The 57090-nt window shown below is 63.0% G+C and carries 50 protein-coding genes (1 of these 50 running past the window's edge); 28 read left to right on the forward strand and 22 right to left on the reverse strand.

Annotation, left to right across the window (positions count from 1 at the left end; translation table 11 throughout):
* Both rhtA and HU772_RS15865 read left to right on the forward strand, forming a co-directional pair.
* A protein-coding gene (rhtA, locus tag HU772_RS15860; protein ID WP_186660438.1) for a threonine/homoserine exporter RhtA crosses the window boundary here: on the forward strand, window positions 1-586 show its 3' portion. It extends 302 nt beyond the left edge of the window; the window shows 586 of its 888 coding nt (coding positions 303-888); its start codon lies off the left edge, out of view; it ends in the stop codon at window positions 584-586.
* 187 nt (window positions 587-773) lie between these two features.
* Window positions 774-1055, forward strand: coding sequence for a hypothetical protein (locus HU772_RS15865; RefSeq protein WP_186660440.1), 282 nt, complete (start codon window positions 774-776; stop codon window positions 1053-1055).
* A 35-nt stretch (window positions 1056-1090) separates the two neighbouring features.
* Here HU772_RS15865 and HU772_RS15870 read toward each other — a convergent pair whose 3' ends face one another.
* Entirely contained in the window at window positions 1091-2890 is a 1800-nt protein-coding gene (locus tag HU772_RS15870; protein ID WP_186660442.1) for an aminopeptidase P family protein, read from the reverse strand.
* A 195-nt stretch (window positions 2891-3085) separates the two neighbouring features.
* On the opposite strand from HU772_RS15870, the gene HU772_RS15875 reads away from it, so the two are divergent.
* On the forward strand, window positions 3086-4198 hold the full coding sequence (locus tag HU772_RS15875) for a DUF3182 family protein (protein ID WP_186660444.1): 1113 nt from the start codon (window positions 3086-3088) through the stop codon (window positions 4196-4198).
* On the forward strand, window positions 4182-4952 hold the full coding sequence (locus HU772_RS15880; RefSeq protein ID WP_186660446.1) for an alpha/beta hydrolase family protein: 771 nt from the start codon (window positions 4182-4184) through the stop codon (window positions 4950-4952). The genes HU772_RS15875 and HU772_RS15880 overlap by 17 nt, the downstream gene beginning before the upstream one ends.
* Here HU772_RS15880 and HU772_RS15885 read toward each other — a convergent pair.
* Entirely contained in the window at window positions 4931-5311 is a 381-nt protein-coding gene (locus tag HU772_RS15885; RefSeq protein WP_186660448.1) for an antibiotic biosynthesis monooxygenase, read from the reverse strand. The two genes, HU772_RS15880 and HU772_RS15885, sit on opposite strands and share 22 nt — an antisense overlap.
* An 87-nt stretch (window positions 5312-5398) precedes the next feature.
* On the opposite strand from HU772_RS15885, the gene soxR reads away from it, so the two are divergent.
* The gene (soxR, locus tag HU772_RS15890) at window positions 5399-5854 is read left to right on the forward strand and encodes a redox-sensitive transcriptional activator SoxR (protein WP_186660450.1); all 456 of its coding nucleotides are present in this window, start codon (window positions 5399-5401) and stop codon (window positions 5852-5854) included.
* Window positions 5855-5885: 31 nt separating this feature from the next.
* Here the strand turns inward: soxR and HU772_RS15895 are convergent, their stop codons facing one another.
* Window positions 5886-6449 carry a helix-turn-helix domain-containing protein gene (locus HU772_RS15895; RefSeq protein WP_186660452.1) on the reverse strand — a complete coding sequence of 188 codons (564 nt, stop codon included), beginning with the start codon at window positions 6447-6449 and terminating at the stop codon, window positions 5886-5888.
* An 84-nt stretch (window positions 6450-6533) separates the two neighbouring features.
* Here HU772_RS15895 and HU772_RS15900 point away from each other — a divergent pair, with 84 nt between their 5' ends.
* The 7 genes from HU772_RS15900 to HU772_RS15930 all read left to right on the forward strand — a co-directional run bounded on the left by HU772_RS15900 (window position 6534) and on the right by HU772_RS15930 (window position 13728).
* Window positions 6534-7478, forward strand: a complete 945-nt coding sequence (locus HU772_RS15900; protein WP_186660454.1) for a DMT family transporter — start codon at window positions 6534-6536, stop codon at window positions 7476-7478.
* 192 nt (window positions 7479-7670) lie between these two features.
* Window positions 7671-10586: a monovalent cation/H+ antiporter subunit A gene (locus tag HU772_RS15905; protein ID WP_186660456.1), complete on the forward strand. Its 2916-nt coding sequence runs from the start codon at window positions 7671-7673 to the stop codon at window positions 10584-10586.
* A complete protein-coding gene (locus HU772_RS15910; protein WP_134692628.1) occupies window positions 10586-10930 on the forward strand; it encodes a Na+/H+ antiporter subunit C in 345 nt (114 codons plus the stop codon). Before HU772_RS15905 ends, HU772_RS15910 begins: the two co-directional genes overlap by 1 nt.
* Window positions 10927-12606, forward strand: a complete 1680-nt coding sequence (locus HU772_RS15915; protein ID WP_186660458.1) for a monovalent cation/H+ antiporter subunit D — start codon at window positions 10927-10929, stop codon at window positions 12604-12606. Before HU772_RS15910 ends, HU772_RS15915 begins: the two co-directional genes overlap by 4 nt.
* Entirely contained in the window at window positions 12603-13091 is a 489-nt protein-coding gene (locus HU772_RS15920; protein WP_186660460.1) for a Na+/H+ antiporter subunit E, read from the forward strand. Before HU772_RS15915 ends, HU772_RS15920 begins: the two co-directional genes overlap by 4 nt.
* On the forward strand, window positions 13088-13366 hold the full coding sequence (locus tag HU772_RS15925) for a K+/H+ antiporter subunit F (RefSeq protein WP_186660462.1): 279 nt from the start codon (window positions 13088-13090) through the stop codon (window positions 13364-13366). Before HU772_RS15920 ends, HU772_RS15925 begins: the two co-directional genes overlap by 4 nt.
* Window positions 13363-13728: a Na+/H+ antiporter subunit G gene (locus tag HU772_RS15930; protein ID WP_186660464.1), complete on the forward strand. Its 366-nt coding sequence runs from the start codon at window positions 13363-13365 to the stop codon at window positions 13726-13728. The genes HU772_RS15925 and HU772_RS15930 overlap by 4 nt, the downstream gene beginning before the upstream one ends.
* Before the next feature lie 56 nt (window positions 13729-13784).
* On the opposite strand, the gene HU772_RS15935 is transcribed toward HU772_RS15930, so the two are convergent.
* A complete protein-coding gene (locus tag HU772_RS15935; protein WP_186660466.1) occupies window positions 13785-13979 on the reverse strand; it encodes a hypothetical protein in 195 nt (64 codons plus the stop codon).
* Window positions 13976-14446: a hypothetical protein gene (locus tag HU772_RS15940; RefSeq protein ID WP_186660467.1), complete on the reverse strand. Its 471-nt coding sequence runs from the start codon at window positions 14444-14446 to the stop codon at window positions 13976-13978. The genes HU772_RS15935 and HU772_RS15940 overlap by 4 nt, the downstream gene beginning before the upstream one ends.
* A 314-nt stretch (window positions 14447-14760) precedes the next feature.
* On the opposite strand from HU772_RS15940, the gene HU772_RS15945 reads away from it, so the two are divergent.
* A complete protein-coding gene (locus HU772_RS15945; RefSeq protein WP_186660565.1) occupies window positions 14761-14946 on the forward strand; it encodes a hypothetical protein in 186 nt (61 codons plus the stop codon).
* Window positions 14947-14951: 5 nt separating this feature from the next.
* Here HU772_RS15945 and HU772_RS15950 read toward each other — a convergent pair whose 3' ends face one another.
* The 3 genes from HU772_RS15950 to HU772_RS15960 all read right to left on the reverse strand — a co-directional run bounded on the left by HU772_RS15950 (window position 14952) and on the right by HU772_RS15960 (window position 17426).
* Window positions 14952-15146, reverse strand: a complete 195-nt coding sequence (locus HU772_RS15950) for a hypothetical protein (protein WP_186660468.1) — start codon at window positions 15144-15146, stop codon at window positions 14952-14954.
* Between the two features lie 116 nt (window positions 15147-15262).
* On the reverse strand, window positions 15263-16927 hold the full coding sequence (locus HU772_RS15955) for a methyl-accepting chemotaxis protein (protein ID WP_437182402.1): 1665 nt from the start codon (window positions 16925-16927) through the stop codon (window positions 15263-15265).
* Between the two features lie 94 nt (window positions 16928-17021).
* On the reverse strand, window positions 17022-17426 hold the full coding sequence (locus HU772_RS15960; protein WP_186660472.1) for a TraR/DksA family transcriptional regulator: 405 nt from the start codon (window positions 17424-17426) through the stop codon (window positions 17022-17024).
* Between the two features lie 376 nt (window positions 17427-17802).
* Here HU772_RS15960 and HU772_RS15965 point away from each other — a divergent pair, with 376 nt between their 5' ends.
* Window positions 17803-22347, forward strand: a complete 4545-nt coding sequence (locus HU772_RS15965) for a DUF6543 domain-containing protein (protein WP_186660473.1) — start codon at window positions 17803-17805, stop codon at window positions 22345-22347.
* A gap of 37 nt (window positions 22348-22384) precedes the next feature.
* On the opposite strand, the gene HU772_RS15970 is transcribed toward HU772_RS15965, so the two are convergent.
* The 8 genes from HU772_RS15970 to HU772_RS16005 form a co-directional block, all read right to left on the reverse strand.
* Complete coding sequence (locus tag HU772_RS15970) at window positions 22385-23158, reverse strand: enoyl-CoA hydratase (RefSeq protein WP_186660474.1); 774 nt, start codon at window positions 23156-23158, stop codon at window positions 22385-22387.
* A gap of 13 nt (window positions 23159-23171) precedes the next feature.
* On the reverse strand, window positions 23172-24299 hold the full coding sequence (locus HU772_RS15975; RefSeq protein ID WP_186660475.1) for an acyl-CoA dehydrogenase: 1128 nt from the start codon (window positions 24297-24299) through the stop codon (window positions 23172-23174).
* 8 nt (window positions 24300-24307) lie between these two features.
* Complete coding sequence (locus HU772_RS15980; RefSeq protein ID WP_186660476.1) at window positions 24308-25501, reverse strand: acetyl-CoA C-acyltransferase; 1194 nt, start codon at window positions 25499-25501, stop codon at window positions 24308-24310.
* Window positions 25502-25513: 12 nt separating this feature from the next.
* Window positions 25514-26281: an SDR family NAD(P)-dependent oxidoreductase gene (locus HU772_RS15985; protein WP_186660477.1), complete on the reverse strand. Its 768-nt coding sequence runs from the start codon at window positions 26279-26281 to the stop codon at window positions 25514-25516.
* Between the two features lie 12 nt (window positions 26282-26293).
* Window positions 26294-27940 (reverse strand): AMP-binding protein, encoded by a 1647-nt coding sequence (locus tag HU772_RS15990; protein WP_186660478.1) that lies wholly within the window; start codon window positions 27938-27940, stop codon window positions 26294-26296.
* A 175-nt stretch (window positions 27941-28115) separates the two neighbouring features.
* Entirely contained in the window at window positions 28116-32510 is a 4395-nt protein-coding gene (locus HU772_RS15995) for an NEL-type E3 ubiquitin ligase domain-containing protein (RefSeq protein ID WP_186660479.1), read from the reverse strand.
* Between the two features lie 96 nt (window positions 32511-32606).
* Window positions 32607-33680 (reverse strand): AraC family transcriptional regulator, encoded by a 1074-nt coding sequence (locus HU772_RS16000; RefSeq protein ID WP_186660480.1) that lies wholly within the window; start codon window positions 33678-33680, stop codon window positions 32607-32609.
* Window positions 33681-33737: 57 nt separating this feature from the next.
* Window positions 33738-34601 (reverse strand): LysR substrate-binding domain-containing protein, encoded by an 864-nt coding sequence (locus tag HU772_RS16005; RefSeq protein ID WP_186660481.1) that lies wholly within the window; start codon window positions 34599-34601, stop codon window positions 33738-33740.
* Between the two features lie 114 nt (window positions 34602-34715).
* On the opposite strand from HU772_RS16005, the gene HU772_RS16010 reads away from it, so the two are divergent.
* Window positions 34716-35822: a 2-aminoethylphosphonate--pyruvate transaminase gene (locus HU772_RS16010; RefSeq protein ID WP_186660483.1), complete on the forward strand. Its 1107-nt coding sequence runs from the start codon at window positions 34716-34718 to the stop codon at window positions 35820-35822.
* A gap of 33 nt (window positions 35823-35855) precedes the next feature.
* The gene (phnX, locus tag HU772_RS16015) at window positions 35856-36683 is read left to right on the forward strand and encodes a phosphonoacetaldehyde hydrolase (protein ID WP_186660484.1); all 828 of its coding nucleotides are present in this window, start codon (window positions 35856-35858) and stop codon (window positions 36681-36683) included.
* Between the two features lie 127 nt (window positions 36684-36810).
* Here the strand turns inward: phnX and HU772_RS16020 are convergent, their stop codons facing one another.
* A complete protein-coding gene (locus HU772_RS16020) occupies window positions 36811-37371 on the reverse strand; it encodes an NADPH-dependent FMN reductase (RefSeq protein WP_186660485.1) in 561 nt (186 codons plus the stop codon).
* A gap of 157 nt (window positions 37372-37528) precedes the next feature.
* Between HU772_RS16020 and HU772_RS16025 the strand changes: the two genes are divergently transcribed.
* Window positions 37529-37747 carry a hypothetical protein gene (locus HU772_RS16025; RefSeq protein ID WP_134692604.1) on the forward strand — a complete coding sequence of 73 codons (219 nt, stop codon included), beginning with the start codon at window positions 37529-37531 and terminating at the stop codon, window positions 37745-37747.
* Here the strand turns inward: HU772_RS16025 and HU772_RS16030 are convergent.
* From HU772_RS16030 to HU772_RS16045, 4 genes are all read right to left on the reverse strand, one after another.
* Entirely contained in the window at window positions 37731-39962 is a 2232-nt protein-coding gene (locus tag HU772_RS16030) for an Orn/Lys/Arg family decarboxylase (RefSeq protein WP_186660486.1), read from the reverse strand. The two genes, HU772_RS16025 and HU772_RS16030, sit on opposite strands and share 17 nt — an antisense overlap.
* Before the next feature lie 151 nt (window positions 39963-40113).
* Window positions 40114-40869: a DNA polymerase III subunit epsilon gene (gene dnaQ, locus HU772_RS16035; RefSeq protein WP_186660487.1), complete on the reverse strand. Its 756-nt coding sequence runs from the start codon at window positions 40867-40869 to the stop codon at window positions 40114-40116.
* A gap of 223 nt (window positions 40870-41092) precedes the next feature.
* Window positions 41093-41539, reverse strand: coding sequence for a ribonuclease HI (gene rnhA, locus HU772_RS16040; protein ID WP_186660488.1), 447 nt, complete (start codon window positions 41537-41539; stop codon window positions 41093-41095).
* A gap of 13 nt (window positions 41540-41552) precedes the next feature.
* Complete coding sequence (locus HU772_RS16045) at window positions 41553-42326, reverse strand: class I SAM-dependent methyltransferase (RefSeq protein ID WP_186660489.1); 774 nt, start codon at window positions 42324-42326, stop codon at window positions 41553-41555.
* Between the two features lie 84 nt (window positions 42327-42410).
* On the opposite strand from HU772_RS16045, the gene gloB reads away from it, so the two are divergent.
* The 7 genes from gloB (at window position 42411) to HU772_RS16080 (ending at window position 52310) form a co-directional block, all read left to right on the forward strand.
* Window positions 42411-43190, forward strand: a complete 780-nt coding sequence (gene gloB / locus HU772_RS16050; protein WP_186660490.1) for a hydroxyacylglutathione hydrolase — start codon at window positions 42411-42413, stop codon at window positions 43188-43190.
* A 100-nt stretch (window positions 43191-43290) separates the two neighbouring features.
* The gene (locus HU772_RS16055; protein ID WP_186660491.1) at window positions 43291-44721 is read left to right on the forward strand and encodes a lytic transglycosylase domain-containing protein; all 1431 of its coding nucleotides are present in this window, start codon (window positions 43291-43293) and stop codon (window positions 44719-44721) included.
* Window positions 44722-44934: 213 nt separating this feature from the next.
* Window positions 44935-46770 carry an extracellular solute-binding protein gene (locus tag HU772_RS16060; protein ID WP_202885386.1) on the forward strand — a complete coding sequence of 612 codons (1836 nt, stop codon included), beginning with the start codon at window positions 44935-44937 and terminating at the stop codon, window positions 46768-46770.
* On the forward strand, window positions 46767-48602 hold the full coding sequence (locus HU772_RS16065) for an extracellular solute-binding protein (protein WP_186660493.1): 1836 nt from the start codon (window positions 46767-46769) through the stop codon (window positions 48600-48602). The genes HU772_RS16060 and HU772_RS16065 overlap by 4 nt, the downstream gene beginning before the upstream one ends.
* A gap of 1 nt (window position 48603) precedes the next feature.
* Window positions 48604-49677: a microcin C ABC transporter permease YejB gene (locus HU772_RS16070; RefSeq protein WP_011534684.1), complete on the forward strand. Its 1074-nt coding sequence runs from the start codon at window positions 48604-48606 to the stop codon at window positions 49675-49677.
* A 1-nt stretch (window position 49678) separates the two neighbouring features.
* The gene (locus HU772_RS16075) at window positions 49679-50698 is read left to right on the forward strand and encodes an ABC transporter permease (RefSeq protein ID WP_028690523.1); all 1020 of its coding nucleotides are present in this window, start codon (window positions 49679-49681) and stop codon (window positions 50696-50698) included.
* A gap of 1 nt (window position 50699) precedes the next feature.
* Entirely contained in the window at window positions 50700-52310 is a 1611-nt protein-coding gene (locus tag HU772_RS16080; protein WP_186660495.1) for an ABC transporter ATP-binding protein, read from the forward strand.
* A 106-nt stretch (window positions 52311-52416) separates the two neighbouring features.
* Here HU772_RS16080 and HU772_RS16085 read toward each other — a convergent pair whose 3' ends face one another.
* Window positions 52417-54159, reverse strand: a complete 1743-nt coding sequence (locus HU772_RS16085; protein WP_186660497.1) for an AIPR family protein — start codon at window positions 54157-54159, stop codon at window positions 52417-52419.
* 1234 nt (window positions 54160-55393) lie between these two features.
* Between HU772_RS16085 and HU772_RS16090 the strand changes: the two genes are divergently transcribed.
* The 4 genes from HU772_RS16090 (at window position 55394) to HU772_RS16105 (ending at window position 56978) form a co-directional block, all read left to right on the forward strand.
* On the forward strand, window positions 55394-55639 hold the full coding sequence (locus HU772_RS16090; RefSeq protein ID WP_186660499.1) for a hypothetical protein: 246 nt from the start codon (window positions 55394-55396) through the stop codon (window positions 55637-55639).
* Window positions 55640-55787: 148 nt separating this feature from the next.
* Window positions 55788-56057 (forward strand): DUF3077 domain-containing protein, encoded by a 270-nt coding sequence (locus HU772_RS16095; RefSeq protein WP_186660501.1) that lies wholly within the window; start codon window positions 55788-55790, stop codon window positions 56055-56057.
* 130 nt (window positions 56058-56187) lie between these two features.
* Window positions 56188-56460, forward strand: a complete 273-nt coding sequence (locus HU772_RS16100) for a GNAT family N-acetyltransferase (RefSeq protein WP_186660503.1) — start codon at window positions 56188-56190, stop codon at window positions 56458-56460.
* Between the two features lie 167 nt (window positions 56461-56627).
* The gene (locus tag HU772_RS16105; RefSeq protein WP_186660505.1) at window positions 56628-56978 is read left to right on the forward strand and encodes a hypothetical protein; all 351 of its coding nucleotides are present in this window, start codon (window positions 56628-56630) and stop codon (window positions 56976-56978) included.
* Window positions 56979-57090: the final 112 nt, after the last annotated feature.

The following is a 57090-nucleotide window of genomic DNA, read 5'->3' on the forward strand; positions in this document are numbered from 1 at the left end:
TGTCGCCCTGGAGTTCACCGGCCCGCTTACCGTTGCATTGCTGGCATCACGACGAGCGCTGGACTTCGTCTGGATCACTCTGGCCGTCATCGGCCTGCTGCTGTTGATACCGGTTGGCCAGACCGGCGCCAATATCGACCCGCTGGGAGCTGGCTATGCCCTGGGGGCCGGCGTGTGCTGGGCGCTGTACATTCTATATGGGCAGCGCGCTGGCGCCGAAAACGGTATCCAGACCGCAGCCTTGGGCGTGGTAATCGCTGCGTTGTTCGTCGCTCCCATCGGCATTGTCCATGCCGGCAGCACCTTGCTGACACCCTCCCTGCTACCCGTAGCGCTGGGCGTGGCGATCCTTTCTACCGCCCTGCCCTACAGCCTGGAGATGGTCGCCCTGACCCGCATGCCTGCCCGCACCTTCGGTACCCTGATGAGCATCGAGCCCGCCTTCGGCGCGTTGTCAGGGCTGCTGTTCCTCGGAGAACAGCTCACACTCTGGCAATGGCTGGCAATCCTCGCCATCATTAGCGCATCAGTGGGGGCCACGCTGTCCATGAAACGCGAGGGAACTCCACCTGTGGCAGCGGATTGAATTGAGAAATATTTTCATTTGAATGGTTATTCATCCTTGTACCTCTCTTCCCGGCTGATTAAGCTGTCACAAAATCACAATCATGCCGCTATCTACTTAGGCGACCAAGGGAAGCCAGGGAACATCAGGGAAGACACCAAGCGCTGACAACGGGCCCGTCATGCAGTCGGGCCGCATAAGGACAGGAATGAAACGTATTTTGCTCATCCTGGCCATTCTGGCCATGGCTGGATGCGCCGCAACAGCCAGCACCGAGGTGAAGCGGGGGAAGAAGGGCCTGCATATCAACTGCTCGGGGCTCTCCTCGTCGTGGGACAAGTGCTACAGCAAGGCGGCCAGCTCCTGCAGCAGCAAAGGCTACAAGGTCATCGCCCGCTCGGGAGACACCGATGAAGAACCTGGGGACTACGTCTTCGGCATCAACCCCGCCGGCTATACCAGCCGCAGCATGATCGTGATCTGCAAGTAAAAGAACAAGGGCAGCCGATGGCTGCCCTTGCTGTTTCAGATCGGTGCAGTACGCCGCTCCAGCCATGCCAGGGCATCCCCGCCCAACAGCGGGGAAAGCCGCTCGCGCACCGTCTGGTGGTAGCGATTGAGCCAGGCGATATCGTCGCTGCCGAGCGTCTCCACCAGCAAACAGCGTGTATCGATCGGGCACAGGGTCAGTGTCTCGAACTCAAGGAACTCACCGAACTCGCTACTGCCTGCCTCGCGGTTGACCACCAGGTTTTCGATACGCACGCCCCATTCGCCCGGCCGGTAGGTCCCCGGCTCGATCGAACTGATCATGCCCGGCAGCATCGCCGTCTGCGGCGCCGGCGCAGCCTGGTAGGCAATCACTTGCGGGCCTTCATGCACATTCATGAAGTAGCCGACACCATGACCGGTGCCATGACCGTAATCGACCTGGTCCGCCCAGATCGGCGCCCGCGCGATGGCGTCCAGCAATGGCGAAAGAATGCCCCGCGGGAAGCGCGCACGCGACAAGGCAATCATGCCCTTGAGCACCCGCGAACAGTCGGCCTTCTGTGCCTGGCTCGGCTCGCCGATCGGCACCATGCGGGTGATGTCCGTAGTACCCCCCAGGTACTGGCCGCCAGAGTCGATCAGCAACAGGCCATTACCCTCGATCACGGCATGGGACTCGTCCGTGGCTCGGTAATGTGGCATCGCGCCATTGGCGTTGTACGCGGCAATGGTCGAGAAGCTCAACGACACATAACCAGGACGACGGGCCCGGGCCGCGCTCAATTGCTCGTCGATGGTCAGCTCGGTGATCCGTTCCTGCCCCTGGTGCGCTTCAAACCAGGCGAAGAATTCGCACAGCGCCGCGCCGTCCTGCTCCATGGCTTGGCGGATATGGGCCAGGTCACCTTCTCCCTTGCGCGACTTGCTCAAGGTGGTCGGGTTGATGCCCTCGATCAGACGCACCTGGGCAACGAGATTATCCAGCAACCCCTGGGTGACGCGTGCCGGATCCACCAACAGGCTGGCGCCCGGGGCGATCGCCTTCAGCGCCGCGTCGATATCGCGGTAGTCGCGCACCTCGATGCCATCCGCCGCCAGCACGCGACGCAGATGTTCGTCCACCTTGCTCGCGCCGACAAACAGCATGGCTTTGTCCTGGCTGACCAGGGCAAAGGCGACGAATACCGGATTATAGGAAACGTCACTGCCCCGCAGATTGAACAGCCAGGCGATATCGTCGAGTGTGGCGAGGAAATGCCAGTCGGCCCCCTTGTCGCGCAAGGTATTACGCAACTCGACGAGTTTTTCCGCACGGTTGACCGTGGCATGGGGCGCAAGGTGCTGATACACCGGGTTCGCTGGCAATGCTGGGCGATCACTCCAGACCTTGGCCAGCACATCCAGATCGGTGCGCAACCGTCCACTGCGGGCTTGCAGACGCTCGCGCAACTGTCGCGCCGAGGCCAGTGCCATCACCGCCCCATCCACGGCAACGGTGCCGCCCTGCTCGCCAAGCCACTCCAATGCACTGGGATGCCCTGGGCGCAGCTTCATGAGCTCTATACCGCTACCAGCCAGCTCTTTTTGCGCCTGTTCCCAGTAGCGGCTGTCCGCCCAGACCCCGGCGAAATCCCGGGTCACCACCAGGGTACCGACCGAGCCGTGGAATCCGGACAACCACTGCCGCCCCTGCCAATACCCGGGCAGGTACTCGGACAGATGCGGGTCGGCCGACGGCACCAGCAGGGCATCCACGCCCTCACTGGCCATGACTTCGCGCACACGGGCCAAACGGGCCGGCACGCTTTGCTGAAGGGGGGACTGACTGTTCATGCGCACTCCTGCGAACACATCTCGACTGATCCAGGCCGTCGATAATGGAGCAGCCGGTCAGCGCCCGCAATCTCCACGACCGTAACAAGGCATGCATTGCCCCATGTGCCTTGTCGACCGTCGATCACTGGCACTGAACCAACCGTCGACCTGCCCCTCACAGCCTTTACCTACCGTGAGCACGCGAGGCCAGACATGCACCACACCCGCGAGCCGAAAGCTGCCGTCGTGCTGCTCGACAACCGCGAGCACACTCCAGACCACGAACATGCGGTGCATCTCAAGCTTGCCGACTGCCTGGCGCAGTTGCTGGGCATCGAGCGACAGGAGCCGCCGCCGTCCTCGCAGCCCCGCGAGGCTATCTACTATGTCCCTACCCAGACGCTGATCGATCCAACCCGCTACCAGCCGAGGGGCATCGAAACCGAAGACGATCTGTTCGGCGGCCTGGTCAGCCAACCGTTCATGGCGACCAAGGCCATCTCCCATCCGTTGCCTGCAGGTGCAGCCTGCCCACCAGGCTGGACTGACGCTTTCGCGCAACATGCCAGCGACGCCCTGCTGCGTGGCTACACGGTGTTTGCCAGGGAAGATGCGCGACGTGCCGTCGCCCTGCTGTTGCGCGAGGGCAAGGTACGCATCAAGCCGGTGCGTGCCTGCGCCGGTCGCGGCCAACAGGTGATCAGCGACCTCCAGGCCCTGGAGCCAATACTTGCAGCAATGGATGAGCAGGCCCTGGGCCTGTGGGGGCTGGTCCTGGAGGAGGACCTGAGCGCTGTCGAGACCTTCAGCGTCGGCCAGGCACGCGTTGCCGGACTGACCTTGAGCTACCACGGTACCCAACAACTCACCCGCGACCACGATGGCAACGACGTCTATGGTGGCTCGGATCTGGTGTTCGTACGCGGTGACTATCTGCAACTGTTGCAGCTGCCGCTGGAGGACCCGGTACGCCTGGCCATCAATCAGGCCATGCGCTACGAGCAGGCCGCCGAGCGCTACTTCCCGGGTTTTATCGCCTCACGGCGCAACTATGACGTCGCTCGCGGCCTGGACAGCCGCGGGCATCTGCGCAGCGGGGTGCTGGAGCAATCCTGGCGCATAGGCGGCGCCAGCAGTGCTGAAGTACTGGCCTTGCTGGCATTTGCCGCCAACCCGGCGTTGCAAGCATTGCGCGCCTCCACCCACGAGGTGTTCGGCGCCTGCACGCTACCAGCCGACGCCACGCTTTTCTACCAGGGGGATGACTGTGAACTCGGACAACTCAGCAAATACGCACGGATCCGCGACCATGACCGCAGAGAGTGAAAGCATCGAACTGCAAGTGCAAGGCGAAACCATTGCCGGCACCCTGGTCAGCCCCGGCAGCCGCATGCCGGGAATTCTCTTTGTCCACGGCTGGGGCGGCAGCCAGCAACGCGACCTCGCCCGCGCCCGGCAGATCACCGGACTGGGCTGCGTATGCATGACCTTCGACCTGCGCGGCCACGAGAAAACCGCAAGTCAGCGCCTGACCGTCACCCGCGAGCAGAACCTCGACGACGTACTGGTAGCCTACGACCGCCTCGCCGGTCACCCCTCGGTCGACCCTGGCGCCATCGCCGTGATCGGCAGCAGCTACGGCGGTTACCTGGCAACGCTGCTGAGCAGTCGCCGATCCGTGAAGTGGCTAGCCCTGCGGGTACCGGCGCTGTATTGGGACGACGAATGGAATGCCCCCAAGCAGGGCCTCGACCGCCAGCGGCTAAGTGCCTATCGCCTGCGCAGCCTGAGCCCGGCCGATAACCGCGCCCTGGCCGCCTGCGCCGAGTTCGGCGGCGACGTGCTGCTGGTGGAGTCGGAGCAGGACGACTACGTGCCCCATAGCACATTGATGAGCTATCGTTCGGCGTTCGTCAGCGCCCACTCGATGACCCATCGCAGGGTCGATGGCGCCGACCATGCGCTGTCGAGCGAACAGAGCCAGAAGGCCTACAGTGCGATCCTCACCGCCTGGATCAGCGAAATGGTCATCGGCGCCCGCCTCGACCGCTACCCGCACTACGCCCCCTGGTACGCCTGAGAAGCACCTACCTGGCAATGCAGGCCACCATCGGCCCCGCGCACCAGGCTACGCAGGGTTTGATAAGCGGAGAAGTTCACCCCACGGGCCTGGTGTTGACACAGCAGGTCAAGGAACGGTTCCTCGACGAAACACCCCGCCGCCGCCGACCAAGCCTCCCGCGACTGCCACTGCAGGTGCTGCAACACCCGCTGGCCATCGTCGCTGACCTGGATGCTGACATTCAGCAGGCCGGCGCAGCGCTGCGCCAATTGCTCGCTACGACTGACCAAGGCCTCGGCCAGCGCCTCCTGGCGCAGCGGTGGCACGTTGTACTCGATCATCTGGGTGAACCACAGGGAATGGGTGTTGGCCGCCATCGCGGATCTCCTCGTTTCGGACAGTTGCAGCAGATGGTCGAGGAGGGTAAAACCTCCAGTTAACTCAAGGTCAAGGATTTTCTAACCATGCAATCACCCGCCCCCCAGGACCGCTTGCTCAGTGTTGGTCAACTGGCGGCTCGTAGCGGCGTGGCGGTAACTGCCCTGCACTTCTACGAAACCAAGGGACTGATCCACAGCACTCGCAACGCCGGCAACCAGCGCCGCTACTCGCGGGCGGTACTGCGTCGGGTGGCGGTGATCAAGATGGCCCAGCGCCTGGGCATTCCCCTCGGCGATATCGCCAAGGCCCTCGATACCCTACCCTGCGACCACACCCCCACGGCCGGAGATTGGCAGCGCCTTTCGGCGCAGTGGCGCGACGACCTGACCCGGCGCATCGACGAAATGATCATGTTGCGCGACCAGCTCGATGGTTGCATCGGCTGTGGCTGCATGTCGCTCAAGGAATGCCCGCTGCGCAATCACCAAGATCGCCTGGCCGACAAAGGCCCAGGCCCACACCCGCCCAGCCAGGCTTGAGACGCGCTTGGTGATCAGGGCACGCGGGCGCTCAGATCACCACATTGCGCACAAAGCGCACGGCCACCTCGCCGTCGTTGCGATAGGCGTAGCGACAATCGCTGGGAAAAACGAAAAACTCGCCCTGGCCCAACTGCCGCTCGCCATTCTCGATGATCAAGGTCAGACAGCCCTCGGCCACATAGATCTGCTCGCTCCAACCGGCGGCATCGGCTTCGCTGGCGTAACACTCGCCCGGCGCCAGGGTCCACTCCCACAACTCCACCTCGCGTCGGGCCGGACTGCTGCCCAGCAGCACGGCCCGACTGCCAGGGTGCTCACCGGCCCAGGCCAACTCGTCGATGCGGCTGAGGTCACGCCGATCAGGTGCCTGTATCAAGGTACTGAAAGCCACGCCCAGTGCCTCGGCAATCAGGTCGAGCGTGGTGAGGCTGACATTCTTTTCGCCCGCCTCAATGGCCACCAGCATCCGTCGGCTGACCCCCGAGCGCTCGGCCAGGGCGGTCTGGCTCAGGCCGGCATCACCACGCAAACGACGCACGTTCTGGCTGACATGCTGGAGAACCGAGGCTCGGTGTTCGGAATCTTTGTGCACTATATTGCTCACTGATAGAGATTGCGCAGTATACTGCCCACTTTGCGGCGAATTGTGCGCCGCCCCTTCCGAGCGTGCAAGACCATGAGCCAGCCCACCCCCAACCAACCTGCCGTCAGCTTTCGCCTGAGCAAGGCCGAATGGGTGCTGGTATTCATCACCATGCTCTGGGGCGGCACCTTCCTGATCGTGCACAACGTCATGACCGTCAGCGGGCCGATGTTCTTCGTCGGCCTGCGCTTCGCCGCCGCGGCCTTGTTCGTCGGGTTGGTGTCGGCCCGCGCGCTGCCAGGCCTGACCTTTACCGAACTCAAGGCCGGACTACTGATCGGCGTGTCGATCATGCTCGGCTACGGCCTGCAGACCATGGGCCTGCAGACCATCAGCAGCAGCCAGTCGGCGTTCATCACGGCACTCTATGTACCCTTCGTGCCGATCCTGCAATGGCTGGTGCTGGGACGCCGCCCAGGGCTGATGCCCAGCATCGGCATTGGCCTGGCGTTCGTCGGTCTGATGCTGCTGGCCGGCCCCGAGGGCGGCTCGTTGCATTTCAGCGAGGGCGAAGTGGTGACCCTGATCAGCGCGGTGGCGATCGCCGGCGAAATCATCCTCATCAGCCGCTACGCCGGCAAGGTCGATGTGCGCCGGGTCACCGTGGTGCAACTGGCCACCGCTTCGGCGCTGGCGTTCCTGATGACCGTGCCGACCCAGGAGCGCATTCCCGACTTTTCCTGGTTGTTGCTGATCAGCGCCGTTGGCCTGGGGGCGATGAGCGCGGTGATCCAGGTGGCGATGAACTGGGCGCAGAAGTCGGTTTCGCCGACCCGGGCCACGCTGATCTATGCAGGAGAACCAGTGTGGGCCGGCATCGTCGGGCGTCTTGCCGGCGAGCGTTTGCCGGGCGTGGCGCTGATCGGCGGAGCGCTGATCGTGCTGGCGGTGGTGGTCAGCGAGCTGAAGATTCGACGCCAGGACGAGGCCGACGCGTTGCAGGACGATGAGGGGCGCCAGCGTGAAGCGGAGTTGTAAGTAACTCCGTACAACCAAGAGGGCCGTGCCGCGGCCCCACGATCCTGCAATCACCCGCTATGCTCTGTAAAAAACTGTTATAAAAAAACAGCTTGTCGCAGCACATTTGTAGGATCCTGCAACCGCTTGCGTGTTGGTGATCAACCACCCGGCACGTATGATCCTTGCCAAACCTCTCCAGAACAGAACGCTATGTCATTGATTGTGCTATTGCTTCTGCCCTTCGTGGGCAGTTGCCTGGCGGCTGTCCTGCCGCACAACGCACGCAACGCCGAGTCCATTCTCGCCGGGCTCGTGGCCTTGGTCGGCACCGTCCAGGTAGCGTTGCTCTACCCGCAGGTCGCCGATGGCGGGGTCATCCGCGAAGAACTGCTGTGGCTGCCCAGCCTGGGCATGAACCTGGTGCTGCGCATGGACGGCTTCGCCTGGCTGTTCAGCCTGCTGGTGCTGGGCATCGGCACCCTGGTGTCGCTATATGCCCGCTACTACATGTCGCCCCAGGACCCGGTGCCGCGCTTCTTCGCGTTCTTCCTGGCGTTCATGGGCGCCATGCTCGGTCTGGTGATCTCCGGCAACCTGATCCAGCTGGTGTTCTTCTGGGAGCTGACCAGCCTGTTCTCGTTCCTGCTGATCGGCTACTGGCACCACCGCGCCGACGCCCGCCGCGGTGCCTACATGGCGCTGATGGTCACGGGGGCTGGCGGCTTGTGCCTGCTGGTCGGGGCCTTGCTGCTCGGCCATGTGGTCGGCAGCTACGACCTGGACAAGGTCCTGGCTGCCGGCGACACCATCCGCCAACATGCGTTGTACCCGGTGCTGCTGCCCCTGATCCTGCTCGGCGCGTTGAGCAAGAGCGCGCAATTTCCCTTCCAGTTCTGGCTGCCCCATGCCATGGCGGCGCCCACTCCCGTTTCGGCTTATCTGCACTCGGCGACCATGGTCAAGGCCGGGGTGTTCCTGCTCGCGCGCCTGTGGCCGGTGCTCTCGGGCAGTGAGGAGTGGTTCTGGATCGTCGGCGGCGCCGGCGCCGCGACCCTGCTGCTGGGCGCCTTCGCGGCGATGTTCCAGAACGACCTCAAGGGCCTACTGGCCTACTCGACCATCAGCCACCTGGGCCTGATCACCCTGCTGCTGGGCCTGAACAGCCCGCTGGCGGCCGTGGCGGCGGTGTTCCACATTCTCAACCACGCAACCTTCAAAGCCTCGCTGTTCATGGCTGCGGGGATCATCGACCACGAAAGCGGCACCCGTGACATCCGCCGCCTCAGCGGCCTGTTCCGGCTGGTACCGTTCACCGCGACCCTGGCCATGGTCGCCAGTGCCTCGATGGCCGGCGTGCCGCTGATGAACGGTTTCCTGTCCAAGGAAATGTTCTTCGCCGAGACCGTCTTCATCACCTCCACCGCCTGGGTCGAGGCGGCCCTGCCGGTAATCGCCACCCTGGCCGGGACCTTCAGTGTGGCCTATGCGTTGCGCTTCACTGTCGACGTGTTCTTCGGCCCGCCCGCCCAGGACCTGCCGCACACGCCCCACGAGCCACCGCGCTGGATGCGCGCACCGGTCGAGCTGCTGGTGCTCACCTGCCTGGTGGTCGGCATCTTCCCCGCGCAGTCGGTCGGCCCGCTGCTGGCCGCCGCCGCACTGCCGGTGGTGGGCGGCACCTTGCCCGAGTACAGCCTGGCCATCTGGCATGGCTGGAACGCACCGCTGATCATGAGCCTGATCGCCATGAGCGGCGGCATCGTTCTCTACCTGTTGCTGCGCAAGCAGCTGCAACGCGGCCGTTTCCCCTATCCGCCACTGATCGAACGCTTCAACGGCAAGCGTCTGTTCGAACATGGCCTGGTCCGCCTGATGCTGCTGGCTCGCCACCTCGAACGGCAACTGACCACCCGCCGCCTGCAGACCCAGCTGTTCATGTTGGTGCTGGCCGCCTTCATCGCGGGCCTGGTACCACTGCTGTACAGCGGCCTGAGCTGGGGTGACCGACCCAAAATTCCGGGCTCCGGGGTGTTCGTCGCGCTCTGGCTGATCGCCATTGCCTGCGCCATCGGCGCCGCCTACCAGGCCAAGTACCACCGCCTGGCGGCCTTGATCATGGTCGGTGTGTGCGGACTGATGACCTGCATCACCTTCGTCTGGTTCTCCGCCCCCGATCTGGCCCTCACTCAGCTGGCCGTCGAAGTGGTGACCACCGTGCTGATCCTGCTCGGCCTGCGCTGGCTGCCACGGCGTATCGAAGGCGTCTCGCCGCTGCCCGGCAGCCAGGACCGCGCTCGCCTGCGCCGCCTGCGCGACCTGGTGCTGGCGGTACTGGTGGGCGGCGGCATGGCGCTGCTGTCCTACGCCATGCTCACCCGCCCCACGCCCAATGACATTTCCTCGTTCTACCTCAGCCGCGCCCTGCCGCAAGGTGGTGGCACCAACGTGGTGAACGTGATGCTGGTGGACTTCCGCGGCTTCGACACCCTCGGCGAGATCACCGTGCTGGTGGCCGTGGCGCTGACCGTGTTCGCCCTGCTGCGCCGTTTCCGTCCGCCCAAGGAGAGCATGCAGTTGCCAGCGCAGCAGCGGCTGCTGGCCCCTGACGTGGTCACCGACCTGGTCAACCCACGCCACGCCACCGATACCGCGCTGGGCTTCATGATGGTGCCGGCCGTCCTGGTGCGCCTGCTACTGCCAATCGCCCTGCTGGTGTCGATGTACCTGTTCATGCGCGGCCACAACCAGCCGGGGGGTGGTTTTGTCGCCGGCCTGGTGATGTCGGTTGCATTCATCCTTCAGTACATGGTCGCCGGCACCCAATGGGTCGAGGCACAGATGAGCCTGCGCCCATTGCGCTGGATGGGCACCGGCCTGCTCTGCGCAACCCTCACTGGAGCCGGGGCGATGCTGCTCGGCTACCCGTTCCTGACCACCCACACCGCCCACCTGCACCTGCCACTGCTGGGTGACGTGCATGTGGCCAGCGCGCTGTTCTTCGACATCGGTGTGTACACCGTGGTGGTCGGCTCGACCCTGCTGATCCTCACCGCGCTGGCCCACCAGTCGGTGCGCGCCTACCGCCCGGGCAATCCCGCCAAATCCAGCCAAGCAGGAGCCGCCTGATGGAAGAAGTCATTGCAGTCGCCATCGGCGTGCTGGCCGCCTCAGGGGTGTGGCTGGTGCTGCGCCCGCGTACCTACCAGGTGATCATGGGCCTGTGCCTGCTGTCCTATGGTGTCAACCTGTTCATCTTCAGCATGGGCAGCCTGTTCATCGGCCGAGAGCCGATCATCAAGGACGGCGTGCCCCAGGACCTGCTGCACTACACCGACCCATTGCCCCAGGCACTGGTACTGACCGCCATCGTCATCAGCTTTGCCATGACCGCGTTGTTCCTGGTGGTACTGCTGGCTTCGCGCGGCCTGACCGGCACCGACCACGTGGATGGCCGGGAGCGTGAGGAATGAGCGGGATGAGCCAACTGATGATTGCGCCGATCCTGCTGCCGTTGCTTACCGCGGCGCTGATGCTGCTGATCGGCGAAAAGCACCGCTGGCTCAAGGCACGGCTGAACCTGCTGTCGACCTTCACCGGCCTGGGCATCGCCATCACTCTGCTGATGTGGGTACGCACGCAAGGGCAGGCCGAGTCCATCGGCGTCTACCTGCCGGGTAACTGGCCGGCGCCGTTCGGTATCGTGCTGGTGGTCGACCATCTCTCGGCACTGTTGCTGGTGCTGACCGGTATCGTCGGCAGCAGCGCCCTGCTGTTCGCCCGCGCCCGCTGGGATGGTGCCGGGGCCAGCTTCCACGCGCTGTTCCAGATCCAGCTGATGGGCCTGTACGGCGCCTTCCTCACCGCCGACCTGTTCAACCTGTTCGTGTTCTTCGAAGTGCTGCTGGCGGCTTCCTACGGCCTGCTGCTGCATGGCTCGGGCCGCGCCCGGGTCAAGGCCGGCCTGCACTACATCGCCATCAACCTGTTCGCCTCGTCACTGTTCCTGGTCGGCGCGGCCATGCTCTATGGCGTGACCGGCACGCTGAACATGGCCGACCTGGCATTGAAGGTACCGCTGGTGCCGGAAGCCGATCGCGGCCTGCTGCACGCCGGCGCAGCCATCCTGGCCATCGCCTTCCTGGCCAAGGCTGGCATCTGGCCCCTGAATTTCTGGCTGGTGCCGGCCTATTCGTCGGCCAGCGCGCCGGTGGCCGCGCTGTTCGCGATCATGACCAAGGTCGGCCTGTACGCCGTGCTGCGCCTGTGGAGCCTGCTGTTCTCCGGCCAGGCCGGGGCCTCGGCGCAATTCGGCGGTGACTGGCTGGTGTACGGCGGCCTGGCGACACTGGCCGTGGCTGCGGCCTCGATCCTTGCCGCCCAGCGTCTGGAGCGCCTGGCGGCCCTGAGCATCCTGGTCTCGGCCGGCACCCTGATGGCCGCTATCGGTTTCGGCCAGTCGGTGCTCACCGGCGCCGCGCTGTTCTACCTGGCCAGTTCCACCCTGGCGTTGTGTGCCCTGTTCCTGCTGGCCGAGCTGGTCGAGCGCTCGCGCTCGGCCAACGAGGCGCCACTGGATGAGGAAGAGGATGTGATGCCCTCGCCGCTCGAGTCGCTACATCCGCCCAAGGGCATCAACCTCGACGACGAGCAAAAGGTGGTGATCGGCCAGATCATTCCCTGGACCATGGCCTTCCTCGGGCTGAGCTTCATCGCCTGCGCCCTGCTGATCATTGGCATGCCGCCGCTGTCGGGCTTCATCGGCAAGCTCAACCTGATCAGCGCGCTGTTCAATCCGCAGGGCCTGGGCGTCAGCCCCGAGCAACCGCTGGGCGCGGCGGGCTGGACCCTGGTCAGCCTGCTGATCCTCTCGGGCATGGCCTCGCTGATCGCCTTTGGCCGAGTCGGCATCCAGCGTTTCTGGAAGCCCGAGGAACGCCCATCGCCGGTACTGCGTCGCTACGAATGCCTGCCTATCGTCATCCTCCTCGGCCTGTGCATTTTCCTCAGCCTCAAGGCCGAGCCGCTGCTGCGCTATACCCAGGACACTGCGGCCAACCTGCAGGCGCCCGACCGCTACATCGAGGCGGTGATGGCGACCCGGCCGCTGCCAGGCCCAACCACCGTCGACACCGAGGTGACGCCATGAATCGCCTGTTCCCCGCCCCATTGCTGTCAGTGGCATTGTTCGCCCTGTGGTTGCTGCTGAACCTATCGGTCAGCCCGGGCAACCTGCTGCTGGGTGGCGCGCTAGGTGTGCTGGCGCCAATCCTGATGGCCCCGCTGCGCCCACAGCACGCCCATGTGCGTCGCCCGCTGACAATCGCCCGGCTGATCGGCCGGGTAGGCACCGATGTGATCCTCTCCAACCTGCAGGTGGCCCGTGGCGTTCTGCGCGCGGGCAGCACGCCACCGCGTTCGGCGTTCGTGCAGATCCCGCTGGCGCTACGCGACGCCCACGGCCTGGCCGCCTTGTCGATGATCACCACGGTGGTGCCCGGCACGGTCTGGTCGGAACTGGCGCTGGACCGCAGCGCCTTGCTGCTGCACGTGTTCGACCTGGAGGACGAGGCGGCGTTTATCGCACACTTCAAGCACACCTATGAGCGCCCGTTGATGGAGATCTTCGAATGAGCGGCCTGCTTGCCAATGCCGTGCTTGCCAGCCTGTTCATCTTCGCCCTGGCCATGGGCCTGGCGCTGATCCGGCTGTTCCGCGGCCCGTCCGCCCAGGACCGCGTGCTGGCGCTGGACTACCTGTACATCCTGGGTATGTTGATGATGCTGGTACTGGGCATTCGCTATGCCAGCGACACCTATTTCGAGGGCGCATTGCTGATCGCCCTGTTCGGCTTTGTCGGCTCGTTCGCCCTGGCCAAGTTCCTCTTGCGTGGCGAGGTGATCGAATGAGTGAAACCGTCGAACTGCCGTTCTGGCTGGAACTGCTGGTGTCTGCCCTGTTGCTGCTGGGCAGTCTGTTCGCCCTGGTCGGCGCCATCGGGCTGATTCGCCTGAAGGACTTCTTCCAGCGCATGCATCCGCCGGCGCTGGCCTCGACCATCGGCGCCTGGTGCGTGGCGCTGGCCTCGATCCTGTACTTCTCGGTGCTCAAGCAGAGCCCGGTGCTGCATGCGTGGTTGATCCCGGTCCTGCTGTCGATTACCGTGCCGGTGACCACGCTGCTGCTGGCCAGGGCCGCGCTGTTTCGCAAGCGCACCTCGGGCGAAGCGGTGCCCGAGGAAATCAGCAGTGGCAGGGACCGCGGCAACTGAGCCGCCCTACCCCCGACGGCGGCCGCCATGCGGCCATTCGCCGACAGGCCTGAACCTCACATCTGGCTCAAGCGCTGCAGCTCGCGCCGCACCATCGCCACATAGGGCGCCGGCTTGAGCTGGTACAGCTCGGCAGCCACCCAATTCAACCAACCACCTTGCAGCTCGGCACGTCGCGCCAGCAAGCGCTCGGCTTCCTGGGTCGCCTGGGCCAGGTGCCGGCGGTGAAAGTCCGCCCGCGTCTCGCTCACTCGCTGGCCTTGAAGGTGGTCAGCTCGCCCTTGCGCCACTTGGCCACCTTGCCGGTCACTGCCTTGAGCAGCTTGCCCAAGCCCTCCTGGACCTGCTGCTGCGCGGCAAATACCAGCATCACCCCATGACCGTCGCGGAACACGATACCGTCGCCCTCAGGCACCGAGACGAAGGCATAGTCGCCCTGGCCATAGACATTCAGCTTGATCTCGCGAAAGCGCAGCTCCAGCTTGCCGCCTTCGCGGCTGGGCAGCACGGCGGCGCGAAAATGGTCGCCCACCTTCAACTCCAGGCGTTGCTTGTCGTCGACCACCATCGCGCTGTCGGTATCGATCTCGGCCATGTACAGGCCTTCAGGGTTTTGCTCGGTGACATAGATGAAGCGTCCATGGAACAACTTCACCAATTGGGCGCGCAAGTCGCCCAAGGCGAACAAGGCATGGGTATCCAGCGTACTGACTGCCAATGAAAGGCTCCTCACATCGATTGCAACCGGCCACGCCACAAACGCCTCGCGCGTCAGGTGGCAGCCATTTCTAAACAGGCCCGGCGGGCCATGAAACCATGGTCACCCAGCATCCACGCGACAGGACCTGCGAGCAACCGGGAAAGGATTCACCCAGCCACCGCAAGGCGGCGCGAAGTAAGCTTCGGCATGGTTCCGTAATGGGAAACGTAAAGTCTGACAGTAAAAAGGCCAGAAAGGATGCGACAAACAGCGCCAGCGCTTTCGTCAGAAAGAGTCACTGTGCTTCAGTCGCGCATTACAGGGGAAGGAATATGCACGAAAACACTGAAATCCGTCGAGAGGCACGCAACAATTCGTGCCGTGGAATCCCTCGCTATATCGTCATTCCTGCCGGCATTGCCTTCTACCATATCGCCGAGCGTACCACCGGGCGGATTCGAGGGTTTCGCCAACGTCACGAAGACGCCTGCGAGCTGGCCCGTCACCTCGAGCGCTGAGCCATTCAGGCGGCGTGACACCTGGCCAGCTGTGCCAGCCAGGCCGCCTGGCACTCCAGGGCCTCGTTGCGGCTGGCAAACGCGGTGCCGCGGCGCTCGCCGTCAACCAGCACCACCCAGCACACCCGCTTGCCCAGGGCCTGCAACGACTGCGGTACCCCGGTGCCAATCATCACCGCCACATCGACTTTGCCATTCATAATTCCCTCCGGAATTTAATTAGCAGCCTAACGATGTGCGTATGATACGGCTTGTCGCTCGCAGAGAACAGCGCCGACAGGTACAGCTGTGTTGCAGTTATGGCAACAAACGACGCTCAGTCCAGCCCGGGTTCGGGACGATAGCCCAGGCGCAGACCACCCCAGTGGCGCCCTCGAACGAAAATCGGCACCGACAGGTCATGCATCAGTTCGCCGGTATCTCGCGTGTAGGTCTGCAGCAATACCCGCTGCTGGTGATTGCCGCAACGAATGCCGGTGCGATCGTCGAAGATGCGCTTGCTGCGGTTGTGCGCGGTGTCATGCTGCGGGTCACCGGTCAGCGGCTGGTTGAAGGTGCTGTTGTGGGTGGGCACGTAGCCTTGCTGGGTACAGGCGATGGCATACACCAGCCCTTCATGCTGCAGCAACGGCTCCTGAATCTGCGGCAACACCGTATCGGTGTAGTGGTCGAAACCGGTGCTGAAGCGTGGCGGTTGCATGCCGGGAATCGGCCGGTACTGGCGGTCGAACAGATCATCCAGGCCAATCCGTCCCTGCTCGACATCGGCTGCGAAACGCTCGCCGATCTGCCGCGCACCGGCCTGGGCCAACTCGAAGACCCGCTGGTGATAGGCATCGAGCCCCACTTCGGCCAGACGCTCGCTCAGGCTTTCGACCTGCCCCTCCATCTGCACGGCGGCCTTGGTCAGGCGCCGGGTCTGCTGGTCGCTGACCTCCAGGTCGCTACGCACCTGGGCCACGGCCTGGAACAAGGTGTCGAGCTGGGCCTGGTTGGTCTGCGTGCCTTCGGCAATCTCGCCCACCTGCCCTTCAACACTGGCGGCCAGGCGGGCGATCTGCGCCAGTTGCCCACCGGCCTGCTCGACTTGCTCGACACCCAGCCCCAGGTCGTCGGCCAGGTCGCGGATCTGCGCTACCACCTGGGCGGTGCGCGCCTGGATGTCGGCCACCATCTGCCCCACCTCCTCCGTGGCGCTGGCGGTGCGCCCTGCCAGGCCGCGCACCTCGTCGGCAACCACGGCGAAACCACGGCCATGCTCCCCGGCGCGCGCCGCCTCGATGGCCGCGTTGAGCGCCAGCAGGTTGGTCTGGCTGGCGATGGCCTGGATCACCAGGGTAACCCGGGCGATATCTTCGCTGCGTTGGTGCAGCGCTTCGATCAATGCGCGGCTGGCGCTGGCTCGCTCGCTCAGGTCACGCATGCGCTGGATCGACTCGGCGAGTACCGCGCTGCCCGCCACGCTGCTGCCATGGGCCGAGCGCGCGGCATCCAGGGCTTGCTGGCTGAGCTGGGCCGTGGCCGTTTCGGTGGTGATCATGATCTCGGCGCTGCCGACGATATCCTGGGCGGCACCCAGCTGTGACTGTACCCGGGCGGCCAGTTGCTGTACCGAATGGGCCACCGCGGCAGCCGCCAGCGCGTTGTGGCTGGTACCACGCGCCAGTTCCTGGAGCAGCTCGCCTTCCTGTTCGGTCGGTGCGCTCATCGGCGCAGGCGCCGGGCGTCGCCCGTGGGGCAACCACAGCACCAGCAAGGCCAGCGGCACGGCCAGGTACAAGGCCAGCCCCGCATAGGCCATGGCCGCCAGCACCGCGCACAGCGCCACACCCTGTAGCAGGGCGACGCCGGCTACCTTTCGTGTAGGCAGCACGGGCACAGTGTCAACCGCCGGCAGAGATCCTTCTCGCATCATCTTCGTGGTCCATCCGTATGTCGTTATTGTGTCGCCATTAAACGCCACTATAACGCCATTAGCCATGCTCCCTCGGGCGCAAGGCGCTCACGCTTGATGCAAGACAAAAAACACAAAGGCCCCAGGGATCGCTCCGTGGGGCCTTGCGCGGGACGCTGGATCAGATCTGCCGCTGGTGGCGGTCGAGCTGTTCGTGGCGCTCCTGGGCTTCGATGCAGTACTTGGTGGTCGGGCTGATCAGCAAGCGCTTCAGGCCGATCGGCTCACCACTGTCGTCACACCAGCCGAAGCTTTCGTCGGTGATGCGGTCTAGAGCCATCTCCAGCTGCGGCAGCAGGCGCTGGTCGCGGTCGATGGCATTGACCAGCCAGGTACGCTCTTCCTCGACCGACGCTACATCAGCCGGATCCGATGGGCTGTCCAGGCTTTCGATGGAGGTGCGGCTGAGTTCGATGCGCTCGTGGGTTTCTACTTTCATCGCTTGCAGCAGCGCGGTGAAGAATGCGAGCTGTTCGGCGTTCATGTAGTCATCGGCCGACATGGCCAGCAACTGTTCCTTGGTCATCGATTTCTCTATGAAAAAATGTGCATATGGGCGATTCGGGTGCCACCGGCGCTGCTGCGTCGGCGGCGGAATTCTTCAAGCGCCAACCGGCACTCTTTTACAGGGGGCGGCAGTCTAAGGTGCCAAGCGGCAGCGGGCAACAGAAATGACGGGGGATTTGACCGAAATGGCCAGGAATCCGCCCGCTGGTGCCCTATTGGCCTGGTGGCATGCGGTGGGTAGGCGCCTATGAGCAATATGCCGCAACAATAATCACCTCGACTGAACGGCCTCCTGCTCGGCGGTATCTCCAGCTCCGCCTGGGTAGTAGTCGGGTAGCGCACAACACCGGGCAAGACCGGGCTTGATGGGGGTCCTCCACTCACAGGCCAATGCCATGAACGACAACCTGCTGCAACACCTGGCTCAGTTCAGCCGCCTCGACTGCAAGGTCGCCAAGCGTTTCCAAAATCGCCCGACCTTACGGCAAACCGCCGAATACATGCTGCTCGAGCAATGGTCGCAACGCCATCTCGGCCGTCAACACGACCCACTGAACCTGTACCTGAGCAGCCACGACACACGGACCGAAAAGACCTTCGTGCGCCCCTTGGCCCAGGTACTGGTCGAACGCTATTGCCTGGGCCGGACGCTGAACCTGACGGAAGGTTCGGACACCCTCCTGCCGCACCAGAGCAGCGGTCAGGCCGGCACAGTGGACATTGACCTGCACGAAGTCGAAATGCTGATCAACGATGCCGGGCCTTTGCTGATCTCCGTCCACCAACAACAACTGGTGGCTTACTGGAGCTTGTTCGACAGTGCAGGCCAAACTCCTTGGCAATGGTTTGCCCGCTATTTGCGTAAGCAACTGCAGAGCGCCATCGAAGTGCACAAGAAGGCCGCAAGCCTGTCAGGCTATGCCCTGGCGACCGCCACGCTGGTGCAAGGTTATCCAGCCGCGAGCCAGCGCCGTGACTGGTCCAATGCCCAGGGGCTTGTCGTATCGAATCTGCAGGTCGACTACGCGAGCAACAGCAACCTTGATGTGGACCTGGCCAGCGCGGTGCTGATCGAACATGCCGATGGCGACCCGGCACGTGATCTGACCTTGGTCTTCACCCTGGCCGGCCGATTGTATGGCTTCGAGAGCCGCCAGGTATTGCTTGACTTCATTGCCCGTTTCCACGCCGAGACCACCCCGGACACCACCCTGCGAATCACCATTACACCCGCGGTGTCCGACGTCTTCGAGGAGCAGGCGTTGGGCCTGCTCAATCAGCAACTGCGCGTCATCGACACCCTCGCACAGCATTACCATGGCAAGTTTGAGGCCCTCTGGCTGAATCGTGACCTCGACCGTTTCACATCCATGATCGATCTGTGCAACGAAGCCGAAGCTGCTCAGCGCCAATCCCTTTCGACCCACCTACCGAATTGGTTGCAGCACGCCCCAAGCCGCCCGCTGATGCACTACAGCCAACTGCTGATCGAAGTCGCTCAACGCTACCAGGATGCCCAGGGACGATTCTGGCTGGACGGCGTGCCCACTGCCGAAGCCTTCGCCAACCAGCAACTGGCGCAACGCATGGCGACCGATCACCCTGGAGCAACCTGCAACCCCGAGCAGGTGCAGGTGATCAATCATCAGGTCACCGCGACGGCGGCCGCCTCGCAAGGCAGCCTGGTGACCAGTGGTGAAGAGCACCCTGTCGTCTTCACCTTGGCTCAGTTGGCCATCGGCAATTTGGGATTGCTCAGGCCGGGACGGGTGACGCTGTCATCGACCACCGCGCAGCCGTTGCCCAGCTGGATGACCGAGCACTACTTGCGCACGCTGGTCAGCGAACTCGATGTCGCAACGACCTACCCGGCCCTGCTGCGGCGCGAACTGCTGGACAATGCCGAGCAGCGCCAACAACGCGAACAGCTCTTGAAGGCGCAGCTTGAGGTGCAACTACCGGCACTGGTCATGGAGCTGCACCTGCAAGGCAAGATTCCCGACAGCAAGATGGCCGAGCATGTCAGCCAGCTCTTTTCACCCACCCCCACTGCCAAGGACCCCGAATGGGTCATGCGCAGGCTGGGCTTCATCAAGTCTCCCGGCTCGGCGGTCGACCACCCTCGCAACACCTGGCTGATCGAACGTTCAGCCCCCAACGCAGAGGCCTGCCTGTTGTATCGCCCCTTGCACGAGGACGCGCTGCTCTATTTCGAGGATCGCCTGGCCTTGTTCGTCGCCATCAGCACCCCCGGGCCACTCCAGGACGACCTGTTGCAACGCCTGCCGGCGGAGGACCGGCGCTTCTACGATCATGGCGGATTCCTTGAACCCCACCTGTTCGTCCCGCTCGAGGACACCAGTGCCGTGCCGTTCGGCACCCCGGCAGCGGTGAGCATCGCCGTCGAGCCCGCCGTGGACGAGCTGGCCCAAGCGCTCTACCTGGCCTGCGTGAATGAGTCCATCAGCCGTTTCGAGGCCCATTCGGCCAGCACCGCGCAAACCCGCTGGAACAGCTGGAAGGAACTGGGCTGGCTGCTGTTCAACACCTTGCTGCCCCTGGCTGGAAGCTCGCTGGGCAAAGTGGCCTGGCTGGCTCAGATGGAAATTGCCCTTGCCCAGTTCGTGGCGACCGACAGCGAGAACAGCCCTACCGAGCATCGCCTGGCCATGGTCGACTTGCTGACCAACATCGCCGTGCTGCTGTTCTCCCGCTCGCTGTTCCAACTCAGGCTGGAACAGCCCCTCGTGCCAGCGCCAGCAGTCGAGCCGCCGTCGCCTGCGCTGGTCGCCATACCTGCCCCGGAGGTGAGCACCACGCCAGACTGGACCCTGGACTTCTCCTGGTCTCGCCCCAACCGTACGCTCGGCCCGGCACTACGCCAGGAACTGGATCAACTGCAAGCGAGTGTGCCAGTCGCATCCCTGGGTACTCCGATACCGTCCGGCCGCTTCCAAGGACTGTACCTGCAGGGCACCAAGTTCTATGTGGCCCTCGACGGACACGCCTACGAAGTCACGGAGGATGCCACGTTGCAGCAGACACGTATCGTCGGCAAGGACCACGCGCAGGGCCCGCTGCTGCAGCGCAACGAGCTTGGCCATTGGCAACTCGATCTCAGGTTGGGCCTCAAGGGCGGCATGCCCCTGAAGGAGCGAGTCGTGCAACGGCAACTCGAAGCGCTGGGCGCCGTGTTCGAGATCAACAATGTGATTCAGGCCGAAAAGGCGACCTTCGCCGACAAGACCCGCGAGATGACCGCGATCGAAGGCCTGGCCAACATGCCCCTCGACGACAGCCGCCTGGCCTCGTGCCAGGACAAGATCAGCGTTCTGTCGCGTTTCTGGCAAGGCCACCTGGAACATCTGGTCACCCGCAATGGGTTGAAGCCGGTCAAGGATTTCAACACTGTCCACGCCTATGCCCTGCAACAGATCAGCTTCTGTGAACGGGTGCTGCACAAGATCCTGCACAAACGCTACCAACCACAACGCGCCCAACTACTGGAAATTGCCAAAGAACAAAAACAAGGCCAAGCGCTCACCGCGGCCGACGTGCAAATCGCCAGGACGCGCCTGGACCACCTGGAACCCTTGATCGAGCGAATGATCGAGAACAATGACGCCTTGCGAAAGTGTGTAAGCGAGTTGCGCAAACTCGCGAGCCCGCGCTTTGCCGACATCACCCGCTGGCTGAACCAGGCCAGCAGCGTCCCTGCGAGCGCGGAGAAAGGGCTGATCCTGCGCTTCCTGCGCCTTGAGAGCCTGGTCAACCGCCTGAGTCTGGTGCATGGCCTGGATGGGGAAGGTCCTTACTGGCTGGATCGCCTGTGGGACAATCTCGAACTGGGTATCGCCCAGCGCGCCAAACTCTATGCCCTGCCGCAAGCCGACGAGGAAGTCAGCGCCCGACTGTTGCTCAGCATCAAGGGGCACCTGGAAGCCGCCAAACGACAACTGGGCAACCTTACCGAGGAGATTCACGACGACGCGGCGTTGCAGACGATCCAGGTGCTGCACGCTCAGCTTGACGGCGTGCTCTCCGATATTGCCAGCGACCTCGCCGAACTCCCGGACTACCCGCCAATTAGCACCTTGGGCCAACTGCGCAAGAAGGTACCCGGGCTGATCGAAACCATCGAAGGCGATGTGTTGCTGGGCAACCCTCGGGCGGAGGACGCCACCACTGTCGACGTGCCTGGGCCGGACAACAAGACCCGCGCCCGTACCTATCGACTCAAGCAAGGCAACTGGGTCGAGGTCAAGCCTGCCACGGCCCAGGTCACGCCAAGCCAGCGTAGCCTGAAACGTTTGCTCAAAGACAGCGCGCCCCTCATGAGCAAGGCTCGCGCCGAATTGGAGAGCATGCGCCGAGCCAGCGCCAACTACCTGCCGGTAGAGATCGAAGAGGCCATCCTCCATCAACGTGACCGCTTGCAGGGCCAGATTGATGCCATCGAGGCGCGTCTGACCGATGACAACGAAACTGACGAGGCCGCCGGAGGACTGGATGCAGAAGGGACGGTCAAGGACCTGCGCACCCTGGCCAATGAGCTGAAAACCCAGGCGAGCACCCTACGTGTCAACGCCGCCCTGACGCAGAAACCGCGCATGGCCGAAGTCCAGTTTCTACTCGCGCAGGGTGAGGTGCAGGTGGCAAAAGTCGGTACGCGAACGCGCCTGGCCAAGATAAAGGGGCGCCCCGCCGACTTCCTCGACGAATACAGTGTCAGCCATGCTGGCAGCGTGTTGTGGTATGCCCATTTCCACTATGCGGCAATGGACACCGCCGAGGTCAACTTCACCGCTGGGCACCTCAAGACCCTCGCCCAACGTCATGCGGCCGGCCAACGGGTAACCGACGCCAATGGCACGGTCACGGAGGTCTATCGAGCACCGATCACCAGCGCGGCAGCCAGCGCGCATTTCTTCAACCTGTAACCGCCTGGGGCGCTGAGCAGTCAGCGCCCCATCGGTTTTAGCGATCCTTGAATTGCGCCTCACGCTTGGCAATGAAGGCGGCCATGCCTTCCTTCTGGTCCTCGGTGGCGAACGCTGCGTGGAACACTCGGCGCTCGAAGCGTACCCCCTCGCTGAGGGTGACCTCGAAGGCGCGATTGACGCTCTCCTTGACCATCATGCTCACCGGGATCGACTTGCCGGCGATGGTGGCGGCCACCTTCAACGCCTCTTCGACCAGTTCGGCCTGCGGCACGATACGCGCCACCAGACCGGCGCGCTCGGCCTCCTCGGCGCCCATCAGGCGGCCGGTCAGGCACAGCTCCATGGCCTTAGCCTTGCCCACCGCGCGCGTCAGACGCTGGGTACCACCCATGCCTGGCAACACGCCCAGGTTGATTTCCGGCTGGCCGAACTTGGCGTTGTCGGCGGCCAGGATGAAGTCGCACATCATCGCCAGCTCGCAACCACCGCCCAGGGCAAAGCCGGACACCGCCGCGATGATCGGCTTGCGCCGGTTGGCGATGCGGTCGGCGTCGCTGAACAGGTCGTCGACGTAGATCTGCGGGTATTGCAGCTCGGCCATTTCCTTGATGTCGGCGCCGGCGGCGAAGGCCTTGGCGGAACCGGTCAGCACCACGCAGCCGATGTTCGGGTCACGCTCGAGCTGGTCCAGGGCCTGGTTGATCTCGCCGACGATCTGCGCGTTCAGGGCGTTGAGCGCCTGGGGGCGGTTGAGGGTGATCAGGCCGACCTTGCCGTGGATATCCAACAGGATGGTTTCGAATGCCATGCAGACTGCTCCTTCAAAGATTGCGCGCAATGACCATGCGCTGAATGTCGCTGGTGCCTTCGTAGATCTGGCAGACCCGCACATCGCGGTAGATCCGCTCCAGCGGGAAGTCGCTCAGATAGCCATAACCGCCCAGGGTCTGCAAGGCATCCGAACAGACCTTTTCGGCCATTTCCGAGGCGAACAGCTTGGCCATCGACGCCTCCACCAACGCCGGGCGCCCGGCATCGCGCAAGGCCGCGGCGTGCAGCACCATCTGCCGGGCGACGGCGATCTTGGTCGCCATGTCGGCCAGGCGGAACGCCACCGCCTGGTGCTCGATCAAGGGTTTGCCGAAGGTTTGCCGCTCGTTGGCGTAGTCGCGTGCCGCCTCGAAGGCGGCGCGGGCCATGCCCACCGACTGCGAGGCGATGCCGATGCGTCCACCTTCGAGGTTGGCCAGGGCGATCTTGTAGCCCTGCCCTTCCTCGCCCAGGCGGTTGGCCAGCGGCACCCGCACATTGTCGAAGACGATCTGGCAAGTGTCGGAGGCATGCTGGCCAAGCTTGTCCTCGACCCGCGCCACCTGATAACCCGGCGAGTCGGTGGACACGATAAAGGCCGTGATGCCGCGCTTGCCGGCGTCCGGGTCGGTGACGGCGAACACGATGACCACCCCGGCATTCTGCCCCGAGGTGATGAACTGCTTGCTGCCGTTGAGCACGTAGTGGTCGCCATCAAGGCGGGCGCGGGTCTTCAGGCTGCTGGCGTCGGAACCGGCCTGGGGTTCGGTCAGGGCGAAGGCGCCGAGCATCGCGCCGCTGGCCAATGGCGCCAGAAACTGCTGTTTCTGCGCCTCGCTGCCGAACTTCAAGATCGGCACGCAGCCCACCGAGTTGTGCACGCTCATGATGGTCGAGCAGGCGCCGTCGCCAGCGGCGATCTCTTCCAGGGCCATGGCATAGGCCACATAGCCAGTGTCACTCCCCCCATACTGCTCCGGCACCAGCATGCCGAACAGGCCGAGGTCGGCCATCTCGGCGATCGCCTCCTTGGGGAAGCGGTGCTCCTTGTCCCATTGCTCGGCAAACGGCTTCAAGCGCTCCTGGGCAAAGTCGCGCACCGCGTCGGCGATCTGTTGTTGCTCTTCAGTTACCAGCATGGTTCACCTCAGTACAGGCACTCGACCGCCATGGCAGTCGCCTCGCCACCGCCGATGCAGATGGCGGCCACCCCACGACGCAGGTTGTTCTGGCGCAGGGCCGACAGCAAGGTCACCAGGATGCGCGCGCCCGAGGCGCCGATCGGATGGCCCAGGGCACAGGCGCCACCGTGGATGTTCACTTTGTCATGGGGCAGGTCGAGCTGCTTCATCGCCGCCAGGGTGACCACGGCGAAGGCCTCGTTGATCTCGAACAGGTCGACGTCGGACAGCGACCAGCCGGTGCGCTTCATCAGCTTGTCGATGGCGCCGATCGGCGCGGTGGGGAACAAGGCTGGCGCGTCGGCGAAGGCCGCGTGGCCATGGATCACGGCCAGCGGCTTGAGGCCGCGTTTCTCGGCCTCGGAGCGGCGCATCAGCACCAGTGCCGCGGCGCCATCGGAGATGGAGCTGGAGTTGGCGGCAGTGACGGTGCCGCCTTCGCGGAAGGCCGGCTTGAGTTGCGGGATCTTGTCCAGGCGTGCCTTGGGCGGCTGCTCGTCATCCTTGATGAGGCGCTTTTCCTTGCCCTCGGTCACCTCGACCGGAACGATCTCTGCGGCGAAGCGGCCGCTGTTGATCGCATCCTGGGCGCGGGTCAGCGAGGCGATGGCAAAGTCGTCCTGGGCCTGGCGGCTGAAATCGCCCTGCTGCGCGCAGTCCTCGGCGAAGGTGCCCATCAGGCGCCCCTTGTCGTAGGCATCTTCCAGACCGTCCATGAACATGTGGTCGATGATCTTGCCGTGGCCCATGCGGTAGCCGCCACGGGCCTTGTCCAGCAGATAGGGAGCGTTGGTCATGCTCTCCATACCGCCGGCGACGATCACCTCGGCACTGCCGGCCAGCAGTTGGTCATGGGCCATGATGGCTGCCTGCATGCCCGAACCGCACATCTTGTTCAGGGTGGTGCAGGTGGTGTGCTTGTCCAGGCCGGCGCCCAGGGCGGCCTGGCGTGCCGGTGCCTGGCCCTGCCCGGCGGGCAGCACGCAGCCGAACAGCACCTGTTCGACACTGCTGGCGTCGATGCCGGCGCGCTCGACGGCCGCGCGGATCGCCGCACTGCCCAACTGCGCCGCGGTCAGGCTCTTGAGGTCGCCCTGCAGGCCGCCCATGGGCGTGCGCACGGCGCTGACGATAACGATGGGGTCATTGGCGAGGGTCATGTCGTGATCTCCTTATTTGGCAGCCATGCGCAACGCGCCGTCGAGGCGGATCACCTCGCCGTTGAGCATGCTGTTCTCGATGATATGGCGGGCGAGCGCTGCGTACTCCTGCGGCCGGCCCAGGCGTGGCGGGAACGGCACGCCGGCGGACAGCGAGGCGCGCACTTCGTCGGTCATGCCCGCCATCATGGGGGTTTCGAAAATGCCGGGAGCGATGGTCATCACCCGAATGCCGAAACGCGCCAGCTCACGGGCGGCCGGCAAGGTCAGGCTAGCGATGGCGCCCTTCGAGGCAGCATAGGCGGCCTGGCCGATCTGTCCGTCATAGGCGGCAATGGAGGCGGTATTGATGATCACGCCGCGCTCACCACCTTCGTCGGCCTGCCCTTCGGCCATGGCCGCGGCAGCCAGGCGCAGTAGGTTGAAGCTGCCGATCAGGTTGACGTTGATGACCTTGGCGAAACTGCCCAGGGCATGCGGGCCGTTCTTGCCCAGGACCTTCTCGGCGCCGACGATGCCGGCACAGTTGACCAGCCCGTGCAGGCTGCCAAAGGCGCTGACGGCGGCATCGACCGCCGCCTTGGCGGCTTGTTCGTCGCTGATGTCGGCCACGGCGAAACGGGCATTGGCGCCCAGCTCGCTTGCCTTGGCCTCGACGGCGGCGGCGTTCAGGTCGACCAGCATGACCTTGGCGCCGGCCTCGATGAGCATCTGCGCGGTGGCGGCGCCCAGGCCCGAGGCCGCGCCGCTGACGATGAAGTTTCGGTTGTGGATGAGCATGATGGGCTTCCTTCAGGCGCCTGCAGCGATCGGCTGCGCGGCTTGTTGTCGGGCGATTTCCTGGTTGCGCAGGATGAAGCGTTGCAGCTTGCCGCTCGGGGTCTTGGGCAGCTCGCCGACGAATTCGATTTCACGCGGGTAGGCGTGGGCGTAGAGGCGCTGGCGCACGTGCTGGCGCAGGGTTTCCTCAAGTTCGGCGCTGCCCAGGTAACCCTGGGCCAGCACCACGAAGGCCTTGATCAGCTCGGTGCGTTCTGAGTCGGGTTTGCCGATCACCGCCGCCTCGACCACCGCCGGGTGCTCGATCAACGCGCTTTCCACATCGAACGGGCCGACCCGGTAACCCGAGGTGGTGATCACATCGTCGCTGCGACCGACGAAGCTAATGCTGCCGTCCTGATTGAGTTCGACGGTGTCGCCGGACAGGTAGTAACTGCCAACGAACGCCTTGGTCGGCAGCCCGTGGTAACCGGCGAACCAGCACAGCGGCGAGTGCTCGCGGTCCACCGCGAGGATGCCGGGCTGGCCGACAGGCAGTTCGTTGCCCTGCTCGTCCACCACGACGATGCGGTGGCCGGGAATGGCGAAACCAGCCGAGCCCAGGTGCACCGGGTGCGCCAGCGCATGGTGGTTGCACAGCACCATGCCCAGCTCGGTCTGGCCGTAATGGTCATGGATAGTCACACCGAGCTCATCGGCGAACCAGCGGATCACTTCCGGATTGAGCGGTTCACCGGCACTGCTGACCACCCGCAGGCGTCCCTTGATCGGCGCCGAGAACACGTTACCTGCCGCGATCAGTAGGCGATAGGCCGTCGGCGAGCCTGCCAGGTTGGTGATGCCCAGCTTGTCGATGACCCGCGCACAGCTTTCGACGCTGAACGGGCCGTCGTAGAAGGTGGTGGCGTGGCCCAGTGACAAGGGGCCGGTGACAGCATAGTAGAGGCCATAGGCCCAGCCGGGGTCGGCCAGGTTCCAGAAGTTGTCGTCCGGACGCAGGCCGATGGCATCGCGCATGTAGCCCTGGAACGCGACCATGGCGCGCAGCGGCACTTCCAGCGGCTTGGCCGGGCCAGTGGTGCCCGAAGTGAACATCAGCAGGAAAGGATCGTTGCCGCTACGCATCACTGGCGCACATTCGCTGGCAGCGGACTCGAGGCTGCGGTGGAAATCCAGCTCACCCTCGGCGGCACTAACCGTGACGACAGTCGGACAGTCCGCCACCTCATCGAGCTTGGGCCGGTTGTGGCGGTCGGTGACCACCACCCTGGCGTGGGACTGCTCGAGACGGTGCTCGATGGCCTTGGGCCCGAAGGCGGTGAACAGTGGCTGGTAGACCGCACCCAGGCGCCAGGTGGCCAGGATGGTCACCAGCAATTCGGGGGTACGCGGCATGAGCCCGGCGACCCGGTCGCCGGCCTCGACGCCCTGGGTCTTGAGCACGTTGGCAAAGCGTGCGGCCAGGGCCTGCAGTTGATCGAAGGTGTAGCGCCCGCTGTTGCCATCCCGGTCTTCCCAGACCAGGGCGGGCTTGCCGCTGCCAGTATGGCGGTCACAACACTCGACACAGGCGTTGAGGGACTCGAGGTTGCCATGCAGCGCCGCAGCGGCGGCCCGGGCATGGTCGAACGCACGAGCGGCCTCGGCGTAATCGCGCATCGTCGGACTCCTGGTTTGTTGTTTTTGGAGTGGGACCATCGGTCCGACGATGTTCGCGCCGCTCAAGCACGGCGGCAATGGCCAAAGCTGTCAATCTGGATGACCGGTTTGGCCGCTGGGCGCTCACAGATTTCTGCTCACGCCGTTTGCCAATCAAACGCGAGCCAGACTGTTTCTAGCCTGCCTGTAGCAGTTCAATGGTCAACAGCATCTTCAATCGCTGCACCTGCGCGGCATGGCCATTGCCCAGCACCACCCACTGTTCGCCCCACCCCTCTTCGCCAATCTCCAGTTCTGCGCCCCTGGAGGCGAAATCATCATCGATCGCGTCAAACTCATCGCGATGTTGCACCCTGAGCAAGTCACTCCAGAAATCCAGACCGCTCAGGTACTCAGCCTGCGCATGGATGGTTTCTCTAGCCCTTACATGCGCGCGCGCATCGTCGATGACGGTGGGCTCAACATGACCCAACCTCTCATACCGCATCGATGCAGGCTGCCCCGGAAGCTCCAGCTCCTCCGTCAGCTTGATGCGGATGTACAGACTCACTTCGACCTCGTCGAGCGAAGGCTCCGCTACTTTGCGCTCGGCAATGTACTCATTGATGAAGATCTCCAGCTGCTTCAGGCGGAACAACCCCAGGCCCAACGTGAGCAGCCCTGCCTGTTCATCCCCTTGCCCATGGTACGCCCTGATCTTCAGCAGATGCAGGTACAGCTCACTGAACCGGTTGGCGACACTGTCATCGCAGGTGGTCGCTTCACGGGCCATGGCGAAGAAGGTGCTGGCCATCTCCCGATCAGAATCCATCACGTCGAGCAATTCCCAGACGCGCGAGGTCAACTCGGCACGGTGCGTCGCATTGCTGTAATCGGTGGTGTGCTCCAGATCGCCCAACAGGTTTTTCAACCTGTTGCTGCGCGCATCGGCGAACAGCCGGTCCCAGCGCGGCCCGCGCACCTGCTCCTGGTCCGCGGCGACCCAGGCCGCGCGCTCGGCAAGCCGCTGGACATTGGCGGCCTGGCCGGGATGGGCAAGATGCGGAGGATGCGCATAGAGCCGGGTGAGTTGTTCCAGCGGGATGGGATTGCCGTCCAACTCGATCGCCGAGCGAAACGGATACGGCATCTCCAATATGTTGTCGGGCACAGAAGACAGGTTGTTCGAGCGCAGGTCGACACGGCAAAGCATGCCGCACTGCTCAATGCCTTGCGGCCAATTCAGCAGCCCACAATCCGACAGCCGCAAGCGTACCAACGCCGGCACCTGGTCAAAGCGCAGTATCATCCTGCGCAATGGATTGAGGCTCAGGTCAAGCTCCTGCAGATTGGTCAAGGCCGCAAGCGCGTCGCTTACCTGCGCAGTGAAGCGGATGCGGTTGCCAGTCAGCCTCAGACGCTCCAAAGTCGCCAGATGCCGCAAACCGGTCGGCACAGTCGCCAGGTTGTTATAGGACATATTCAGCCGCCGTAGACGGCCGAAACAACTGAAGAAGGAATCGGGCACGGCCCGCAACGGGGTATTGACCATGACCAAGGTCGTGATGTGATCAAAATCGATACCGGCATCCAACTCGGGCAGGCTGGTTACGGTGGAACCGCTCAAGTCCAGCACGAAACCTCGGTGCCCGCTCTCCTGATCCTCCGTAAGCAATCGGCGCCAGGCCGTATGCAGCCGGTACATGAACTGGCGACGCGCTGGCCGTTCTCTTTCCCGCGCCTCGTCAACCCAGCTGTCCAGCGCCCCCGCCAGCAACCGGAAGTTATTCTCTTCGGACTCCAAGGCGGCCAGGGGCTCTTCAGTGTCGAGGATACGGTCCAGATGGACATCTATCTGCGCGGGCGTGCCCCCACTGTAAAGCGCCGCCAGCCGCCGTCGAATGAAACGCCGCGTGCCGCCTTCCTTGGACACCAGCCCTCCCATCAGATAGCCCACGCGGCCATCGGGCAGGCGCTGGCCGGGGTTGAACCAGCCTTCTTGCTGACGCCAGCCAAACAGCGCCAGCAACTTGTGCCGCTCCTCGGGTAGCGTATCGATGACCAACTGCCGCAGCTTGGCAGCCTGTTCGGCGTCACCCAATGCCAGGGTATTGCGCTGCTCGATGCTCAACCAGAAGTTGATGGCCTCGAAGAAATCATTGGTGTCGGCAGTCTGTCCTACATATTCATCGCCTTGGTGGTCATACAGCTGGAACTGGCCATCGTTGTTCACCAGGATCATTCGCGTGTCGTCGCTCGGTACATGGGCATTGATCACGGCTTGCAAGCGCCCCCGCCAGGAACCCTGGCGTAGCTCCAGGCGTGGCCGGGCCGGCCAGTTAGGCACGCGCGCCAGCAGGAATGGCACGATTTCGCTGGTGACGTCATTGTAGGCGTTGCGTAATACCAATCCCTGCTGGGCATGGCACAGCCTAGCCAGTTGCAGCAATGAGCGCGCCCGTGTCGTCACCGACAACGGCAAGCGCCGCCGCAGTTCGATTTCATCTCGCTCAGCCACGCTCAAGGTGCCGGTCAAATCGGTGGCGTAGTCGGCGGTCAGCCCCGGAAACTGGCTCACGATCAACCGCGTGGCACGGTCCTCGGCGGGCTCCACGGCGGTCAGATGGCCGAACAGGCCTTGGCGCAGCTCGCCTTCGAACACCAGCATGTTCACCCGCTCCCGATCCTCGCCCACACCGGCCATTTCCGGCCGCTGCCGGCACCAGTCCAGCAGTTGTGTGTCTTCGATCTCCTGCCCGGCGTGCCTGACCGAAGCAAAGAACCTGTCGATGCGATCATTGGCTTCGAAATAGCGCAAGGTCTCGCGCAGGTTGGCAGGCAAGGCACGGTTATCCACGAGGATGCCACGCAACTCCTCCACATCGCTGCAGGCAACGCGCAACAGCAGCTGCGCACGTGGCAGGTCGAGTGGGTGCTGCTGCGGCCACAGCCGTCCCAGCATCCGCGCCGGGTCATGCCAACTGATGGGGGCCTCGTCCGGCAGCTGCCACAGGCGCTCGGTGTTGCGCACCACCACCGGCCCATAGGCTGTGGCCCGCCGTGGATGCAGCAAGCGCCAAGGCCCGTTCTGCCGAGGCTGATGAACCTCATAGTACTCATCATCGACCTTAATCCAACGGCGTTCTTCCAGCCGATAAAGGCCGTCTTCGCCCAGCTCCGCCCCCTCTGGCAAGGTCGAGCGATAGACTTGCCTGTCGTTGTTCCACAGGCGCAGCGTGCCGTCGTCGAGGCGCACCGACTCAAGCCCGTCGACGAACGCACTGCGGGTGAAGTGCCGCACGACACTCCCGACGCCCACCGCGACGCCGGTGGTGACCGCCACCGCGGCGACCGTCTCGGCTACGTTCAAGGCATGCCCGAGGGCCTCATGATCATGCCCCTTGGCCCAATCCGAGACGCCTTCGTACACCTGACCACAAACCTGCACCACCAGTTGTGCCAGCATCACCGCGCCAACAGCTGGGATGAAAAAGCCCGCCAGGGCAGCCACATCCCAACCCATGGAGCGCCACAGCTGCCAACGCTCACGACTGGCGGCGGCATCGGCTTGCGCGACGGGAACCAGCATGAGCTTCGCGTCTTCCTCGACGCGGGTGATTTGTGCGTAGGCCCAACGCTCGAATATATGGCCGCGCCCCGTACGGCCTTTAAGCTCCAGGTCCGGTTGCGCATCTTGCAGGCGCAATTGCAAGGTGGAGAAGAACGCGCTGCGATCCTGCACGCCGATCAATTGAATGAGTGCGCCAAGGGCCTCCTTTTGCCTGAGTTTCTCTACCCACGCCGTCACACAGTCCTGCTTGGATCCATACCAGCGCAAAGGTTCGCCACGGTCGCTGGGTATGTAGACGACCACGCCCTTGTCACTGTCGTCATCACCGCGCAGTTGCACGAACAGAGCGTCATGGACGAGCGTACCTAACATGGACAGCAACCCAGGGTAGGCGGTGATCTTGGCGTCGGTGGTGCCGATGGTGGCGTGCTCCAACGCAGCCTTGACGTCGCCGTCGATGATGTTCTTCAGATAGGCAACGTGAACAGCCAGCAAGAAACCAGCTTGCTTGTCGTTGATCAACAACGCGGCGTTATGCCTGAACGTGTCCTTTAGCAGCGTCTGGTATTGCGCCCCGACGTCCAGCGTGCGACAGCGCTTGATGAACGTCGTCAGGTCACCGGAAATGATCGTCGAGGTACCGCGCAGCGCCAGCCCGCTGCCCTCCAATGGCGTGGCGCCCTCGGCAAAACCTTGCATCAGGCGTTGCAGCCCAGGCTCCACCCGATAGGCGTCCTCCATATGCGGCGTCGAGGCCCCCTGGATGCTCCTGACCTTGGTCCGCCAATCCAGATCCTCGAGTTTCACATTGACGGGCAACAGGCTCGCCAGGCCCGCGGCAAATGCCTGGGTGGCGAACATTTTCACCGGCAGAGCACTCGCCGTGGCCGCACTGAGCGCATCCTGAGTGGCCTGGTGCCTGGCCATCAAGGTCTTCAAGTGGCCGATGTCTTCGGCGCTGGCATCCTTGAGCCACTGCGGCAGGCGCTTGTGGATGAACGCGTCGATGATCTTTTCCATCGCCTGCGGATCCGCGCTCCTGCGCGTACTGCCTTGTTCTGTATTCCTTTGCATGGGTGTCCCTTGATCCTGTTTACGGGAGGGACACTGTTTCATTCAACGCGCAGGCAGGTCAGAGGGAACCTTGGCATCGGCAGCGCTGGTCGACGCCACACGAGCGCCGCGTGCCTGGACCAATGCCCGATAATGGCCCGGGTTGCAACCGAACCATTTGCGAAAGGCCTTGTAGAACGAGCTGCTGTCGGCGAACCCCAAGCGCAGGGCGATCTCGCCCATCGCCAGCTCGGCCTCGCCCAGCCAGACAGTCGCCAGTTCACGCCTCACGCTGTCCTTCAAGCCCTGGTAGGTCTGCCCTTCTTCTGCCAGGCGTCGGCGCAAGGTCGAGGCTGACAGGCACAGCTGGCGCGCCAGGGCCTCGCCATCCGGCCAGTGGCCGGGGTCCAGCTGTAGCAGGTCATTGCGCACCCGCCGGCCCAGGCTGGCCGGATCGCGGTACCTGACCAGGATGTTGCCGGGCGCTTCGGCGAGAAACCGTTGCAGTTCCTCCGCCGTGCGCCGTAATGGCGCGTCCAGGCCATCAGCCGCGAGGATCATCCGCGTGCGGGGGCGATCGAACTGCAGGTTCTGCGAGAACATCACCCGGTAGTCATCGCAGAACGGCGGCTCGGCGCAGCGCAGCTCGATCGCCAGGATCGGAATGCGCCGCCCAGCCAGCCAACAGGCCACGCCGTGGACGATCATCCAGAAGGTGAAGTAGGTGAACGCGCGGCGCGGCGTGTCGCGCGGCTCGTTGATGACGATCTCGGCCAGGCTCTGCTGGCGCACCAGGCTCGGCTGCAAGTCTTCGAGCATCAGCGACAGGAAGGCCAACGCCGTCTCCAGCCCGGCGGCCAAGGTCGGTTGGGCCATGCTCGCCCGACACAGGAACGCCAGGCTGCCACTGCGCAGGCCACGCGGGTCCATGGCGAAGAACTCGTCGTTGCAACGCCGCGCCAACAGCCGCCAGAGCCGGGCATAGGACTCGGCGCTGACCCGCGCCTCGGGCAGGTGCAGTTGCTCGACCGCGATGCCGGCGCGAGCGAGCAGGCCAGAGTCAGGCTCGCCGTGCGGGCAGGTCTGCGCCAGCGCCTCGCGCACCAGTTGCATGGAGATGGTGTCTTTTTCGCTCATCGTGGGTCTCGCCGGCTCAGTGCCGGCCATCTTAGGCCGAGGCATCGAAAACAACCATCACAGGCCAACCGCCAGGCCCAGGAACGCCTGGATCAGACGCAGTTCGCGGCGCCGTTCCAGACACCCGACCATATGCTGGTTGACCAACCCGGCACCGCCCAGCGGACGCGCCACTATCCGTGGATCATGGGCCACCTCGGTGGACGACACCACGCCAATGCCCAACTCGGCCGCCACCGCCTCGGTGACCGCTTCACGGCTGTCCAGTTCCAACAGCACCCGCGGCTGTACCCCGGCCTCGGCGCACGCCTTGTCGAAGGTACGGCGCGTGGTCGAGGTGGGCTCGCGCAGTACCATGATCTGCTTGTCCAGTGCCGCCAGCGGCAAAACGCCGGCCGCCTCGGCCCAGGCATGCCCTGCTGGCAGCAAGGCGCACAAATGGGACTCACACAAGCTTTGCAGGTGCAGCCCCTTGCGCGCCTCGATCTCGGTCAGCACCGCCACATCGGCATGTTCGGACAACAACGCGGCCAAGGTTTCCTGGGCGTTGCCCAGGCGCAAGTTGACGGTGATCCCAGGGTAACGCTCGCGCAACTGCGCCAGCATCGGCATGACCCGGTGCGGCCCGTCAGCGGCCACTTCCAGGCGCCCGGTAAGCAATTGCCGATTGGCCTCGAGCATCGCCTGGGCCTCTTCGGCCAGGCTGAACATCGCCCGAGTGATGGCGGCCAGGCGCGTGCCCTCCTCGGTCAGCTCGACACGCCGCGCGGTCCGCCGCAGCAGGGTGATCTGGTAATGCTCCTCCAGCGCCTTGACGTGCCCGGTGACCGCCGGCTGGCTGATGAACAGCCGCTCGGCGGCGCGGGTGAAGCTGCCCTCGCGGGCGACGGCATCGAAGGCACGGAGCTGGAACAGGTTCATATCTATCGGCCTGACTTATGACTGGCATATCTACAAACAATTTGATTGATGAATCGGTGAATTGCAACCTAGCCCCCATAGTTTTCCAGCCCACCGCCTGTGAGGAACCACGGAATGAGCAACGCCCCGATCCTGCTGACCCCCGGCCCCCTGACCACTTCGCTGCGCACCCGCCAGGCCATGCTTGTGGACTGGGGCTCCTGGGACCGCGACTTCAACCAGCTGACCGCCAGCGTGTGCGAGCAACTACTGGCGATCATCGACGGCACCGCCAGCCACCACTGCGTGCCACTGCAAGGCAGCGGCACCTTCGCCGTGGAAGCGGCCATCGGCACCTTGGTGCCGCGTGACGGCAAGGTGCTGGTGCTGATCAACGGCGCCTACGGCCAGCGCCTGGCGAAGATCTGCAAAGTACTGGGCCGCGCCTACAGCACCTTCGCAACCGCCGAGGACCAACCGACCACCGCCGCCGACGTCGACCGCCTGCTGGCCGCCGACCCGGGTGTCACCCACGTGGCGCTGATCCACTGCGAGACCAGCACCGGCATCCTCAACCCGCTGCCCGAGATCGCCCAGGTGATCCAGCGCCACGACAAGCGCCTGATCATCGACGCCATGAGCTCGTTCGGCGCATTGCCCATTGATGCCCGGCAGATTCCGTTCGAGGCGCTGATCGCTGCCTCCGGCAAGTGCCTGGAAGGCGTGCCGGGCATGGGCTTCGTCTTCGCCGAGAAAACCGCCCTGGCCGCCGCCGAGGGTAACGCCCACTCGCTGGCCATGGACCTGCACGACCAGCACGCCTACATGGCCAAGACCGGCCAATGGCGCTTCACACCGCCGACCCACGTAGTCGCCGCCCTGCACGAAGCGCTGCAGCAATACAACGAAGAAGGTGGCCTGCCCGCCCGCCACCAGCGCTATGCCGACAACTGCAGGACCTTGCTCGACGGTATGGCCAAGATCGGCCTGCGCAGCTTCCTGCCCGCCGAGATCCAGGCGCCGATCATTGTCACCTTCCACGCGCCGAACGATCCGCGCTATCAGTTCAAGGACTTCTACGAACGGGTCAAGGCCAAGGGCTTCATCCTCTACCCTGGCAAGCTGACCCAGGTCGAGACCTTCCGCGTCGGCTGCATCGGCGTGGTCGGCGCGGCTGGCATGCAGGCCGCCGTGGACGCCGTGGCCGAGGTGCTGCGGGAAATGGAAGTACTGGACATCTGACCCCTGCCTACCCAATTCAAGGAAATTGCGCACATGAACTACAGCAACCCTACCCAGCTGCAAGCCGCCATCCTCGACTGGGCCGGCACCGTGGTCGACTTCGGCTCGTTCGCCCCCACGCAGATCTTCGTCGAAGCCTTCGCCGAGTTTGACGTGCAGGTGTCCATCGAGGAGGCCCGTGGCCCGATGGGCATGGGCAAGTGGGACCATATCCGCACCCTGTGCGATGTGCCGGAAATCGCCGAGCGCTACCGCAAGGTGTTCGGTCGCATCCCCACCGACGACGATGTCACCGCCATCTACGAGCGCTTCATGCCGCTGCAGATCGAAAAGATCGCCGTGCACTCGGCGTTGATTCCCGGGGCGCTGGACACCTTGACCGGGCTGCGCAAGGACGGCCTGAAGATCGGTTCGTGCTCGGGCTACCCGAAAGTGGTGATGGACAAGGTGGTAGAGCTGGCCGCGCAGAACGGCTACGTAGCCGACCATGTGGTGGCCACCGACGAGACGCCGAACGGCCGCCCGTGGCCGGCCCAGGCGCTGGCCAACGTGATTGCACTGGGCATCGATGACGTAGCCGCCTGCGTGAAGGTCGACGACACCGTGCCGGGGATTCTCGAAGGCCGCCGCGCCGGGATGTGGACTGTGGCGCTGGTGTGTTCGGGTAATGCCCTGGGGCTGACCTGGGAAGGTTACCGGGCGCTGAGCGCGGAGAAACTGGAAAGCGAACGCCAGCGGATTCACGCGTTGTTCGCCAGTTCGCGACCGCACTACCTGATCGACACCATCAATGAGTTGCCCGAGGTGATTGCCGATATCAACCGGCGGCTGGCCAAGGGCGAGATGCCGCAGGCGTCCTGACGGATCGGTGTCGGTTTCTTCGCGGGCAAGCCCGCTCCCACAGGGCTTGCGCTGTCCTCAGGCCTGGCGCTTTACCTGTGGGAGCGGGTTTACCCGCGAAGGCGTCAGGAAAGGCAACCGAGCACCATCAGACCGCCCGGTTCAGCTTCACCCAGGACGCGAACCGGTCGATAAACCCCTGCAGGAACGGCCGGGTCTTGTCGTTCAACTTGCCACTGTCATCGAACAGCGTCGCCGCGCCGCCGATATAGGCCTCTGGCATCTGCATGCAGGGCATGTCGAGAAACACCAGCGACTGACGCAGCGCATGGTTGGCGCCAAAGCCACCGATCGCTCCCGGCGACACACTGGCCACCGCCGCTGGCTTGCCACTCCACACGCTCTGCCCGTAGGGTCGCGAACCGACGTCGATGGCATTCTTCAGCCCCCCAGGCACCGAACGGTTGTACTCCGGCGTCACGAACAGCACCGCGTCACTACGGCGGATCTCGTCACGAAAGCGCTTCCACGCCTCAGGGGCACCCGAGGCCTCGACATCCTCGTTGTACAACGGCAGGTCGCCGATCTCGACGATCCTCAGGGCAAGGCTGGACGGCGCCAGCTCGGCCAGCGCGTGGGCCACCTTGCGGTTGTAGGAGTCCTTGCGCAGGCTGCCGACGACAACCGCTACCGAATAGACCTGGCTCATGGCGTTTTGCAACCTCTACTGGGGATTGGGACCTAGTAGTTATAGATGACCGTTCCTCGGCCCCCTGGTTTTTTTCTGTCCACCGGTAAACTTCCCGAGCGATTCGCTGGTCTATGGGTACAGACATTTCCTACACGATTCAGAGGTTTCCACCTAAATGGCAGCAGTAATGGTCGGCCAGTTCCACGCCCGCGACGCCGAAGGCCGTATCTACCCCGTGCACGAGTTCCAGGAATCGACCCTGCAGGCCGACGGCAGCACCCTGGGCGCGCCGATCACCAGCTACCGGCTGGCCATCGGTGATCGCGTCAACCACCTGGGCGAAGACCGCTTCGAACTGGCCCAAACCGGCGTCGAAATCATTCGCATTCCTTGATGCAGTCCACCGTGTACAACTGCCCTTCGCGCTGCAGGCCGTGCACATCGGCGAGAAAGCCCGGGAAGCCTTGATCGAAGGCACGGGCGCAGGCCAGGTAGTCGAGGATCGCCCGGGTCGTCTCGGTAAAGCGTTCGCCCGGCATGATCAATGCGATACCCGGCGGATACGGCACCAGCATCACCGCCGACACGCGGCCGAGCAGGTGCTCGATCGGCACTGCCTCAACTTCCCCGCGAACCATCTGGTCATAGGCGCTTGCCGGGGTCATCGCCACCTCGGGCAACACCGTGAACACCCGCTTGAGCTGTCGTGCACTGGCATTGCCCTGGTAAAAGCCATGCAACTGCGCGCACAACTCGCGCAAACCCAGGCCCTGGTAGCGCGACGGCTGCTCCGCCAGCACACTGGGCAGGCATTCGCCCAGCGGCGTGTTGCCGTCGTAGTGGCGCTTGAACTCCAGCAACTCGGTCAGCAAGGTGCTCCACTTACCCTTGGTGATGCCCATCGAGAACAGCACCAGGAAGCTGTAGAACCCGGTCTTTTCCACCACCAGCCCACGCTCCCAGAGAAACTTGCTGACCACCGTCGCCGGAATACCGTGCTCGTCGCTCGCCGGCATTACCAACGTGACCTTGAGCGGATCAAGCAGTACATAGTCGTCCCCCACCTCGGAGAAGCCGTGCCAGGGCGCGGTGCTGCGCAGTAACCAGTCCGACGCCTGCAGGCCCTGACTGCCCTCCACCACCGGCGGCTGCCAGATGCTGAACCACCAGTCATCGGCGGCGATATGCTCGCGCAGGTTGGCCAGGGCGCGACGAAAGCTCAGGGCCTCGTCGAACATCTCCTGCAACAGCGAACGCCCTGCCGGGCCCTCCATCATCGCCGAGGCCACGTCCAGCGAGGCAAGGATGCTGTACTGCGGCGAAGTGGAGATATGCATCATGAAGGCTTCGTTGAAACGGTCACGGTCCAACTGGCGTTGGGCGCCGTCCTGCACGTGGATCATTGAGGCCTGGCTGAAGGCAGCCAGCAGCTTGTGGGTGGAATGGGTGCTGAACAGCAGTGGGTCGGTGGCCGCGCGCTGCGTGCCCATGGCATAGCGATCGATGAAAAACTCATGGAAGGCCGCATAGGCGAACCAGGCTTCGTCGAAATGCAGCACCTCGACACTGGCGCCGAGCAGTTGCTTGATCAGCCCAGCGTGATAGCACAGCCCGTCGTAGGTGGAATTGGTGACCACCGCCAGGCGGATCTTCGCCGGACGCCCCTGGGCCAGGGGGTGGGCCTGGATCTTCGCCTGGATCGAGGCAGGGCTGAACTCACTGAGCGGGATCGGCCCGATGATGCCCAGCTCGTTGCGCTCCGGGCGCAGGTAGATGGGGAGGGCGCCGGTCATGATGATCGCGTGGACCACCGACTTGTGGCAGTTGCGGTCCACCAGTACCAGGTCATCGCGACCGACCATGGCATGCCAGACGATCTTGTTGGCGGTGGAGGTGCCGTTGATGACGAAGAAGGTATGGTCGGCGCCAAAGTTGCGCGCCGCCCGGGCTTCAGCGGCGGCCAGGGGCCCGGTGTGGTCGAGCAGCGAACCCAGTTCCGGCACCGAGACCGACAGGTCCGAACGCAGGGTGTTTTCGCCGAAGAACTGGTGAAAGGCCTGCCCCACCGGGCTCTTGCGGTAGGCCACGCCGCCGCCGTGGCCCGGGGTGTGCCAGGAATAATTGGATTGCGCGGTGTGCTGCACCAAGGCCTTGAAGAACGGCGGCAACAAGCCGTCGAGGTAGTTGTGCGCCGCCCGCGCCACCTGGCGGGCGAGAAACGGCACGGTGTCTTCGAACAGGTAGAGAATCCCGCGCAGCTGGTTGAGCTCGCCCATCGCCTCGGCCGGGGCATTTTCCAGGGTGACCTGCTCGCCCAGGGCGAAGATCGGCAGGTTGGGCGCGCGCAGGCGGGCCAGACGGATCAGCTCGGCCATGTTCTGCAACAGGCGGCTGTTGTCGCCGACGCCCTCGGCGGCGATCAGCATGCAGGCCAGGCCATGGTGGGTGGCAGCCACCAGGCGCGCTTCGGCCTGGTCGGCGGCGGCGAGGATGGCGAAACCGTCCTGGGCCAATTCATCGGCGATGCCACGCACCCGCTCGCCGGCGACGCTGTCGGCCTTGATGGCCCGGTGAACGATGAGGATCGGGAACTTGAGGTCCTTGTACATCCGGCGGCTACCTCTACGGGTAATTTCCCTCAGGGTAGTTGAGGCTGGTGTCGTCAGTGCCGGCCTCTTCGCGGGTAAACCCGCTCCCACAGGTTCGGGGATTGCCTGTGGGAGCGGGTTTACCCGCGAAAGGGCCAGTACTGCTGGCAAATCAGCTGGCGGGGGCCTCGGTCAGCGCCTGCCACATCGCCGGGCCACCGGCCGACTTGGCGATGGCTGCCAAGCGCTCGGCATGGGCTGCGAGTTCTTCCTCGCTGGCCACGATCACCCGCCCCGGCGCGCGCCCGGTGATGCGGCGAATCTCGCTGCCGGCACTGCCCTGCCCGTCTTCGGCACCCGCGCCGTCGCCTGCCAGCGACAAGCTGGTCTGGCCGCCGGTCATGGCCAGGTAGACGTCGGCCAGCAGTTCCGAGTCAAGCAACGCGCCGTGCAGTTCACGGCCAGAGTTGTCGATGCCGTAGCGTTTGCACAGTGCATCGAGGCTGTTGCGCTGCCCTGGGTGGCGCGAGCGCGCCATCATCAGGGTATCGAGGATGGTGCAGTGCTGGGTGATGTCGGCCCGGTCGTGCTGGCCCTGCAGGGCGAACTCGTTGTTGAGGAAGCCGACGTCGAACGCCGCGTTGTGGATGACCAGGGTCGCGCCCTGGATGAACTCGAAGAACTCGTCGGCGACATCGCCGAAGCGCGGCTTGCCGACCAGGAAGGCGTCGGTGATACCGTGCACGCCGATGGCGCCCTCGTCACTCTCGCGGTCCGGCTGCAGGTAGGCGTGGAAATGCCGTCCGGTCAGGCGCCGACCAATGACCTCGACACAGCCGATCTCGACGATACGGTGGCCTTCGCTCACCGGCATGCCGGTGGTTTCGGTATCGAGGATGACCAGGCGCTGGTCTTGCTGCTGTTCCACGCGGGTGACTCCAACTGGCGGTGCTTGAATTCGGGCTGGGAGTATAACGAAATCGGGCCGCTTTGCGGCCATCGCGGGGTTTACGCGATTCCTGTGATGGGGTGGCGCCTGGCACCGGCTTCGCCGGTGTTCGCGGGCAAGCCCGCTCCCACAGGGTCAAGCTGAATCAATGAGTTGCGGTTTTTTCCATGAGAGCGGGCTTGCCGCGATGGGCTACCCAGACTCAACGCTGGCCGCGCACCTCATCGACCCCGCGATTGGCCAACTGGTCGGCGCGCTCATTGCCCGGGTGGCCGATATGCCCGCGCACCCACTTCCAGGTCACCTTGTGCCGGTTGACCTGTTCATCGAGCTGCACCCACAGGTCAGCGTTCTTCACCGGCTCCTTGGCCGCGGTCTTCCAACCGCGTTTCTTCCAGTTGGCCATCCATTCGTTGATGCCCTTCATGACGTACTGCGAGTCGGTGGTCAGGATGACCTCGCACTCACGCTTGAGTGCCTTCAGGCCCTCGATCGCCGCCATCAACTCCATGCGGTTGTTGGTGGTCTCGCGCTCGCCGCCCCACAGCTCCTTCTCGACGCCCTTGAAAACCATCAGCACACCCCAGCCGCCCGGGCCTGGGTTGCCCTTGCAGGCACCATCGGTGTAGATCTCGACGCTATCGCTCATGTACCACTCGTGTTCAGTGCTTTTCGGAATCGGGATGGGTGGCGCTGCGATTGACCTTGGCCAATGGCAGCGGCAGCAGCTTGCCCATAGGTTCGCGGCGCTCCAGGCGCAGCGGCCGCAGGCCCACCACCATCTTGCGCGCCACCAGCAGGTAGACCCCACCGCCGGCACTCTGCCAGCCCCCGGCCACCCGCTCCCAGCCTGCCAGGCGTTGCTGCCAGGCCGGCGAGGCAAGCGGCGGACGATAGCACCCGAAGCGGCGTTTCTCCAGCGCGAAGCCCAGCAGGTTGAGCCAGTCGCCAACCCGCGACGGCGAAATGCAGCGGGCCTTGCGCAAGGCGCCATGGCTGAAGAAATGGCGCAGGCCCCAACCGCTCCAGGGGTTGATCCCGATGATCAGCAGGTGGCCGCCCGGACGCACCGCGCTGGCCGCCTCGCGCAGCAGGCCATGGGGCGACAGGCTGAAATCCAGGCCATGCTGCAGCACCACTACGTCGGCAGCGTGTTCCGACAACGGCCAGGCTTGCTCCTCGCAGACGATCTCCACCCCCGGCAACGGCGCGCCCAGGCGTACGTTGCGTTGCACCTGCGGGGCGCTGGGCGGCGGTTCGGCACAGGGGCCGTAGTGCACCAGGTAACCGCCGAAGAAGCGCCGCAGCTCTTCTTCGAGCAACTGTTCTTCCTCCTTGAGCATCAATTGCCCAAGCGGGCCCTGGAACCAGTCGCGGGCCAGGCGGATGAGTTCGACCCAGTCGGGGTCGGCCTGGGCGAAGGCTTGGTCGGTCATTGCGTTCTCCCTCGAAGGTTCTCCGCGCGCGCCATCGCGGCTAAGATGCCCTCAATGTCCAGGCTTGGCGATACGGATCCGCACATGATACAGATCGATGCCCTACCCGCTTTCAACGACAACTACATCTGGTTGTTACAGGATACTGCCAATCGCCGCTGCGCGGTGGTCGACCCAGGCGATGCGGCGCCGGTGCTCGCCTGGCTGGGTAGCCACCCGGACTGGCAGCTGACGGACATCCTCGTTACCCACCACCACCACGACCATGTCGGCGGCGTCGAAGCACTGAAACAGGCCAGCGGCGCCACCGTCTACGGCCCGGCCAACGAACGCATTCCGGCCCTCGATGTCGCCCTCGAAGACGGTGCGCAGGTTCAGGTGCTGGGCCTGGACTTCGAGGTCCTGGCCATGCCCGGCCACACCCTGGGGCACATCGCCTATTACACAGCGCAAACACCCACGCCGCTACTGTTCAGTGGCGACACTCTGTTCGCCGCCGGTTGCGGGCGCCTGTTCGAAGGCACGCCGGAGCAAATGCACCAATCGCTGCAGCGCCTGGCCGCGCTGCCGGGCGCAACCGAGGTGTACTGCGCCCACGAATACACCTTGAGCAACCTGCGTTTCGCCCGCGCCGTGGAGCCCGACAGCGAGCACGTTCGCCAACGGTTCGAGGACGTTACCCAGCTGCGCGCCGACAATCGCATCACATTGCCATCAACTATCGAACTGGAACGCCTCACCAACCCGTTCCTGCGCACCGCTGAAACATCCGTTAAACAAAAAGCAGACGAATGGAAGGGGCATTCCAACCCAAGCCAAGCCACTGTTTTTGCTGCCTTGAGGTCTTGGAAGGACGTGTTCTGATAACCCCACGATATATCGCAATGTGACCCTAAAGGTTGACCCGGCCGGGGCCGGTTTCTAGAATCGCCCAACTTTTTTGCCCGGATAACCGTTCCCGCCGATGTCTTCCCGTAGCCGCAGAACCGCTCATTCGGTCGCCCTGACGCGACTGGCACAGATCAGTGCACTGGCGCTGGCCGCCACCCTGGTCGGTTGCCAGAGCACCCGTCAGCTCGACGAATCCGACAGCGTTCGCGCGCACAACTACCAGGCGCGGATCAAGCACAAACCCGCGCCGCTGGTGATCAAGACCAAGGAACAGGCACCGCCCCAGGACGTCTGGGAGCGCATGCGCCAGGGCTTCGCCCTGCAGGACGGCATGGACGTCAACCCGCGTATCGAACAGCAGCGCCTGTGGTTCGCCAGCAACCCGTCGTTCCTCGAGAACGCCGGCGAGCGCGGCAGCCTCTACCTGCACTACATCGTCGAGCGCCTCGAAGAACGCGACATGCCGCTGGAGCTGGCCCTGCTGCCGGCCATCGAGAGCGCCTACAACCCGATGGCCTACTCCCGCGCGCACGCCGCCGGCATGTGGCAGTTCATCCCGTCCACCGGGCGCCACTTCAACCTGCGCCAGACCAACTTCTACGACGGTCGCCGCGACGTCACCGCCTCGACCAACGCCGCGCTGGACTACCTGAACCGCCTGCACGACATGTTCAACGGCGACTGGCTGCTGGCCCTGGCGGCCTACAACGCCGGTGAAGGCACCGTCAGCCGCGCCATCGAGCGCAACGAACGGCTGGGCCTGCCGACCGATTACTGGAACCTGCCGCTGCCCCAGGAAACCCGCGACTACGTGCCCAAGCTGCTGGCCCTGTCGCAGGTGGTCAATACCCCCGAGGCGTATGGCGTCAACCTCAACCCGATCGCCAACGAGCCGTATTTCGAAGCCGTCGCCATCAACGACCGCCTCGACCTGTCGCGTGTGGCGGCCTTCGCCGACATCGACGAAGACGAACTGATCCAGCTCAACCCGGCATTCAAGAAGCGCATGACCGTGGACGGCCCGCAGCAACTGCTGGTGCCCACCGCCAAGGCGCAACTGCTGAGCGACCGCATGTCCAACCTCAAGCCCGAGGAGCTGGTCAGCCTGCAGCCGAACAAGGCAGTGTTCCAGGCGGCCCTGGCCGAGGCCAAGGCGCCGGCGGCGCGTAGCTACCGGGTCAAGCGCGGCGACAACCTGGGCAGCATCGCCAAGGCCAACCGGGTGTCGGTCAAGCAGCTGCAAAGCTGGAATCGCATTCGCGGCAACAACCTCAAGGTCGGCCAGGTGCTGGCCCTGCGAGGTGGCAGCGCGCCGAGCGCGGCGGCCAACCGCGTGGCCGACGCCAAGCAGCGTTCCACCCAATACAAGGTACGCAAGGGCGACTCGTACTACCTGGTGGCCAAGCGCTTCAATGTCGAGATGAAACACCTCAAGCGCTGGAACCCGCGCAGCGGGCATGCGCTCAAGCCGGGGCAGACGCTGACGGTCTACCTGTCGCGTTGAACCACAACGTCGAAACCATCGCCCCACCCTGTGGGAGCGGGTTTACCCGCGAAGAAGGCTCCGCGGTGCGTGGCACCGGCTTTGCCGGTGTTCGCGGGTAAACCCGCTCCCACAAGGGACTGAATTTGCTCCAAGGGCGGCTCTTTTTCCATTCCAGACAAGCTGTTACTGTACCCCGAACCAAGCCCAACGCCCTCTGGATCGGATGCCGACTTGATACGTCCCCTCCTGCTGTCAATCAGCCTGGCCTTGAGCTTCCCTGCCGTCGCGATGGTGAGCGAAAGCCACGGATACGCGCAGTTCGGCACGCTCAAGTACCCAGCCAGCTTCACCCACTTCGACTGGGTCAACCCGCAAGCCCCCAAAGGCGGGATCCTGCGGGCCATGGCCTTCGGCACGTTCGACACGCTCAACCCCTACACCTTCAAGGGCTCGAGCCCGGTCACCACGCCTAATTTCCTGCAGTACGGCATTAGCGAGCTCAACGAGCCGTTGATGGTCGGCACTGGTATGTACGATCCCTCGGGCGACGAGCCCACCTCCAGCTACGGCCTGATCGCCCGCTCCGTCGAGTACAGCGAGGACCGCAGCTGGGTGGTGTTCAACCTGCGCCCCGAGGCGCGCTTCCACGACGGCGTGCCGATCACCGCCGCCGATGTCGCCTTCAGCTACCGTACCCTGCTCAAGGATGGCCACCCGATCTACCGTACCAACCTGCAGGAAGTGGCCCGGGTCGATATCCTCAACCCGCTGCGCATCCGCTTCGTGTTCAAGCGCGCCGGCAACCCGCTGCTGATCCTGCGCCTGGGCGAAATGCCTGTACTGCCCAAGCACTACTGGGCCAAGCGGGATTTCAAGGCCACCACCTTCGAGCCGCCACTGGGCAGCGGCCCCTATCGCATCAGCGAAGTGCAACCGGGCCGGCGCCTGGTATTCGAGCGAGTGAAGGACTACTGGGGCAAGGACCTGGCGGTGAACCGCGGCAAGTACAACTTCAACCGCGTCGAATACGAGTTCTACCGTGACGCCACGGTGGCCTTCGAGGCCTTCAAGGCCGGCGAATTCGATATCTATATCGAGCACCAGGCCAAGAACTGGGCCAACGGCTACAACTTCCCCGCCGTGCGCCGCGGCGAGGTGATCAAGGCGCAGATCCCGCACCAGATCCCCACGCAGACCCAAGGCCTGTTCATGAACAGCCGCCGTGCCGCTTTCAGCGACCCACGGGTACGCCAGGCGCTGGGCCTGATGCTCGACTTCGAGTGGACCAACCGCGCCCTGTTCAACGGCGCCTATCGCCGCGCCAGCAGCTACTACCCCAACAGCGAGTTCAGCGCCAGCGGCCTGCCCACCGGCAAGGAATGGCTGCTGCTCAAGCCGTTCCGCGACCAGTTGCCCGAGAAGCTGTTCACCCAGCCCTACCCGGTCAGCCATACCGACGGCAGCGGCATCAGCCGCGCGGCCCTGCGCCAGGCCCTCGACCTGCTGGCCCAGGCCGGCTGGAAGCTCAACGGCCAGCGCCTGGTGGACAGCAAAGGCCAGCAGTTGCGCATGGAGTTGCTGCTGGTGAACCCGAACCTCGAACGCATCCTGCAACCTTATGTCGAAAATCTCTCGAGCATCGGCATCGATGCGCGCTTGCGCACCGTCGACCGGGCCCAGTACAAACAACGGCTCGACCAGTTCGATTTCGACATGATCCTGATGACCCTGAACCAGACCCTGAGCCCGGGCCTCGAGCAATGGTTGTATTTCCACTCCAGCCAGGCCGCCACCAAGGGCAGCAAGAACTATGCTGGGGTCAAGGACCCGGTGGTCGACCACCTGCTCGACACCTTGCTCGCCGCCCGCAGCCGCGATGACCAGATCGCCGCCGCGCGCGCCCTGGACCGCGTGCTCTCATGGCAGTACTACATGATCCCCAACTGGTTCCTCGACAATCACCGCCTGGCCTACCGCAACCGGTTCGCCTTCGTCGCCACGCCGCCCTACACCCTCGGGCTGAACAGCTGGTGGATCAAGAAGACTTCGGAGAAAGCCAAGAAATGATGCTCTCCAACCTGCGCCAGTGGGCCACCGGCCTGCTGCTGGCCTGCCTCGCGCTCCCGGCCCTGGCCGCCCCGCAGCACGCCCTGACCCTGTACGACGAGCCACCGAAGTATCCGGCCAACTTCAAGCACTTCGAGTACGTCAACCCCGACGCGCCCAAGGGCGGCACCTTCCGCCAGTCCAGCTTCGGCGGCTTCGACAGCCTCAACCCGTTCATCAACAAGGGCGTGCCCGCCGAAAACATCGGCAGCATCTACGACACCCTGATGCGCCAGAGCCAGGACGAACCCTTCACCGAGTACGGCCTGGTGGCCGGCAAGATCGAAAAGGCCCCCGACAACAGTTGGGTGCGTTTCTACCTGCGCCCCGAAGCGCGCTTCCACGACGGCCAGCCGATGCGCGCCGAGGATGTGGTGTTCACCTTCAACGCCCTGATCAAGGATGGCGCGCCGCTGTACCGCCAGTACTACGGCGACGTCGCCGAGGTGGTCGCCGAAGACCCGCTCAAGGTGCTGTTCAAGTTCAAACACACCAACAACCGCGAGCTGCCGCTGATCCTCGGCCAGCTGCCGGTGCTGCCCAAGCACTGGTATGCCAACCGCGAGTTCAATCGCGGCAACCTGGAGATTCCACTGGGCAGCGGCCCGTACAAGGTCGCCGAGGTGAAGGCCGGCCGCTCGATCCGCTACGAGCGGGTCAAGGACTACTGGGCCAAGGACCTGCCGATCAACCGCGGCTTCTACAACTTCGACGTGATGACCTTCGACTCCTACCGCGACAACACCGTCGCCCTCGAAGCGCTCAAAGCCGGGCAGTTCGACTACGCCCTGGAAGTCAGCGCGAAGAACTGGGCCACCGCCTACGACGTGCCCGCCGTGCGCGACGGCCGGCTGCTCAAGGAAGAGATCCCCAATGGCAACCCGGTGGGCATGCAGGGCTTCATCTTCAACCTGCGCAAACCGATGTTCCAGGACGCCCGCGTGCGCCATGCCATCAGCCTGCTACTGGACTTCGAATGGACCAACAAGCAGCTGTTCAACGGCGCCTACACCCGCACCGGCAGCTACTTCGAGAACTCAGAAATGGCCGCCAGCGGCCTACCCACCCCCGCCGAGCTGAAAATCCTCGAACCGCTGCGCGGCAAGGTGCCCGACGAGGTATTCAACGGCGCCTTCCACAACCCCGTCACCGACGGCAGCGGCATGATCCGCGACCAACAGCGCCAGGCCTACAAGCTGCTGCAGGAGGCCGGCTGGAAGATCGTCGACGACAAGATGGTCGACAAGGACGGCAAGCCACTGAGCATCGAGTTCCTGCTGGCCCAGACCCAGTTCGAGCGCGTGCTGCTGCCGTTCAAGCGCAACCTCGCGGACCTGGGTATCAACCTCGAGATTCGCCGGGTAGATGTGTCGCAGTACATCACCCGCCTGCGTTCGCGTGACTACGACATGATCGTCGGCGGCTTCGCGCAATCGAACTCGCCCGGCAACGAGCAGCGTGAATACTGGAACAGCGCCGCCGCCGACAACCCCGGCAGCCGCAACTTCATCGGTCTGCGCGACCCCGCCATCGACCAGCTGGTGGAACAGCTGATCAACGCCGATTCGCGCCAGAGCCTGATCGACCACTGCCGCGCCCTGGACCGGGTGCTGCTGTGGGGCTACTACGTGATCCCCAACTGGCACATCAAGACTTCCCGCGTGGCCTACTGGAACCACATCGGCCACCCGGCCGTGTCGCCCAAGTACGACATCGGTATCGACACCTGGTGGATCAAGCCCGATGTAACACCATCGGTCAGTGAAGCACCCGTGACAGAAGAGGCCCACTGACATGCTGGCCTATATCCTGCGACGCCTGCTGCTGATCATCCCGACCCTGTTCGGTATCCTCATCATCAATTTCATCATCGTCCAGGCCGCCCCCGGCGGCCCGGTGGAGCAGATGATCGCCAAACTCGAAGGCTTCGACGGCGCCACCAGCCGCATCGCTGGCGGCGGCGCCGAAGTGTCGGTGGCCGGCTCCAACTACCGCGGCGCGCAAGGCCTGGACCCGGCGCTGATCGCCGAGATCGAACGCATGTACGGCTTCGACAAGTCGGCGCCCGAGCGGCTGTGGATCATGGTCAAGAACTACGCCCAGCTGGACTTCGGCAACAGCTTCTTCCGCGACGCCAAGGTCATCGACCTGATCGCCGAGAAGATGCCCGTGTCCATCTCGCTGGGGCTATGGAGCACGCTGATCATGTACCTGGTGTCGATCCCCCTGGGGATCGCCAAGGCCGTGCGCCACGGCAGCCATTTCGACGTGTGGACCAGCTCGGCGATCATCGTCGGCTACGCCATCCCCGCGTTCCTGTTCGCCATTTTGCTGATCGTGCTGTTCGCCGGCGGCAGCTACTTCGACTGGTTCCCGCTGCGCGGGCTGACCTCCAACAACTTCGACGAGCTCTCCACCACCGGCAAGGTGCTCGACTACTTCTGGCACCTGGTGCTGCCGATCACCGCGCTGGTGATCGGCAACTTCGCCACCATGACCCTGCTGACCAAGAACAGCTTCCTCGACGAAATCAACAAGCAGTACGTGGTCACCGCCAAGGCCAAGGGCCTGAGCCGTTCGCGGGTGCTGTACGGCCACGTGTTCCGCAACGCCATGCTGCTGGTGATCGCCGGCTTCCCCTCGGCGTTCATCGGCATCTTCTTCACAGGGTCCCTGCTGATCGAGGTGATCTTCAGCCTCGACGGCCTGGGCCTGATGAGTTTCGAAGCGGCGATCAACCGCGACTACCCGGTGGTGTTCGGCACCTTGTTCATCTTCACCCTGCTCGGTCTGGTGGTGAAGTTGATCGGCGACCTCACCTACACCCTGGTCGATCCACGCATCGACTTCGCCAGCCGGGAGCACTGACATGGCCCTCTCTCCCCTCAATCGCCGGCGCTTCGAGCGCTTCAAGGCCAACCGCCGCGGCTGGTGGTCGCTGTGGATCTTCCTGGTGCTGTTCGTGCTGAGCCTGGGCGCCGAGTTCATCGCCAACGACAAGCCGATTGCCGTGCGCTACGACGGCGAATGGTACTTCCCCGCCTTCAAGCGCTACCCCGAGACGACGTTCGGCGGCGAATTCCCGCTGGAGGCCAACTACAAGAGCCCGTACATCCGCGAGCTGCTGGAGAAGAAAGACGCCTTCGTGCTGTGGGCGCCGATCCCCTACAGCTACCAGAGCATCAACTACGACCTGAAGGTGCCGGCCCCCGCGCCGCCCTCCACCGACAACCTGCTGGGCACCGACGACCAGGGCCGCGACGTGCTGGCCCGGGTGATCTACGGCTTCCGTATCTCGGTGCTGTTCGCCCTCACGCTGACCATCGCCAGCTCCATCGTCGGCGTGATCGCCGGCGCCTTGCAGGGCTTCTACGGCGGCTGGGTGGACCTGGCCGGCCAGCGCTTCCTGGAGATCTGGTCCGGCCTGCCGGTGCTGTACCTGCTGATCATCCTCGCCAGCTTCGTGCAGCCCAACTTCTGGTGGTTGCTGGGCATCATGCTGCTGTTCTCGTGGATGAGCCTGGTGGACGTGGTGCGCGCCGAGTTCCTCCGTGGGCGCAACCTCGAATACGTGCGCGCCGCCCGCGCGCTGGGCATGCGCAACGGCCCGATCATGTTCCGCCACATCCTGCCCAACGCCATGATCTCGACCATGACCTTCATGCCGTTCATCCTCACCGGCGCCATCGGCACCCTCACCGCCCTGGACTTCTTAGGCTTCGGCCTGCCCGCAGGCTCGCCGTCGCTGGGCGAGCTGGTCGCCCAGGGCAAGTCCAACCTGCAAGCCCCCTGGCTGGGCATCAGCGCCTTCGCCGTGCTGGCGGTGATGCTGAGCCTGCTGGTATTCATCGGCGAATCCGCCCGCGACGCCTTCGACCCGAGGAAATGACATGAGCCAAGACACCCTGATCGAAGTCCGCGACCTGGCGGTGGAGTTCGTCACTGGCGAGCAGGTCAACCGCGTGGTCGACGGCATCAGCTTCGATATCCGCAAGGGCGAGACCCTGGCCCTGGTCGGCGAAAGCGGCTCGGGCAAGTCGGTGACCGCGCATTCGATCCTGCGCCTGCTGCCCTACCCACTGGCCCGGCATCCGAGCGGCACTATCCAGTACGACGGCAAGGACCTGCTGCACTTGGGCGAGAAACCCATGCAGCGCATTCGCGGCAACCGCATTGCGATGATCTTCCAGGAGCCGATGACCTCGCTGAACCCGCTGCACAGCATCGAGAAGCAGATCAACGAGATCCTGTTGCTGCACAAGGGCCTGACCGGCAAGGCGGCCACTGCGCGCACGCTGGAGCTGCTGGAGCTGGTGGGTATTCCCGAGCCCAAGAAGCGCCTGAAAGCCCTGCCCCACGAGCTGTCCGGTGGCCAGCGCCAGCGGGTGATGATCGCCATGGCCCTGGCCAACGAGCCCGAACTGCTGATCGCCGACGAGCCCACCACGGCGCTCGACGTGACCGTGCAGTTGAAGATCCTCGACCTGCTCAAGGAGCTTCAGGCGCGCCTCGGCATGGCCCTGCTGCTGATCAGCCACGACCTCAACCTGGTGCGCCGTATCGCCCACCGCGTGTGCGTGATGCAGTGCGGCAAGATCGTCGAGCAGGCCGATTGCGCCACGCTGTTCAGCAAGCCGCAGCATCCGTATACGCAGATGCTGATCAACGCCGAGCCCAGTGGCGTGCCTGCCGCTAACGCCGAAGGGGCGCCGTTGCTGGAGGTGAAGGACCTGAAGGTGTGGTTCCCGATCAAGAAGGGGCTGCTGCGCCGGACCGTGGACCATGTGAAGGCCGTGGATGGGGTGAACTTCAGCCTGCCCCAGGGGCAGACGCTGGGGATCGTTGGCGAGAGTGGGTCGGGCAAGTCCACCTTGGGGTTGGCGATCTTGCGGTTGATTTCCAGCCAGGGTGGCATTCGCTTCCATGGGCAGGATCTTGAAGGGCTGAATCAGAAAGCCGTGCGGCCGCTGCGGCGGGAGATGCAGGTGGTGTTTCAGGATCCCTTTGGCAGCCTGAGCCCGCGTATGTGCGTGGCGGATATCGTTGGCGAGGGGTTACGGATTCACAAGATCGGCACGCCGGCTGAGCAGGAAGCGGCGATTATTGCGGCGTTGGAGGAAGTGGGACTGGATCCGAGGACGCGGCACCGGTATCCCCATGAGTTTTCTGGGGGGCAGCGGCAGCGGATTGCGATTGCTCGGGCGTTGGTGTTGAAGCCTGCTTTGATTTTGCTGGATGAGCCGACCTCAGCGCTGGATCGGACGGTGCAGCGGCAGGTGGTTGAGCTTTTGCGGAATTTGCAGGTTAAGTACAACCTGACTTATCTGTTTATCAGTCATGACCTGGCGGTGGTGAAGGCGTTGAGTCATCAGTTGATGGTGATCAAGCATGGGCAGGTGGTTGAGCAGGGGGATGCGGGGGCTATATTTCAGGAGCCGCAGCATGGGTATACGAAGCAGTTGTTGGAGGCGGCGTTTTTAAATATCGAGGCAACTAATTAGGGCTTCTGTAGCGCCGCCAGCTAAAACGAACATTACCGCTAGATAAGAGACTGCCCGCCAGAGATACTGAAAGCCGCCCTATAACTATGCAAGGGCGGCCTCATCACTATGCCGTCACAGCACCCGATTTCTTTTCCTTCTCGACCTCTGCCTTCAGCACCTGCTCGTAAACAGCTTGTCTCTTAAGCCGATCTTCGGATATTTCACCAAGAGCGGCAATAGCTTCATAGCACTCATTCATCACTTGCTTACAAAGCTTCGGATTATCAACTATCACATCAATAATTGAGGAGCACCATTTTTCAATTTTTTTATCGCGCAACGTCGGCATCTTCGCGCCAGCAACCCGACGAGCAAAAAGAGCCATAATATGCCACTTATAACGACGCGCCTCAGCAGGAATCTGCTTATTCCCAAAAAGAATAGACATCCTGTAATAAACAAGACAACTTGTATAGTATATAATATCCCTATTTTCAGGGCTGAATGCAGCACTGGAAATACTTTGATCTGAGAATATTTTTCGCGGGAATCGATAAGCCAGATCTGGCCGCCCTAAAAACACTGAAGACATACACCTTGCTAAGAGCTTTAGATCAAAAATCTTTATCCCAGGAACATCTTGACCAACATACTGCCTGTCACGCCGCTCGAAATACAACCTACTCTCATCTTCGGAATAAGAATTAAAATATTCTTCGATTCGGCGCGCAATTGGCTGAAGCGACATGAATTGATCATCATCAATTTTTGTTTGACTATTAGTAGCCTTAACCAGATCTGAAAAAACATCCTCACTATCAGTTTCGATCACCTTCACAGCGACCATCATTGCATCATCTAACTTATTGCGATTAAGCCACAACATATTGGATGTTTGGCAGCCATTTACAATCTGGAAGTTTATAAATGAAATGCTTAGCCCTTGCACTCTAACATCAGGACTTACAACAGTTATCCCATTATTGAGAACAGGAAATCTAGATTTTGATTCCTTAGACTGAATAGTGTTACCTATTGCTGAGTTTACGGGATTCTCAGCACCCAAAAAAGCCCGTACGTTCTCCTCAAAAACGTGAGTTCTCAGTCTATCCTCATCGCCATCCATAAGCATATTCCTCACGAAATTTTTCGCAGGAACAACAGCGAGGTATGCTTCCTCTACTCCAGCAATTGCCGGAAGTGCAGCCACCGAGAATACATCTATCTTCGCTTCAATAGGGGCGCTAGTTGCGACAAACGCCTTACCTATACCCTCTCGATCAAGAATCAAATAGTCAACCTTTGAAAAATACCCTCCTTCTTTTAGTTTTTTGGTCAACTCCTGACGTGCACGTTCGAACTCCCGAGGCTTTAAGTACCGGCCTGTATATGCATACCGAAGCACAATCTCCAACTTGCCATTACTTATCGCGCCAGCCCTATCAACAACTGCGCCATAAACCTCTTTGACGTTGGCTTGAATTTCATCCTCAGGAACATTAGAGAAATCATGACAGAATCGCTCTACAGCAGCATTGAATTTTAAAAAATCACCAAGATCTAGAGTCTCCGAACTTTTAGCCTGGGTCAAAATCAACTTTACAGCATGAGTCCTTCGGCCATCACCAAGTGTAGAAATACAATCATCACTAGAGATTATTACCTCTTCATCGATAATCACACAACAGCCATCGATTCCATCATCTCCAGAGCCAGAGGTTACGTCTGACAAATCATAACCCTCTACCACCTCTGGAGTGATTACACAGTGATTAACCAAGCGTTCGAATTGATCCGCCTGATCCATTTCGTTCAACTCGTAGCTTTGAACAAACTCCTTGAGCAGCCCAGCTGTAATTCTATGCATGAATACTCCCTTATCACGTAAATTAGCCAACTCAGTAGAAAATACTCAGACAGCAGAAAACACCACCCCGAACAGTAGACTCAAACCAAACGGCTGCGCAAACAAACCAATCCTCTGCCCAAAACTCGACATAAACTACAGCCTATCGCAACACCTTCTAAAAGCCTTACCTCCATGCACCATACTTATTTCTTTTTCGCCGCAGCCATCAGCAAGCCACTAACAACCGTAGTCGCAATCGTGAGCGCTGCTTTGCCGACGACCTTTAAACCATCCGCAATTGTATCTGTACATGTCGAGCAAAGTTCATGATCATAGACTTGAGTGCCTTTTGCATAATCATGACACCCAGGAGACCTACACAAAAAAATATATTCTTCGCACCCTGGACATTTGCATCGATCGCGCCTTACGAAATTATCATCAATCACGATAGCCGCTACGACCTCTCCACAAAACGGGCACTTCCCCTTTTGCTTGACACTCCCTGCATCCTTAGTCACTTTCTCTCCCCAAAGCGTTCCTACTAAAACACCAATAGCAATCAATAAGCAATTAAAATCAACCAACCTTGCGAAACAACAACCCACCAAGACTTATATAAAACCGCCTCCACCCAAGTAAAACACGACCAAATCAGCTTACGAAGTATCGTTCTTTACGACTACGACAATCGACACCCGCCATGAGCACTTCAAACCTTAAACCGATACTAGCAAAAGGCCTCCCAAGATTTCAATGCAGCTTTCTGCCTTATCAAAAACCATGCCATAATAGTTTTTCCAACATCGCCACCCAACTAAAGTATGACTACGACTGATACAGCTTCATGCTCTGCCGTACTTTTCTCTACGCTTAAACGATTGTGCACTCACAAAGAAGTAACGCCATGACCATAGGGCCCTCAACAGGTGCAAGCTACCTAATCTGCAAAAATCAGGCTTTATCTCTTTTTTGTAGTCCATTTCCCAAACATACTCCTGATGCCCTTTATCCGTTGCGATCGCTCTGGGAGCGCTTTAGTCTCGACTGGTCGCTGCAGATCAGCGATCGGCTTTGACAGGCCGCGACGGTACTAGGGTATGCAGCACCTTCAATGGTAGCTGTACGTGCGGGCACGCTTGCGTGCGCCGGAACTTCCTATGTCCGCCGGTCTGTCAACCCACGTACAGCTGCCACCCTTCTGTTTGACAGCGGGCCGGTGGTGGCTCCTTTAGGGATATAGGAGCTCAACATGTTAAAGATCGTCCCCGATCCACCCCACAACCACCACTCCCTCGAAGACACCATCATCCAGGCCACGGAGTACGCCCTGTGCGCGCAGACCGTGGCGCATCAGGCTGTTCTGCTGCATCCCAAGTCGCCCGTGTCGATTCTGGTCCTGGCTGCGATGCATGAAATGGAGGCGCTGCGGGTGCTGCTCGAATCGGCGTTGATTCAGTTGCAGATGCCGCAGGTGGAGCCTCGGACGTTGCATTAAGGCGTTAGCCATAGGTTGCCTGGGCTGGCCTCATCGCCGGCAAGCCGGCTCCCACAGGGGATCGGCGTGGCTGCGCGGCAGATGCTGTGTAGCTGATTGCTGGACTACCTGCTTGCCCAGGCACCGATCATTTCAGGGAGATTGAGCCATGAGCACAGACGACACCACGCCCCACACCACAGTGGGCAAGACCAAGTTCTACCAGGGTGAAGGGCATACCGACCCGCTGTTCTGCATCGAGCCCGGCATCCCTTGCCAGCACGCACGGGAACAGGCTTCGGAGTTGATGGGCTGCGTGTGCGACCTGACCATCACCGGGATCATGGAGGACAAGCCTCAGCTGATCTGGGCGTCGTATTACCTGAGCGCGCTGGCCAAGGCGTTGATGGATGATGCGGAGTTGGGGATGAAGCACTGACTTGCAGGTACATGCAACCCGTGTAGGAGCGGCCTTGTGCCGCGAAAGGGCTGCGTAGCAGCCCCGGCAATGGTGCATGATGCGCAGATCCAGGGGATTGCGATACACCTTGGGGCAGAGGGATACGTCCATGGAATGTCATATCCGCCGCGCTCGGCGCGAAGACGCAGAAGCCATCAGCCGCATCGTGATCGCGGCATTGCGCGCATCCAACTCGCAGGATTACCCGGCAGAGGTGATCGCCCAGGTAGAACAGCGCTTTTCACCTGCGACGGTCAGTGCATTGCTCGATATCCGAGTGGTGTTCGTGGCGGTCAACCAGGACGATCTGCTGGGGACGAGATTGTCAGGAGCGTATTTGTCGCGCCCTGGCACCATGGGTCGGAAATCGGCGGGCAACTGATGGAGGCCATCCACACAGAAACAATCAGGGCTGGCGTCACCACCTTGCGCGTGCCCTCTTTGGCTCGGATGCCTTCTGGCCCCATGACCTAGCATTTTTGCCAGTAGCGCGGCGCGAATCCCACATCGCATGATGAGCTTCCCAATACCGCTGAAGGAATAGCTGTCATGCGTATGATCGGAACCACCCTGCTAGCCCTGTTCATGGTCGGCAACGCCGTTGCAGCAACTTGTCCCAATCCCCCCGCCGAGATCACCGAGACAAAGGATGGCCAAGGCTACGCCTACAGTGCTGAAGGCGGCTGGAAAGGCGATAACCCGATGGGCAATGCAGGAGACAAAGACACCTTCAAGTTCACCGGTGCGAAGATCACCACAACTTCGGTGATCTGCCGTTATGAGGGAGACAATGACGGTGGGACCAGCCTGACCTTGGCAGGCGCCAAACAGGCTGATGGTGATGGTTGGAAGAATGGCGAATGCGCTTCATCGAATGTGAAGGTCTGCACGTTCAAGTAGCCAGCTGGATATCAGTGACTGTGGACTTGCCTTGTTATGTCGAACGTGCGGCCTTTACAGGGCAAGCCTTACATCTCCTGCATGAACCCTCGGCCAGGTCGTAACCGAACAA

Origin of the sequence: Pseudomonas xantholysinigenes (genome assembly GCF_014268885.2) — a bacterium.
Classification (GTDB): domain Bacteria; phylum Pseudomonadota; class Gammaproteobacteria; order Pseudomonadales; family Pseudomonadaceae; genus Aquipseudomonas; species Aquipseudomonas xantholysinigenes.

Excerpts from the sequence above, each read along its gene's own strand:
- HU772_RS15865 (WP_186660440.1), top strand. The coding sequence starts at position 774 with ATGAAACGTATTTTGCTCATCCTGGCCATTCTGGCCATGGCTGGATGC.
- HU772_RS15870 (WP_186660442.1), bottom strand. The coding sequence starts at position 2,890 with ATGAACAGTCAGTCCCCCCTTCAGCAAAGCGTGCCGGCCCGTTTGGCC.
- HU772_RS15875 (WP_186660444.1), top strand. The coding sequence starts at position 3,086 with ATGCACCACACCCGCGAGCCGAAAGCTGCCGTCGTGCTGCTCGACAAC.
- HU772_RS15880 (WP_186660446.1), top strand. The coding sequence starts at position 4,182 with ATGACCGCAGAGAGTGAAAGCATCGAACTGCAAGTGCAAGGCGAAACC.
- HU772_RS15885 (WP_186660448.1), bottom strand. The coding sequence starts at position 5,311 with ATGGCGGCCAACACCCATTCCCTGTGGTTCACCCAGATGATCGAGTAC.
- soxR (WP_186660450.1), top strand. The coding sequence starts at position 5,399 with ATGCAATCACCCGCCCCCCAGGACCGCTTGCTCAGTGTTGGTCAACTG.
- HU772_RS15900 (WP_186660454.1), top strand. The coding sequence starts at position 6,534 with ATGAGCCAGCCCACCCCCAACCAACCTGCCGTCAGCTTTCGCCTGAGC.
- HU772_RS15905 (WP_186660456.1), top strand. The coding sequence starts at position 7,671 with ATGTCATTGATTGTGCTATTGCTTCTGCCCTTCGTGGGCAGTTGCCTG.
- HU772_RS15910 (WP_134692628.1), top strand. The coding sequence starts at position 10,586 with ATGGAAGAAGTCATTGCAGTCGCCATCGGCGTGCTGGCCGCCTCAGGG.
- HU772_RS15915 (WP_186660458.1), top strand. The coding sequence starts at position 10,927 with ATGAGCGGGATGAGCCAACTGATGATTGCGCCGATCCTGCTGCCGTTG.
- HU772_RS15920 (WP_186660460.1), top strand. The coding sequence starts at position 12,603 with ATGAATCGCCTGTTCCCCGCCCCATTGCTGTCAGTGGCATTGTTCGCC.
- HU772_RS15925 (WP_186660462.1), top strand. The coding sequence starts at position 13,088 with ATGAGCGGCCTGCTTGCCAATGCCGTGCTTGCCAGCCTGTTCATCTTC.
- HU772_RS15930 (WP_186660464.1), top strand. The coding sequence starts at position 13,363 with ATGAGTGAAACCGTCGAACTGCCGTTCTGGCTGGAACTGCTGGTGTCT.
- HU772_RS15945 (WP_186660565.1), top strand. The coding sequence starts at position 14,761 with ATGCACGAAAACACTGAAATCCGTCGAGAGGCACGCAACAATTCGTGC.
- HU772_RS15950 (WP_186660468.1), bottom strand. The coding sequence starts at position 15,146 with ATGAATGGCAAAGTCGATGTGGCGGTGATGATTGGCACCGGGGTACCG.
- HU772_RS15955 (WP_437182402.1), bottom strand. The coding sequence starts at position 16,927 with ATGGCTAATGGCGTTATAGTGGCGTTTAATGGCGACACAATAACGACA.
- HU772_RS15960 (WP_186660472.1), bottom strand. The coding sequence starts at position 17,426 with ATGACCAAGGAACAGTTGCTGGCCATGTCGGCCGATGACTACATGAAC.
- HU772_RS15965 (WP_186660473.1), top strand. The coding sequence starts at position 17,803 with ATGAACGACAACCTGCTGCAACACCTGGCTCAGTTCAGCCGCCTCGAC.
- HU772_RS15970 (WP_186660474.1), bottom strand. The coding sequence starts at position 23,158 with ATGGCATTCGAAACCATCCTGTTGGATATCCACGGCAAGGTCGGCCTG.
- HU772_RS15975 (WP_186660475.1), bottom strand. The coding sequence starts at position 24,299 with ATGCTGGTAACTGAAGAGCAACAACAGATCGCCGACGCGGTGCGCGAC.
- HU772_RS15980 (WP_186660476.1), bottom strand. The coding sequence starts at position 25,501 with ATGACCCTCGCCAATGACCCCATCGTTATCGTCAGCGCCGTGCGCACG.
- HU772_RS15985 (WP_186660477.1), bottom strand. The coding sequence starts at position 26,281 with ATGCTCATCCACAACCGAAACTTCATCGTCAGCGGCGCGGCCTCGGGC.
- HU772_RS15990 (WP_186660478.1), bottom strand. The coding sequence starts at position 27,940 with ATGCGCGATTACGCCGAGGCCGCTCGTGCGTTCGACCATGCCCGGGCC.
- HU772_RS15995 (WP_186660479.1), bottom strand. The coding sequence starts at position 32,510 with ATGGAAAAGATCATCGACGCGTTCATCCACAAGCGCCTGCCGCAGTGG.
- HU772_RS16000 (WP_186660480.1), bottom strand. The coding sequence starts at position 33,680 with ATGAGCGAAAAAGACACCATCTCCATGCAACTGGTGCGCGAGGCGCTG.
- HU772_RS16005 (WP_186660481.1), bottom strand. The coding sequence starts at position 34,601 with ATGAACCTGTTCCAGCTCCGTGCCTTCGATGCCGTCGCCCGCGAGGGC.
- HU772_RS16010 (WP_186660483.1), top strand. The coding sequence starts at position 34,716 with ATGAGCAACGCCCCGATCCTGCTGACCCCCGGCCCCCTGACCACTTCG.
- phnX (WP_186660484.1), top strand. The coding sequence starts at position 35,856 with ATGAACTACAGCAACCCTACCCAGCTGCAAGCCGCCATCCTCGACTGG.
- HU772_RS16020 (WP_186660485.1), bottom strand. The coding sequence starts at position 37,371 with ATGAGCCAGGTCTATTCGGTAGCGGTTGTCGTCGGCAGCCTGCGCAAG.
- HU772_RS16025 (WP_134692604.1), top strand. The coding sequence starts at position 37,529 with ATGGCAGCAGTAATGGTCGGCCAGTTCCACGCCCGCGACGCCGAAGGC.
- HU772_RS16030 (WP_186660486.1), bottom strand. The coding sequence starts at position 39,962 with ATGTACAAGGACCTCAAGTTCCCGATCCTCATCGTTCACCGGGCCATC.
- rnhA (WP_186660488.1), bottom strand. The coding sequence starts at position 41,539 with ATGAGCGATAGCGTCGAGATCTACACCGATGGTGCCTGCAAGGGCAAC.
- HU772_RS16045 (WP_186660489.1), bottom strand. The coding sequence starts at position 42,326 with ATGACCGACCAAGCCTTCGCCCAGGCCGACCCCGACTGGGTCGAACTC.
- gloB (WP_186660490.1), top strand. The coding sequence starts at position 42,411 with ATGATACAGATCGATGCCCTACCCGCTTTCAACGACAACTACATCTGG.
- HU772_RS16055 (WP_186660491.1), top strand. The coding sequence starts at position 43,291 with ATGTCTTCCCGTAGCCGCAGAACCGCTCATTCGGTCGCCCTGACGCGA.
- HU772_RS16065 (WP_186660493.1), top strand. The coding sequence starts at position 46,767 with ATGATGCTCTCCAACCTGCGCCAGTGGGCCACCGGCCTGCTGCTGGCC.
- HU772_RS16070 (WP_011534684.1), top strand. The coding sequence starts at position 48,604 with ATGCTGGCCTATATCCTGCGACGCCTGCTGCTGATCATCCCGACCCTG.
- HU772_RS16075 (WP_028690523.1), top strand. The coding sequence starts at position 49,679 with ATGGCCCTCTCTCCCCTCAATCGCCGGCGCTTCGAGCGCTTCAAGGCC.
- HU772_RS16080 (WP_186660495.1), top strand. The coding sequence starts at position 50,700 with ATGAGCCAAGACACCCTGATCGAAGTCCGCGACCTGGCGGTGGAGTTC.
- HU772_RS16085 (WP_186660497.1), bottom strand. The coding sequence starts at position 54,159 with ATGCATAGAATTACAGCTGGGCTGCTCAAGGAGTTTGTTCAAAGCTAC.
- HU772_RS16090 (WP_186660499.1), top strand. The coding sequence starts at position 55,394 with ATGTTAAAGATCGTCCCCGATCCACCCCACAACCACCACTCCCTCGAA.
- HU772_RS16095 (WP_186660501.1), top strand. The coding sequence starts at position 55,788 with ATGAGCACAGACGACACCACGCCCCACACCACAGTGGGCAAGACCAAG.
- HU772_RS16100 (WP_186660503.1), top strand. The coding sequence starts at position 56,188 with ATGGAATGTCATATCCGCCGCGCTCGGCGCGAAGACGCAGAAGCCATC.
- HU772_RS16105 (WP_186660505.1), top strand. The coding sequence starts at position 56,628 with ATGCGTATGATCGGAACCACCCTGCTAGCCCTGTTCATGGTCGGCAAC.